The sequence below is a fragment of the Luteolibacter yonseiensis genome (assembly GCF_016595465.1).
Classification (GTDB): domain Bacteria; phylum Verrucomicrobiota; class Verrucomicrobiia; order Verrucomicrobiales; family Akkermansiaceae; genus Luteolibacter; species Luteolibacter yonseiensis.
In genome coordinates this window covers 1,209,408-1,267,078 of the sequence record NZ_JAENIK010000011.1, presented here as the reverse complement: position 1 = coordinate 1,267,078, position 57,671 = coordinate 1,209,408, and the positions used below count along the sequence as shown (strand labels likewise).

Sequence of the window (57,671 nt, the reverse complement as noted above, 5' to 3'; positions counted from 1 at the left end):
GGACGGCGAGTTGTTTTTTACCCAGCCGACTTCGGGCGATCTCGTCATGCACGCGCCCGTTTCCGACAGGCTCATGGCGGAAGGCGGCATGGGCAGCGTGCCATCGTGGCAGGTGATGATCCATCTGCGTCCGGTGAAACCGCTGATGACTTGGGAGGAGATCGTCGAGAACCAGCCGAATGACGTGATCGGCTCCTTCACCGCCGCCTGCGGTTGCGCGGTCTATGAAGGCGGATCGTGGCCGGACGCCTGGAACCTGGGCTACTTCACCGCCGAGCCCACGGTACACATCGTCCACCACGAACAGCTCACCCGCTCCGGTGTGACCTTCAAGGCGGAGAAGACACGCGAGGAGGAGTTTTCCGCCACACGGGATTCATGGAGCCGCCAGATCGACACCCGGGTGGGACCGGACGGCCAGCTCTACACCATCGATTTCTACAACCAGGCCATCCTCCACAACGACCCGCGCGGACCGATCCATCTGTGGAACAACCAGGCAGCCCGCCCCGACCGTGACCATTTCTTCGGCCGTATCCTCCGCTACCGTCACCGCGAGGCGAAGCCCGTCCCGGCGGCGGACCTCCGGACGCCGGAAGGCCGGGTGGCCGCCTTGGGAAATCCCAACCGGGAAATCCGCTTCCGTGCCCAGCGTCTCATCGAGGAAAGCGATGTGAAGGGCGCGGCGAAGCTTTTGGAAAATGCAAAAGGCCCGGCGAGGCTCCACGCGCTGTGGCTGCGCGCGGCGGCAGGTGTGCTCGGCGAGCGTGAGCTCATTGCCGCGCTGGCCGATGAGGATCGCTCCGTGCGCCTCACCGCCGCCCGGGTGATGGGAACCCACCCGGAACTGGCGACGGATGCGGTGGTGAAATCCATCAGCACGAATCTCGCGAAGGACAAGGATCCGGTGGTGCGCCTGCAGGTGCTCGCCGCACTTCCCGCGCAAACGGTGGTTGCGGCGGACACCTTGGTCGCCATCCATGCGGCGGCGGACGACATCTGGACCCCTGCGGCGGTGGCCCGGCTCGCGAAGAACTCCCCCGGCGAGGTGCTCGCCGCCGCCATGGCCTCGGCGGACAAGGAAAAGCAGGCGCCGCTCGTGGCGCGGTTGTTCGAGTTTTCCTCCAACGACGAATCCCGACTGATCCCGATGCTCAAGGTGCTGGGCACGCAAGGCGGAGACATCGGCATCGCCATGGCATCGCTCGCCTCGCTTCGCGAACGCAAGCTCGGCGACAGCCCGGAAATACGCTCCGCGATCAATGCCCTGGCGGAAAGCGACGTCCCGCAGATCTCCGCAACCGCCCTGCCTCTCGCCGCCCGGAACTGGAGCGCCGACGAACGCGACGCGCGTTTGGAAAAGGCGGTGAAGCGCGTGCTCGCCTCGCAGCCACAGGAAAAGCAGGTGCTGTCCGCACTCGGCGGCCTGCCAGCATTCCCCGCGGACCTGTCCGAATTTTTCAAACAATCCTTCGTGAAACCCGGCGACGGACGGACCGCGCTTTTCGAATCCATCCTGAAAAATCCGTCTCCGGATGCCGCGAGATTTTTCATCACCGCAATGCCGTCGCTGCCGCAGGGTGACAAGGCGAAGGTCACCGAGGCGCTACTCGGCCGCCCGGAATCCGCCATCGCCCTGACCGACGCGCTGGCCGATGGCAGCCTGCCCGCCGCCGTCGCCGGGCCGCAGCTTATCGCCCGTCTCGCCGAGCATCCCGACAAGTCCGTCCGGGAACACGCCGCTCCGTTGGTGGCGAAATTCCAGGGCGCGGAGGAAGCGAAGGCCGCTGTCATCAACCGCCTGCTGCCCGAGGTCATGGCTCCGGGTGATCCGGTGGCGGGCAAGGCCTTGTTCCAAGCCTGCGCGATCTGCCATTTATACAAGGGCGAAGGCGTGGTCATCGGCCCGGTGCTGGAAGGCATGGGGGCCCACGGCGTGGAGGCTCTCCTCACCCACATCGTGGATCCGAACCGCGAGGTGGAGCCGAGCTACCACGTCTGGAACGTGGGCACGAAGGATGGCCGCATCGTGGCGGGCTTCATCAGCCGCGAGACGGCGGGCAGCCTTTTCATCAAGAACGTCGGCGGTGAGACCGAGATCCCCCGCGACCAGATCACCAGCCAGACGGACACCGGAAAATCCCTGATGCCGGAAGGATTCGAGTCCCTCGGCGGTGCCTCGCTGCGCGACCTGATCTCCTACCTCCGCGCCGGCGAGCAACGCTTCCACATCCTCACCTTCGGCAAGGCCGCGACGGCGGATGGCAGCAAGGGCGTCTATCTCGCGAAGGACGTCGGCGGCGACCGCGTGGGGCTCAAGCGCTTCGGCACCGTCGAGGAGCGCGGTGTTCCCTTCCAACTCCAGGACCCCGCCATCGCGGCGGGCGGGAAAAACGTCATCGTTCTCAAGGGCGGAGCTCGCGGGGACGCCCTCAGCCTGACGATGCCCGGCAGTGTGGAGCTTCCGGCGAATGTCGCGGCGGGAAGGCTGCACCTCCTGGGCGCGGTGGCAGGCTGGGGATTCCCGGCGGTGCAGGGCCACGACCCGCTGATGACCATCAAGATCGGATACGCGGATGGAACCTCCGAGGACATCGTCCTCAGCAACGGCGTGGACATCGCCGACCACGTCGCGGGTGTGGATGTCCCCGGCTCCGCCCGCACGGATCTGACGGATCACGGCCAGGTGCGCTACCTCTGGCGGGATCTGAAAAAACCGGCGGTCCTGATTTCAAAGATCACCCTCACCAGCCCCGGCACCGCCAGCGCGCCGATGGTCGCCGCCATCACCCTGGAGTCCCCGGCCAAGGACGGAAAAATGTCCCCCGCCCCCGCCCAAGGCGGCCCGGCGAAGCCGTAGGGAAGGGCGACCTTGTAGCCATCTACCCACGTAACCCGCGAAGAGAGGGACTATCAGGTCGCGCCTTCTCGCGATTCGAAACCGCACGCTCTTCCTATTTTTCCAACCCATCTTCTCCGCGTCTTCCTCTCCTACCTCCGCGTTTCGATTTCTCTCAATCCACCTCCTTCATCGCCCTCTTCCTTCGCGTCCCTTCGCGGCATCGCGGTAAATCTGAAAAGCCGGCACCCCACCATCACCAACCACACCCATGAACCGCATCTTCCTCCTTCATCCTGAAGACCCCGTCGCCGTCGCCCTCGCCGATCTCACGGACGGCGAATCCCTGCCCGGTGGCGGCACCGTCCGCGGCGTCGTGCCGCGTGGCCACAAGGTCGCCCTGCGCGACATCGAACCTGGCGGACCCGTTTGGAAATACGGCCAGATCATCGGCCACGCGACGCGCGCCATTTCCACCGGCGAGCATGTCCACAGCCACAACCTCGGCATGTCGGACCACACCGACGACTACGCCCACGGCAGCGCCGCCAAACCCACCGCCTACGTCCCGGACGATCTGCGCGATTTCTTCATGGGCTACCGCCGGGGAGACGGGAAAACCGGCACGCGGAACTACGTCGGCATCATTTCCTCCGTGAACTGCTCCGCCACCGTCGCGCACCACGTGGCGCGCGAGGTCGAGCGGCGCGGGCTGTTGGAGAAATTCCCGAACATCGACGGCGTGGTGGCCATCACCCACGGCCTCGGCTGCTGCATTTCCAACCGGAACGAAGCCTTCGCCATGCTCCAGCGCACCATCTGGGGACACGTCCGCCACCCGAACTTCGGCGCGGTCATGATGGTCGGCCTCGGTTGCGAGACGAACCAGATCCCGGCGATGATCGAGACCTTCGGCAAGCCGCCCGCCGGCAGCATCCATTACGTGACCATCCAGCAGATGGGCGGCACGCGGAAAACCATCGAGGCCTGTCTTGAAAAACTCGTGAACGAAGTGCTGCCCGCCGCCGACAGGGCCCGCCGCGAGGCGGTGCCCGCCAGCGAACTGATCGTCGCCCTCCAATGCGGTGGATCCGACGGACTCTCCGGCATCACGGCGAATCCCGCGCTCGGTCTCGCAGTGGACCGGTTGGTCGCGCAGGGTGGCTCCGCCGTGCTCGCCGAGACTCCCGAAATCTACGGCGCGGAACACCTGCTCACCCGCCGCGCCGTGCGCCCGGAAGTCGGCGAGGCGCTCATCGAGCGCATCCGCTGGTGGGAGGACTACGCCGCCAAACTGGATGGTGAGATCAACAACAACCCCACCCCCGGCAACAAGGCCGGAGGACTTACCACCATTCTGGAAAAATCGCTCGGTGCCGTTTGCAAGGCAGGTTCCACCAATCTCGTCTCCGTGCTCCGTTACTCCGAGCCGGTGCGCGAGCGCGGCCTGCACATGATGGACACGCCCGGCTACGACCCCATGGGCGTGACCGGGCAATCCGCCGGCGGCTCGAACCTGCTCTGCTTCACCACCGGCCGCGGCTCGGTCTTCGGCAGCAAGCCGACACCTTCCATCAAGATCGCGACCAACACCCCCATGTTCCGCCACATGGAGGAGGACATGGACATCAACGCCGGAACTATCGCAGACGGCGAGGAAACCCACGAACAGGTCGCGGACCGAATTTATCAGGAGATCCTCCGTGTCGCCAGCGGTGGAAAATCAAAGTCTGAAGCGCTCGGCTTCGGCGACAACGAGTTCGTGCCGTGGAACATCTCGGCACAGATGTGATATAGGTTCCATGACTTCTTATGGAAATCCGCCGGTGGCTCGAGCCACCGGTGAGGAATTACCATGGCCTCACATTCCACCCTCAAACCATCGCCAGCATCACCACCGCCATTCCCAGCATCAGCCCATCCTCGATGATGGTCACGGTGGACATGGGAAGCTGGAACACCGTGCCGAGGCAGGCGCAACGGATCGCGCGCTTGGAGAAAACGGCTTGCAGCACTCCCGCCAGACTCACCGCCATGACCACGGCGGTGACCAGGTTCACCATCCATGGATTGAGATTCGCGATGTACGAAAGCCCGAGACCCAGTTCGACGAACGGATAGACGAATCCATAGCCGGGCCATGCCTTCGCCACCAGATCATAGCTGCGGTAGGCGTCCGAAAATCCCCTCAGGTCCAGCATTTTGAAAAATGAGAACGCGATGAAAAACCCGCCCATGAACCACCGCATGGCGAGCATCGTGTCCCACCCGCCCGCGGCGACGAGCACTCCGGCAGGCACCGACAGCAGGTAACCCAGCAGGATGAGCAAGGGCTTGTAGGTCGTGGCGGATGGGGCGGGAAGCACGGATGCGGGCGGGGCTGCCGCCGCTTCTTCCACAAAACGATATTTCTCCAAAGGCGCGAGCCAGGTGTTGAGCTCGCCGGTGCCGAGTTCGCGGGTGCTGGAAAGCGTCGCCTGCGGTGGCTGGATGGTGACGGTCGCGGACTCGATTTCCGGGTGCGCGGCGAGGCGCTTTTCCACCTTCGCGGCGCAGTTGCCGCAGGTCATGCCGGTGAGGGATCGTTTCGTTGTGATGGCCATGACGGAATGTCGGTTGGAGAGAAGGGATGGCAAGCGTTGGCGGTGGAAAATGTCATCGCCCGGAATGTTTCCGGAGCCTCCCGGCGGCCAGCCAAAGCACGGCGGGAATGACGAGGCTGAGCGCCAGGGCCCAGCCGGGCGCGTCCCTGCCGGTGGTGCCGATCGCGGCGAAGAGAAAGCCCATCGGCACGCTGCCGCAAGCCAGCGCGGTGACGAACCTCCGGAAAGGCATGCGCACCAGCCCTGCGGTGCAGGAAATGACTTCCGGCAGGATCGGCAGCGCGCGGGACAGGGCGACCAACCAGCCACCGCCGTTCTCAAACAACCTCCTGCCCGCTTCATAATCGCCATCCCCCAGCCAGCGGCGGGCGAAATCCTCGCCGAACAAACGTCCGGCACCATAACCGAGCAATCCCGCCGCCATCAGTCCCACCGAAGCGACGGCACCACCGAGCAGGGTTCCGTAAACATAGCCCAGCGCGGAAATGACCACCGTGCCCGGCACGGGCAGGAACACGTCCGAGGCGAGCAGGAGGATGCCCGCCGCCCACGCCCAGCGCCCCGCGTTCTCCAGCCATAGCACGCTGCCCGCGAAGCTGAAATAGCTTTCCCATCCGCCACCCCACAGCAGCCAGATCCCGAGAACGGGAACCGCCAGCGCCAGAAACCACAATGCCAACCGCATGGCCGCAGCATGGAGCCTCCACGCCCCGGCTCCAAGAAAAAGCACCGCGCCGGACTACCGGCGCGGTGCTTGGAAAACAAGGAGTGGCGGATCCCAACCACGTCTCACGTGCCGGATGCGGCCTTCTCCTTTGCCTCCAGCAGCCGTTTTTTGGCGGCGTCCATGTTGCCGACGTAAGGGCTCTCCGGATTGAACTCCTTCGCCTCGTCCAGCGCCTTGACCGCCTCGTCGTATTTCTTCAACTCACCGAGCAGCATGCCACGCGTCATCATGATCTGCTGGACATCGTCCTTCGGAAGGTCCCCGTCCTTCAGCGCCTTGTCGAGCACCGCGATCGCTCCCTCGAAATCCTTCTTCTGCAACTGGCTGCCGAGATCCTTCTTGATGCCCGCGATGCGCTCCTTCATGGCCGCCTCCTTCGCGAAGCCGGTTTCATCCTTCGGATCGGACGCCTTGATCTGGTCCACGACGTCGCCGTAGAAATTCGCCACCATCCCATCCGTGAGGTCCATTTCCTTGAGGACCGAAACCAGGGCTTTCGCCTTCGGCACGCCTTCGGATTTCGCGGCGGCCGCAAGCGCTTCATCGCGCTTGGCTTTCTTGCCGATCAGCTCGTCCAGGTGAGTCACATACTTCTCCGGTCCGCCTTCCTGATAGCCGGTGGCGGCGTAGGGCTTGCCCTCCGCATCGCAGAGCAGGATCGTGGGATAGCCGGCGATCTGGTATTTGGCCCCGAGCTCCTCGTTCTGTTTGATGGTTTCCTCGGTGAGTTTGGATTTGTCCCTCGGGTAATCCAACTCGACCAGAACGAACTTGTCTTTCACACCCGCCTTGAACGGCTCGTGCTCGAAGACCTCCTTGTTCAGCTTGATGCACCAGCCGCACCAGTCGGAACCGGTGAAGTCGACGAGCAGGTCCTTCTTTGATTCCGCCGCTTGTTTTTTCGCGGCGGTGAAATCGGAAATCCAGCCCTCGCCTCCGGCGAACGCGGCTCCCGAGCAATGCAGCGCCAGCACGGCGGCGCAGGTTTTGAATAATGGTGTAAGGTTCATGGCACGATTCAGCAGTCAACCTGCACCGAAAAAGGCGGAGGTCGAGAGGAATCGATGCAGGAAGCCTGCCAAGTTCAGGCATATCCCAGCCACGGACCCAGCCATTTCTCGGTCTCCTGCACGGTGATGCCCTTGCGCTTCGCATAGTCCTCGATCTGATCCTTCTGAATCTCGGAAATGGCGAAGTAATGGCTGTCCGGATGGGAGAAATACAACCCACAGACGGCGGCTCCGGGGTGCATCGCACAGCTTTCCGTGAGCGTAACGCCGGTCGCTTCGGGTGCTCCCAGCAGGTCGAACAACAGCGGCTTCTCCGTGTGGTCCGGCTGCGCGGGGTAGCCCGGCGCCGGACGGATGCCGCGGTAGTTCTCGTGGATGAGCTGGTCGTGCGTGAGCTCGTCCTCGGTCTCGTAACCCCACTCGATACGGGCCTTGTGATGGAGGAATTCCGCGAACGCCTCCGCGAACCGGTCCGCGATGGCCTTCACCATGATGGAACCGTAGGGGTCGATCTGTTTGTCCAGTTCGTCCGCGAACTCATGCGCGCCATGGATGCCGACGACGAAGCCGCCGATGAAATCGGGAAGCCCCCCCCCCGCCACCCAGTCCGCCAGCGCGACATTCGGCTTTCCGGAGTCTTTCTTGATCTGCTGGCGCAGGCTGTGGAAACGCGTGCGCTCGGTGGTGCGGGTCCCGTCGGTCCAGACGATGATGTCGTCGCCATCCGAGTTCGCGGGGAAGAATCCGTAGATGCCCTCGGCGCGGAAGCGGTCTTCCGCAATGATGCGGTCGATCCAGCCGAGCGCGTCCTGATGGAGCTTCGCCGCCTCCGCCGCACCCTCCGCGTTCTTGGTCTTGAGAACGTTCGCCTTGCGGTCCCACACGCCGCGCAGTTCCCACGCGTGGAAGAACGGCGTCCAGTCGATGAACTCCGCCAGCTCGCGCAGGGAGGGATTGGAAATGGTGCGGGTTCCGGTGAAGGCGGGCACGGGCGGCGTGTAGTTTTGCCAATCCAGCTTCGGTCCGGCGGCTCGGGCGTCCTCGAGCGTGAGGGTTTCGCGTTTCGGGCCGCCGAGGAAGTTGTCGCGCAGCTTCTGCTGCTTCTCGCGGTTCTCGGCGGCGAATCCCTCCTTCTGGTCTTTTGAAAGCAGCGACGTGGTCACAGGCACCGAGCGGGACGCGTCCAGCACGTGCACCACCGGCCCGGAATAATGCTGCGCGATCTTGATCGCGGTATGCGCGGCGGAGGTCGTCGCCCCGCCGATGAGAAGAGGCACCTTGAAATCCAGTCGCTCCATTTCCTTGGCCACATGCACCATCTCGTCGAGCGACGGCGTGATGAGTCCGGACAACCCGATGACGTCCGCACCGATTTCCTTCGCCTTGGCGAGGATCTTGTCACATGACACCATCACGCCCATGTCGGTGACCTCGAAGCCGTTGCAGGAAAGCACCACGCCGACGATGTTCTTGCCGATGTCGTGCACGTCGCCCTTCACGGTGGCGATGAGGAAGCGTCCGGCGGAGCGCCCGCGCTCGGCCAGCTTCAGCGCCTCCTCGTTCGAGAGGGAGGGATCCTCCTCCTTGAACGCGGCGATGTCCGCGGCGAGGTATTCCGCCTTGTCCGCCTCCATGAACGGGAAAAGCCAGGCAACCGCCTTCTTCATGACACGTGCGGATTTCACCACCTGCGGCAGGAACATCTTGCCCGCGCCGAAGAGGTCGCCGACGACGCCCATGCCATCCATCAGCGGTCCCTCGATGACCTTGAGCGGACGCACGTATTTCAAGCGGGCCTCCTCGGTGTCCTCGTCGATGTATTTGTCGATGCCGCGCAGCAACGCGTGCTCGAGACGTTTCTCCACGGACTCCGAGCGCCATGCGAGGTCTTCCTCGATCTTCTTGCCGCCGACGTTCTTGTAGCTTTCCGCAAGTTCCAGCAGCCTCTCCGTGGAATCCGGGCGGCGGTTCAGCAGCACGTCCTCGACGTGTTCCAGCAGGTCCTTCGGGATCTCGTCGTAAAGCTCCAGCATGCCCGCGTTGACGATGCCCATGTCCATGCCGGCGAGTCCGGCGTGGTAGAGGAAGGCGGAGTGCATCGCCTCGCGGACCTTGTTGTTCCCACGGAAGGAGAAGGAAATGTTCGAAACACCGCCGGACACCTTCGCGCCGGGGAGGTTCTCCTTGATCCAACGCGTGGCGTTGATGAAGTCGAGCGCGTAGTTGTTGTGCTCCTCGATGCCGGTGGCGACCGTCAGGATGTTCGGGTCGAAAATGATGTCGTCCTGGTTGAAGCCGACCTCGTCGACAAGGATGCGGTAGGCGCGTTCGCAGATGCGGACCTTCTCCTCATACGAGGCGGCCTGGCCGTTCTCGTCGAAGGCCATGACGACGACCGCCGCACCGTATTTCATGATGTGGCGCGCCTGCCGCTTGAAGTTCTCCTCGCCCTCCTTCAGCGAGATCGAGTTCACGATGCCCTTGCCCTGCAGATACTTCAGTCCTTCCTCGAGAATCTCCCATTTCGAGGAGTCCACCATGATGGGCACCTTCGCGACGTCCGGTTCGCCCTGGAGGAGCTGGAGGAAGCGGCTCATCATCGCCTTGCCGTCGATGAGGCCGTCATCGAAACAGATGTCGATGACGTTCGCGCCATTGCCCACCTGCTGGCGGGCGACCTCCACCGCGGCCTCCAGATCACCGGCCCGGACCAGCTTCGCGAACTGCGGGGAACCCGCGACATTCGCGCGCTCGCCGATCATCAGGAAACGCTTGTCGGCGGTGTGGTTGTAGGCCTCGGTGCCGGAGAGACGGAGGGCGTGGGGAATGGTTTTCATTTGGATGAATCGAAACGCGGAGAAAGAGGAGGAAGAAGCGGAGGATTAATGAGGGAAATTGATGACGTGGCGTTTGATTCCGTCTTTGAGGAGGATCACGTTGAAGTTGATCAGCAGGCCGAAATTCATCCGGGAAAGGCGCATGTAGGTATGGAGCTGGGCCTCGTGGATCGGGAGGATGGCCGCCACGGTTTTGACCTCGATAACGACCGATTCGTCAACCAGAAGATCGATCCGATAAGCATCCTCATCAAGGAGTTCGCCCTTATAGGAAACCGCGGATTGACCCTGCCTCCGTGAAGGGATGCCTCTCAGCGGCAATTCCCTTTGAAGCGCGGCCTCGTAAACCCGTTCCAGCAGACCCGGCCCGAATTCACGATGAACCTCCATCGCCGCATCGACGATCTGCCCCGACAACTGGTTCAATTCATCTCTCGTTTTCATGGCTCTGTATTCTCTGCGTCTTCCTCCGCGATCTCCGCGTCCTCCGCGTTTCGATTTCAACGAACCACCGGCACCTCGCGCGGGGCGAATCTGGCGACGGCCTGGGCGATGGCGGCGACGTGCTCCGGAGTGTTTCCGCAGCAGCCGCCGGCGAGGTTGAGGAGGCCTGCTTGGGCGAACTCGGCCATGTAATCATACATGTGCTTCGGTTCGAGGTCGAAGCCGGTGGGCGCGAGAGGGTTCGGCAGGCCCGCGTTCGGGTAGCAGGAAATGGCGGCCGCGGCGCAGGCGGAGAGTTCCTCGAGGTGGGGACGCATCAGGTCCGGGCCGAGCGAGCAGTTCAGGCCGATGGCCAGCGGCTTGGTGTGGGCGAAGGCGTTCCACAGCGCCTCCACCTTCTGCGCGGAGATCATCGTTTCCCCACCCAGCCCGACGGCGGCAGAGACGATCACGGGGAGACGCGTCTTGTCTTCATCATAGACTTCCTGGATGGCGACGACGGCGGCCTTCGCATTGAGCGAATCGAAAATCGTCTCGACCATCAGGATGTCACAACCGCCCTCGATGAGGCCTCGGATCTGGTGTTTGTAGGCGGCCAGCACCTGGTCGAAGGTCACCACCCGGAAGCCGGGGTCGTTCGCGTCCGGCGAGTTCGTCAGGGAAACGGTGAGCGGCCCGATGGCTCCGGCGACGTAGCGCTTGCGGCCTGTGTCGGTGCCGATGTCGTCCGCCCATTTCCGGCAGAGGCGTGAGGACTCGACGTTCATCTCCCATGCGAGGTCGTTGAGGAAATTGTTCTCGAGGATCTTTTGGAAAAATTCGGGATCCTTGCGTCCGCCGTGCTCGCGCGGGTCCTCAACGAAGAACTCGCTCTGCGCGATGCCGGTCGCGGAAAAGGTGTTGGTCTCGCAGATGTCCGAACCCGCCTCGTAGAAGCGCTTGTGGATGTCTCCGATGACATCGGGCCGGGTGATGGACAGGATGTCGCCGTTGTTTAATAGATCCTTGTCATTGTCCGCATAACGTTCCCCGCGAGCCTCCGCCTCGCTCAGGCCGTAGCCACGGATCGTGGTCCCCATCGCTCCGTCGAGCACGAGGATTCGTTCGGAAAGGGCGCGTTGGAGTTCTTCGGTGGGATCGGCCTGCGGCATGGCCACAGCCTAAGCACGGACCACAGGCTTTCAAGAAACAAATCGTCATATCCGGATATGACGATGGGTTATCCATCAAACCCTATTCCAATTTCTCTCTTGCCATTTCACATATTTCAATATTTACTGAAATATATGAACGAAGAATCCTCGCCAGCACCCGGCCCGATGGTATCCATCATCCGTTCACGCGCGTTTTCCATCCTCGGCCCCGGCCCCCTCGGGTTGGCGATGTGCTACCTGAGCATCGGGGTTTTCGGAAATTACGGCGGTGTCCTTTTCCTCGGGCTGCCACTGCTGGTTTCGTTCCTCTCCGCCTTCTTTTTCAACTTCCGCCGGGATTGTGGCTTCGGTGCCTCCTATGCGGGGTCGGTCGCGTCCGTCACCGTGCTCGGCCTGCTCATCATCATCGTCGCGATGGATGGCCTCATCTGCCTGCTGATGGCCCTGCCTCTGGCGATTCTCCTCGCGCTGCCCGGCACCGCCCTCGGCAGACTCGCAGGCCGTGCGGCGCTTGGCCGGGCCTCTTCCATGCTGCCGCTCGTCCTCATCTTCCTGTTTCCCTGCCTCGTGGCGTTTGAGGATTCCCGCTCCCCGCGTGCGCCGCTCCGCTCCGTGACCACCTCCGTGGAGGTCGGGGGCTCGCTGCCCGAAGTGTGGAAAACCGTGACCGCCTTCCCACGCATCGACGCCCCGCCGGAAGGAATTTTCCGCATGGGCATCGCCTACCCCATCGAAGCGACCATCGAGGGCACCGGGGTGGGAGCCATCCGCCGCTGCACGTTCTGCACCGGAGACTTCGTGGAGCCGGTGACGGTCTGGGATGAGAACCGCCTGCTCGCGTTCGATGTGATCTCATTCCCCGCCCCGATGACCGAGTTCTCGATCTACCGCCACATCGATCCACCCCACCTTCACGGTCACCTGGCATCGGAGAAAGGCCAGTTCCGGCTCGAGCGGAGAGGAAACAAGGTCCTGCTGGAAGGAACCACCTGGTACCGCCATGAAATGTGGCCGCAGTGGTACTGGATCCCCATGACCGACCACATCATCCACAAGATCCACCTCCGTGTGCTCGACCACATCAAGGAAACCGTCGAGAAAGGCGGCTGACCAACCCACCGGCTCTTCCCGATTTGACATAAAACCAGTTTCACGGAACTATTCCCACGTGAAAACCGCGCCGGCATGACTCGTTCACACCGACACCTGGCTCGCCCTCACATTCAAGCTCCGCTCCTTTCACGAGGCCGCGAGATCCGCGCTGCGGGCATGTGATCCAGATTCGCCAGTCCCCCGGCCTCGAACTCCATCTGCTGGCGGAATGACGTTTTTGTTCGCCAGCGCGTCTTTCTTCGCACTATTCCCAGCCCATGCTTCCCGCACTCACCGGCCAATCCCCCGAATCCCTCGCCACCTGGCTCAAGGAGGCGGGCGAGCCGGCGTTCCGTGCCGCGCAGATCCTCGAGTGGGTTTGGAAGAAAAAAGTCACGTCGTATGACGCGATGACGAACCTGCCCGCCACCCTGCGTTCGAAGCTGGCGGAGGTCTTTCGCCTCACCTCTCTGGAGCACTCCACCACCCAGGGCTCCGCGGACACCACCCGCAAGTTCCTCTTCCGCCTCCACGACGGCCGCTATGTGGAAAGCGTGCTCATCCCGGCGAACCCCGCGCTCTACGGCGAAAAATCCGACCGCCGCACGCTCTGCGTCTCCTCCCAGGTCGGCTGCGCCTACGGTTGCAAGTTCTGCGCGTCCGGCCTCGCGGGCTTCACCCGGAACCTCGACGCCTCGGAAATCGCCGGACAGGTTCTCGCCGCCGAACAACTCTCCGGGGAGCGCGTCGATTCCCTCGTCTTCATGGGCATGGGCGAGCCGATGGCGAACCTCGACAACCTCCTCGCCGCCATCTCCCTCATCACCGGGGAAAAAACCCTGCACCTCGGCGCGCGCCACCTCACCATCTCCACCTCCGGCCTCGTCCCGCAGATCAAGAAACTCGCCGAGCACCCGCAGCAGATCCGCCTCGCCATCTCCCTCCACGGCGCCACCGACGAGGTCCGCCAGCAGATCATGCCGGTGAATAAAAAGTGGCCCGTCGCCGAACTCTTCGAAGCCCTCGACTACTGGAACTCCCGCAAGAACCAGAAGCTCACCCTCGAATACATCCTCATCCAGGACGTCAACGACTCGCTCGAACAAGCCGCCATCCTCGCGAAAAAGGCCCGCAAGCTCAACGCGAAGGTGAACCTGATCCCCTACAACACCGTCGAGGGGCTCGAATGGAAACGCCCGCCGAACAACCACTGCAAGGCCTTCCAGCAGGTCCTCCAGAACGCAGGCGTCACCGCGAACCTCCGTCTCGAAAAAGGCCACGACATCGACGCCGCCTGCGGCCAGCTCCGACTCAAGCAGGAAACCGCCGAAGGCATCATCGAAGCCCCGGCGAAACGGTAGAGACCTATGAAAGATGAACGTGATAGATGACGGATGAGTGGCAGACTCTTCATTCGTTGATCATCGATCACATTCATCCCTCATAGATCATGTGAACGCTCCCAACAAAACCGCCAGTTCCTCCTCCACCATCGCCGGGTCCGCCAGCGTATCACCCACCTCGCGGCGCAGCAGTTCGCGGTAGCGCTTCCTCAACCGGTGCACCGCCGCACGCAGCGTGCCCTCCTCCATGCCCAGCTCCGCCGCCCGTTCCGCATGGGAGATCTCCCCGCGCCCGGTGGTGAGAAAATCCTTGAGCTGCTCGAAGCGCTCCGCCCTGCCCTCCGCCACGCATTCCTCCCGCAGCCGGAGAATCACCCTCTCCAGCAGCGCCACCGCCCACTCGCGGTCATACGCCTCGTCCGGCGATGGGTTCCCGTTGTCGGAGACCTCGAATTTCGTGTCCGCGCTCTGCCAGTCCAGCGACAGATGGGTGATCGCCCCGCCACGTTTCAACCGCCCCGCGCGGTCCCGTTCGTTCGCCAGGAAATTCTTCAGCGCCGCCAGCAGGAACGCGCGGAACCGGCCGTTCTCCTCACGCAGTCCCGCGAAATCCCGCCGGGCCAGCAGTCTTGCGAAGAACGCCTGCGTGAGGTCCTCCGCATCCTCCTTGGCAAATCCGTGCCGCCGGACATACGCGTAAAGCGGAAACCAATACGCCGTGCAAAGCGACTCCAGCGCGGCGTCCACCTGCGGCGACTCCCCTCGCCCCGCCGCCCGCACCAGCGTCCAGCGCGTCGTCGCGAAAAATCCATCCCCCACGCTCATGGCAGCGATCCTTCGAACCCGCCGTGCAACAGCAGCCGCAGCACGTCATTCTCCCGCAGATGCCAGCTCGCCCACGTCAGGGGCGACTCGCCATGAGCGTCCCTCGCCGCCTTGTCCGCCCCGGCGGAAACGAGGATGCGGATCATCTCCACATCCCCATAGGCCGCCGCCCGGTGCAGCGGTGTCTCACCACGCGTGCGGATGTCCCTGGCGAACGACTGCGTCACCACACCCGGCACGGTCCTGCGGTTCACCTCCGCCCCCGCCGCCACCAGCAGTTCCACGATGCGCGTGCGCTCCGCATCCCGCTTGGTGATCGCCTGGTGCAACACCGTTTCCCCCGTCGGTTCGTGGCAGGCATCCGCATCCGCTCCCCTCTCGAGGAGGAATTCACAAGCCTCCGCCTTGCCATGATACGCCGCCGCTTCCAGCGCGGAGGAGCCGTTCGGCCGGGCGTTCACCCCGGCTCCACGGCCCAGACAGGTTTCCATCCGTTTCAGATCGCCGTCCCATGCGGCGTCCCATAGTTCTTGTGCGAGTGATGACATATGTTGGGTTTCGAGTGAAGAGGAAGATATGTTTTCGAGCCGGGGCACCGGCATTATAGGTCCTATAAGGAAAGGCAGAAGTCCCCGTGTGGCACCGTGGTATCCCTATCCATTTCCTTTTGACAACGCATCTACAAAATCCTCCGGCTCGCCCGGGGACACCACCACCGTGCGCTTCTCAAACCTCAGCACCACCGTGCGATCCAGGTCCGTCACATACGCCCTGAAGGTGCCCATGCCGCTTTTCCAATACCAGCCCGTGAATGAAAACCCGCCGCCGTTCCCGCAGGTGCGGATGGAGCGGGACATCGCCCTCGGTTCCACGGTCGCCGACATCAGCCCCTTGCGCGACAGCCGGGTTTTCCAGAACGGACGGCGGATCAGGATCGCCTCCTCCGTGACCTCGTAACCCAGCACCATGAACGGCAGCAACGCCGCCACGAACACCGGCAGCAACCACCCGGAATCAAACCGGGGTATGACGTCCGGCAGGATCAATGGTCCCGCGACCAGGCCGATCGTCAGCAAGACGAGAAACCCGGAGATGACTTTCAGAGCTGTGCCCCACGGGGCCTTGTATGTTTTCATCGGATGAAATAACCGGAGGATTTCCACACTCCGTTGGTTTCCTTGGTGAAGAAGACCGTTTCCACGGCACTTTTCTTATTAACGAATTCCGTCTCGAACCGGATCACCCGGTGCTCGCCATCCGGCATGCCGGGCAGTTGCCTCACGTCCTCGCTCTTGATCAATTTCCTCGAGACCACCGCGCCCATCGGTGTTCGGAACATCACCATCGCCTCCTTCCACTTCTCTTCCGACACCGCCTTTTTCACCATCTCCGCGGACGTGGCATAACACTCCGCATAACTTCCCGCGTCCATTTTCGCGAGCCACTCCGTCACCCCGTCCTCCGCGTTCCCCGCAAATGACAGGTTCCAGATTCCGGTGTTCTGGCAAAGACCGATGATCTCCGTCACCGATTCATACCGTACTCCCGCATCGGCGCTGATGGACACCTTGGCATCCTCCGACTTCTCCCGAAGCGCCTTGAGCGCATCCTCCAGCTCATTTCGGGAAACCGCCGCTCCATCCAGCTTGAATGAGCCATCCGCCAGCACGTGCAGCCTCATGGTCACAGACGAGGGCTTGACCACTCCTCCCCATTGGCCCGGCTGGATCACCAGCAGGTCGGTGAGATCGTAAACCGAATCCGCGTTCACCTGCGCCCCGATCTCGCAGAGTACCTCCCACGCCGGCCGGCCGTCGAACTTCCGCGGCTCACAAACCACATCGCACCAGGGCCTCGCCTCCAGCGGCCCCCTGCCGATCAGGCGCACCTTTCCATCCGGAGACTGTGCGGCGATCCTTCCCGCAGCCAGTTCCACCGTGAGTCCCAGAGTATCCAGCGTGACGGGGTAATCCAGGCGGGAACCCTCCCGTGGGGAAACCACCCACCTCCTGCCATCCGCAGCCGGACGACACTGGTAGGGCGTGCCCTCCGTCAGTTGCTCCAACAGATCCCGCTCGGACACCGCCGTGATCTCACCATAATACCGGGTCTCGTCGGTCACGGTGGTTTCCGGCATCTGATGCCTCCTCAAATCGACCAGCCGTTCCCTTTCACGAAGCGTCATCCTCCCGGCGATCTCCTTCATCTCCAGCTCCGCCTGCAGGTCGGAATAGCGGATTCCCCCCTGCCCGTCGCCCTTCCTCCCGCCGACCTCATGGCAGATCCGCAGAGCCAGTTCCCGCCGGATCCGCTGGATCATCATCTGCATCGTGTCTCCACCGCAATCGAAACGATATTTCACCTCCCCCGCCGCGGAAGGCCGGGGCGGGCGGAGCATCACGTGACGGGCGATTCCAAGCAGTTGATCGACGGCTTCCAACTCGTGTTTCAGCACCGCCATTTCCGGATGGTTGTCGAGATACTTGCTCGAAGCTTCCTTGATGCGGTTTTGAACCGATTCCCGCCGCCGCTTGAGCACCTCCACGTAGTCGCCCCCACGCGCGGTCGGATTCGCCCGGATGAAATCATCCACCGCCAGCGCGGCCTTTTTCACGTCCGGATGGTCTGGCAAATACATCTTCCTCAGTTTGATGGCGGCGATCTCCAGATCCACCATTCGCTCTTGCAACGAGGGTGGAGCCTCCTCCGGCACCCCGTCCTTCCCGGCGATGACTTCTTTCAAGGCGTCCGCCGGGACTTTCAGCCGGATGTAGTTCGGATGCTTCTCGCCCAACCCTCCATCCTTCAGCTGCATCATCCGCTCCTCCAGATCCCGCAGCCTTCCCGCCGCCAGCTCGCGGCACCGGGCGTCCGGCATGTCCGGCATATCGGGGTAAGCCGCGTTGAAGCGGGCCAGCTTGTTGCGTTTCGCGATCCGATTCGGGTGAGCTTCTCCCAACCCGGCGGCCTCCGCGGCCGACAGCTCCAGCACGAGATCGAGATACTGGTTCGCAATTCCGTCGGTGGTGTTTTCCGATTTCTCCGAGTTCTGCGAAATGGCCGTCCCGCTGGTTTCGACCGCCGCCGGTGGAGAGGTCACCGCCTCGCCCATCGTCACATACGCCAACACCGATCCGCCGACAGCCAGGCCGATCGCGGTCACCACCAACAACAGGGCGATAACGAGCAATGCCGGGAACCGCCCTCCGGCCGCCGCGTCCTTTGGTTTTTCCGGAAACATGCGCTGCAGCACACCCATCACCGCCAGCGCCATCAGCGGGGAAAATAGCAGGCCGGCCGCGCCGCCGATCATGAGCAACACCGGCACGTTCGGCGAAATAGGGGTTTCCCGCATCACCTGCGGATCCTCATGCACGATCACGTGGTATGCGGCATTCCGCCGGTAATTCACCGCCAACGCTTCCGCGATATCGAAGGTATCCCGCATCCTGGTATGCCGCACCCTCACGCTGATCAGGTCCGTGCCACGGAGATTATCCGTGTTCACGATGCCTTTGAGAATATCGACCACCGATTCCCGCGGAAGACCCCACTTTTCCGCCAGCCCAAGCTCGTCCGCCACCGTGGCGAGTGCCGCCGCGGACTTGATCTTGTCAACCTCGGCCCGGAACAAACGGCCGCTGACCTCCTGACCATCCCGGGGTTGCAGTTCGATGAGCGACTCCGCCTCCCACTTCTTCGGTACGAGATAGGCCACTCCCGCTCCCACCCCCAGCCCGATCACCGGACCGAGCACCAGCATCACCAGAAACATCCACCACCAGCGGCGGACCATCCCGCGCTTCGGCAGCGGTGGTGGCGGCGGCACAGGTGATGGGCCAGATGGCAGTTCTTCCAGCACCGTGCGGAATTCATGCGCCGTCTGGTAACGCCGCTGCGGATCGCTGTCCAAGGCGCGCAGCACCATCTCGTCCAGACGCACATCGATGCGGACCTTCCTCGACGGTGCCTGCAGGTCCTTGCCCGGAAGCTCGCCGGTGAGCATCTGATAGAAAACCACCCCAAGCGCATAGATGTCCGCCCGGTGGTCCACCTCCGCCGGACTGCCCATTTGCTCCGGAGCCATGTACTGCGGCGTGCCGATGACCTTCTCCCCCAGGGTCGCATCCGCCTGGAACCGCTGTTCCCCCGCCCCGCCGCCACGCGACCCGTCATCGGCGGAGGCCGCATCGCCCACCACCTTCGCGATCCCGAAGTCCGCCACCTTCACCCTGCCCAGCCGGTCCAGCAGGATGTTCTCCGGCTTGATGTCGCGGTGGACGATCCCCTGGTCATGCGCGGACTGCAACGCGTCGCAGATCTGCGGGACGATGGCCAGCGCCTCGCGCGGCGAGATGCGGCCCGCCTTCATCAGCTGCGCCAGATTCAACCCGTCCACGAACTCCATCAGGATGAAATACAGCGGCTGCTCCGGCGACGCCGTTTTCCCGAACTCATGGATTGTCACGATGCCCGGGTGGTTCAACCGCGCCAGCGCCTTCGCCTCCCGGGCGAACCGTTCGGAAAACCCCGGCGTGCCACCGATGGCGGGCGGCAGGATCTTCAAGGCCACCACCCGGTCCAGCTCCTTCTGCCGCACCTTGTAAACCGCCCCCATGCCCCCCTGCCCGACGAATTCCAGAATCTCGAACTGCGGGAAAAGCCCCTCCAGCTCCCCGATGGGTGGCAGATGGAACGGCGGTGAATCCCCCGCCAGGTCCCCCGCCAGGTCCCCCGCCAGGTCCCCCGCCAGGGTGTCCGCCGCCACGCCCTGCTGCAGCAGAGCCGCGGGATCAAGCCCGGCGAGAGTCGGATGGGGAGGGTTCAGCATGGCGTCTTCGCCCGGGATTGTGTCCATACCCCCACCAGAAGCAATGCGCGGAATTCGTTACCGGAAATCTGAAACTATTTTTTCCTTCAGGCGCGCAGCCCCGCCCAACCATGCCACGCCATGTGGACCGCCAGCACCATCAGCAGCCTCGTGGCGGCGATTTCCACCGCCACGCCTTTCCATCAATCCCTGATCGTCGCGCCATTTCAAAACCGGCGTTGAAGGAAACGGGGATCGGCGCGTTGGAATACCTATTTTCGCATGAACCTCGGGGGGTGGCGATTCCGACGCTCATTGTCGGACGATCTTCAGAAACGGTTTCCGGCGAGACAAACAGATATGGATTTCCGGAATCGAGGCGAGCCCGGCGGTCGGAAGCCCGCTTTCCACTCGCCGACAGGCGTGGAAATAAAAAAAGTTTCCATCATCTTCCCGATCCGGTTTTGAACGGACCCGGGTGATCCATATGTCCCAAAAACGGACATATGGAAATGACATTCCTTGCAGTTGCTGGTGTCCGACTATACATGCTTCGCCGGATGCGTAGATGACTTGTGTTCAAATCGGAACAAAATCTCATTTCATCTAACAAGACAAACCATGGCTTCGACCGCAGCCTTCAAATTTGAATTTGACGTCACTCCGGCATTTCTGATTGCGTGCGAATGGTGAATCGCGAACCAATCTCATTCCGACTGATGCGACCCTTCACACTGCCAGGAAAATAACGTCATGGCGGACGGAAAGAAACGGAAGATTCACACCCAACCCATCAACCCACACAGATCCCGCCGCTGATCGACTCTGTTAGATAGTCAACCCCTTTGCCCTGGCACCACCGTGCCTTTTCACAACGACCCATCTCCTATAACAACCATGAAAACCACAAGCCATAATCCGTTCCTGTCCGCTGCCATCAGCCTGACGATCAGCCTTCTCATCTCCGGTCCCGCGATGGTCCGGGCGGCGGCAACCCTCAACTCCAGCGATGTCTTCGTCGTGACCGGATCCCCCGATGGAAACGTCATCCTGCCGGGCAACGTGAGCCTCGCCGGAGGCATCGATATCGGAGCGACGACCTATTCCGCGCTCCAGATCGACTATTACGGCGGATCCTCACACACGGCGGTGTTCGGCACCTCCGAAGCTAGCAACGATTTCGTATGGAAGGACAATCTCGCCGCCACTCCGAGGAACAAGATGTGGCTCAATGACAACAACGTTCTCACCCTTTACAAGGCGGACGGCAATACGAGCGGCTTCTCCTTCGAGCCCGACTCAGGCATCATCACCCTGCCGGCCACGGGTGGCAGCATCAGGTCCGGATCCACCACGGCCATGAGCATCAGCGGCTTGGGCGCCCTGTCCTTCTCTGTCGCGCCGTCATTCACCGGCGGTCTCCTGATCCCGTCCGGCCAGCTCAATGTGACCGCCACCACCGCCTCCACCTCATCCGGCACGGGAGCGCTCATCGTCGCCGGGGGCATCGGCGTGCTCAAGGATTCGTTCATCAATGGCGTGAGGATCGGCAAGGGGGCGGGGACTGGCAATGGCACGAACACCGCCCTGGGAGTGGACGCCCTGCTGAGCAATACCACCGGATTCAGTAACACAGGACTGGGTGCCAGCGCCCTGAGATTGAACCAGGGAGGATATAACAACAGCGGTGTGGGGGTGAACGCGCTCACCGCGAACACATCGGGAGCGAACAACACCGCCTTGGGCTCATATGCCCTGTATGCGAACAGCTCGGGCTACTACAACACCTCGACCGGTGTCAGCGCGCTACAGTCGAACACCACCGGCGGCAGCAACTCGGCCTTCGGCGATCACGCGCTTTATTTGAACACCACCGCTCACGGCAACTCCGCGTTCGGAAAAGACGCGCTCTATTCCAACCTGGCATACTACAACTCCGCGATGGGTTACAGGGCCCTCTATCTCAACACATCAGGCAGCGGGAACTCGGCGACGGGTGGTTTCGCACTCGCCGCCAACACCACTGGAAGCAACAACTCGGCGACGGGATCTTACGCCCTTTTCTCCAACACCGTCGGCAGCAGCAACACCGCGACCGGTGCCAATGCGATGTATGCCAACACCAACGGTGCTGACAACACGGCATCCGGCGCCATCGCCCTCTATTCCAACGTCAACGGTTCATACAACGTCTCCACCGGGTGGGGCAGCCTTTACTCGAACATCTCCGGCAATTACAACACCGTGGTGGGCTACCGCGCGGCCTACTCCAACACCACCGGCTCTCAGAATACCGCTGTGGGAAGCTCCGCCGGCACGAACAACACGACCGGCAGGCAGAACGTCTTCCTGGGCATCAACGCCGGCGCGTCGCAGGCCGATGGGTCGGCCCCTCTCGCCGACCCCTTTAACAGCGTCTACATCGGATTCAACACGCGGGGAGGAAATGACGACGATGACAATTCCATCGTCATCGGTGCCAATGCCATCGGCGAAGGCGCGAACACCACGGTTTTGGGAAATGCCACGACGGAGAAATCCCATCTCTTTGGACAGACCACCCTCACCAACACTCCTTGGAAAACACGGGATCCGCTGGTTCCCGCCGTGGAGGACCCGACCACCTCGCCCGATGACAACGGTGGCGAAGCCCTGGTGGTGGAAGGACACGCCGTGCTGGCCGGAAAAGTCACGCTCAGCGTGCCACAGGGCGACATCCTCATGGGTGAGTTCGGCAACTGATAACCACCCCGTAGGGGATCTTCGACAGGCGGGCGCGGGTCCGTCCTGCCGGGTTCCGGCAATCCACCTCCAAGCCTTTCCATTCCATGATTGGTAAAATACTTGCATCTTTCTTCCGGCCCTCGCACGGGCCGCTTCAACCCATGGGCTCTTCCAAGGGCCTTCTATCCGTCAGCCGTTTCCTTGCGGTCTTCTTCGCTGTCATTTCCTGCTCCCACGCGGCCGATCCCGCCTGGTGGACCAGGACCGCGGATGAGACCGCTTTCATCGATCCGGCCGCGTCTCATTCCATCAATGAAAACTACGCGCCCGCGAACCTCGGACAACTCAAGAACGTGGCACACAAGGCCAAGAAGTATCTTGATCTGTATGTTCCGGGCGGTGCGGGGACCGAGGTGAACACCCTGGTCCAGGGGTTCACATCGAGCATCTCGGAAACAACCCTGATGGCGAACCTGGCACCGGTCAACCTGGGGCAGGTCAAGGCAGTGGCGAAGCCCTTCTACGACCGCCTCATGGCCGCCGGATATAAAACCAAGCAGAACCTCATCAACCGGGGTTACCCGTCCGGGTGGAGTTCCGACTATCCATGGCTGGCGACCACGCCGTTGAGCGAGAACTATGCGCCCGCCAACCTGGGCCAGCTCAAGGCGGTGTTCAGCTTCGATGTGTGGGGCAGCCTGCTCATCTCTCCCCGTTTGGCACCGCTCAAGGCAGGAGTCACCCATACCTTCACCGCCATAGCCACAAATGCGTCCGGGGTGCCGGTGACTTCCCCTGCAACTGTCTGGACCGTGTCCGCCGGTGGGACCATCGGCAGTTCGACCGGAATTTTCAGCGCTGCCACGGCGGGCGTCTATACGGTCACGGCGACCAAAGGCGCGCTGACGGCCAGCACCAAGGTGACGGTTTACACGCCCGCGCTCACCGGATTCACCATCGAGGCGAACCAGTCCTTGATAAAAACCGGGCAATCCGTGGGACTCAGCGCCGAGGGTGAGGACCAGTACGGTAACAGCTTCGACTTCACCGGCACGGTCTGGTCGGTCGTGTCCGGCGGGGGAAGCATCTCCGGCACCACGGCGAACGCCACCTACACCGCCGGCAGCGCCGGGGCCACTGTCACGATCAAGGCGGTGAAAGCAGGGGTCGAAGCGACGACAACCGTGGAGGTTTACCTGCCGGTTCTCACCACGTTCTCCATCTCGGGGACCGACACCGTGCTGCGCACCTCGTCACCCATGGTCTTCACCGCCGTCGGTCTCGATCAGCATGGAAGCAGCTTCAGTCTCAGCAGCGGCATGACCTGGTCGGTGGTGTCCGGCGGAGGAAGCTTCACCGGAACCCCTGCCGGAGCCACCGCCACCTATAACTCCGGGACCACCGCGTCCGTCGTGACGATCAAGGCGAAGAAAGGCACCGTGGAGACAACCACGACCGTGGAGGTTTACGTCGCGGCGATCGACTCGCTGACCCTCGAGGGGAATTCCGGCACCATGCGGACGTCGACCAGCATGGCCTTCACCGCCGCCGGACTCGACCAGAAAGGAAAGCCCATCACCCTCAGCGGCATGACCTGGTCGATTGTGTCCGGCGGAGGAAGCTTCACCGGAACCCCTACCGCAGCCACCGCTACCTATAACTCCGGAACCACGGCGACAACCGCGACGATCAAGGTGAAGAAGGGCACGAAGGAGGCGACGGCAAGCGTCATTGTATATGTCCCGGTGATGTCGCTGACGATCACACCGACAAGTGTCACGGTCCCTGTCAGCAGCACACAGACTTTCAGCGCCACCGCGAAAGACCAGTACAACCGGACAATGACCGCCACTTTCACCTGGACACGCACAGGGGTCGGCTCCATCTCGGGCAGCGGTAGTTCCATCACCTACAGCTCCGGAGCGTCGGCGGGTTCCGCCACCGTCAAGGTGACCGTGGGAAGCCTCAACGCCACCGCGAACGTGACGGTCCAGGTGCGGCAGGCCGCAAGAGTGGAGATCAGCCCGCAAGGAGCCATCGTGCTGGCGGGCCCCGGATCGAAGCTGCAATACACTGCCGATTGCTACGACCAGTTCGACGCCAGCATATCGAGCCCGGTCACATGGAGCGTGACTCCCGCCGCAGGAACCATCAGTTCCACCGGATTGCTGACCACCGGCACCACGGCAGGCACCTACACCGTGACCGGGACCAGCGGCTCCGGCAGCGATACGGCGGAAGTGACGGTCGTCACCGGCCTGACCGCGCCAACCGGTCTGGAGGCGGAGGCCCGCTACACGCGTGTCGTGTTGTCCTGGGATGATTACTTCGATTTCGGCGATGGAACCTCATTCGACCATTACAACGTCTATCGGGCGACATCGTCCGGCGGACCGTTCACCGATGTGGCGGATATCACGACCCAGTCGCCCTCCAAGCATATCGATCGCGGGCTTACCACCGGCACGACCTATTGGTATTACATCACCGTTGTGCATAAGGATGAACACGGCAACAAAGCGGAGACACCGGCCTCCAACATCGTTTCCGCCACGCCGGTGCCGATCCCTCTGGTGGGGCCGATGGACGTCGCCTTCATCCTGGACAACACAGGATCCATGGATGACTCGATCGACAACATCCGGTTCGAGCTGCAGGACATCATCTCGGATATCGCCGCGGCTTCGAGTGGCAGCTACCGCCTCGCGCTGCTGACCCCCGACACCGAGATCTCCAATACGAGGCTTGAGTTCTCTTCCGCGAATGGCACCGCCTTTTCCGCCGCGCTGAACGGCGATCTGGACGCGGACGGAGTGCTGGCGCCGGAATCCACGGATCTCTGCTTGAAAAACCTGCTCGCCGCGGGTGTGGAGCTTTCCGGATCGCCACTTCTGCCAACAACCGCACCGTTCAGAACACCTTTCCGCACCGAAGCGAAAAAGGTGATTCTCATGATCACGGATGCCCTGCCCAGCGGTGGAAACGACATCTTCATCGAAGATGAAAACCTGGTCATGCCGACATCCGACGAATATCGCGCTCACCGATATGCGAAAAAAGCGGCTGCCCTGGGCATTCAAATCGCCTGCGTGGCCGTGGAAGGCGGAGCTTTGGGAACCCCGGCATTCGAACGTATCATGGAGGACTACTACGCGGGATTCACCACGCCTCCCGGCAAGACGCCGATCTACATCACCGTCCCTTCCAACGGGATCGGGGCCGCCTCCGCCGTTCTGGACGTGATCGAGCAATCCGCTCCTTGATTTGAAACAACGCGTGAACCCACGCGTCCTCCCAAGATGTTGCCGGGTGGTGTCTATCCCTCCCGGTGACCGGAGGACGTGTGGGTTTCATTGTGTCGCGATCACGGGAATCACCACATGGATCGCGGAGGAAGAAAGGGTTTGGATGAATCGAAACGCGGAGGAGGCCGGGCGCGCGGAGGAAGACGCGCAGAAAATATGGAAGGCGATGGGGAGCGTCAGAGTTTCGCGCCCGTGCCATGACGCGATGGATGTTTCACCGTCGCGGCATCGCGGAAGAGGGGCGATCACGTATCACGCCTCCATGGAGTCGGCCGCGGGGCGCATCCTGTTGATCCATGCCGCCCACCGGGAGCGGATCACTGCACGGCACCCGCGGGGCGTTGCGAGGGTTCGCGGATCCACATCATGCCTTCGGGCTGGGTTTTCGCCCAGGCCTTCGCGGCTGCGGGATCGATCTCCTGCCATTTGGTGTAGGCGATGACGCCGGGATGTTGGTTCTCCGGCGAGACGGGCAGCTTGACGGCCCATTTCGCGGTGCCTTCCGGATCCTTTTCCGCCAGGCGTCCGACCAATGCCGCGGTCGCGGATGGATCGTGCCCACGGTCGTTTCCGTGTTTTTCAAACCATGAGGCGGCTGCGGTGGGATCGCTGGCTGTGAGACGGCGCATCACCTCGGGCCATGCGGCGGGTTGAAGCTTGGCGTCGAGCCGGTCATAGACCTCGGCCGCCGTGGGGTTCGCGCCGGTGGAGGTGGCGAGGTCGAAGTATTCGCGGAAGCAGGCGCGGGTCGTGAGCTCGTTGTTGGAAACGGAGAGGATGGCGGCTTCCATTTGCTTCGCGTCGCCCTTGGCACTGCCGGTGATGGCGAACGCCGCCGCCGTGGCTTCGCGGAGGTCGTCCTGGGGTTGGCGTGCCCATGTCATGGCCGCTTCCGGCTGGGTTTCCAGCCAGCCCACCATGAGGCAGCGGTAGTCGTCCGGGGTATTCAGCCCGTTGAGATCGTTCGATCCCGGACGCGGCGCGCCGGTCTTGGACATGGCCAGGCAGCCCTCGGGATTGACCCGGCCCCATTGCGTCCAGAGGGAGTTCCAGACGTCCTGCGACCAGCTGTTTCCCGCGCGCTGGGCGTCCAGCAGGGTCTTGGTCGCCTCCTCCAGTTCGTCCTGTGTCATCACGCGGATGAGTCCGCAGAGGATATCCGCCTGTTTTTCCGGATCGGACAACAGGGTGGCTTTTTTCAAGAGGGCGATCCTCTCGTCCTTCGCGAGCGTGGCCGCGCTCTCGGGGGTGAGCACGTCCGGACCGGTCCTGGGTTTGGGCTTCAGGGGGCCGGGAGCGGTCGCCAGCTCGGCCAGCGCGGCGGTGGAGGACGGGGCGGTTCCGGCGCATTCGGGTCCGGCGATGCCGGTGCCTGTCAGGCAGGTTGAAATTCCGATCGATACAACGAACGACAAGGTCGGCCAATGTTTCATGGGGCGTGAGGGGGTAAAGGTGGGGGTGTGGGGGCGGGAGCCGTGGTCGGGGGAAACCAAGGCGACGCATGAGCTAGAGATATTCGGGCGGGGCTTCAATCACAAAGATTTTTCCCTTGTGGGAGCCATGTTTGATCCGGCACGCACCCCGGAATCGGATCATGATCGCATCATTTTGCCAAAATTGGGTTTTCCATGACGGCAATCCTTGGCCATAGTCCGCCCGACCTCTTCCGCATGATCACTTACACCAAGCAGCCCCACCCGCGCGAATACCGGCTCATTTTCAAAAACGTGGACCGCGAGGGCTGGGATCAGTCCATCGACTGCTACATGCGCGACGGCGGCTACGAAGACCTGAAAAAGGCGTTCACCATGCAGCCGAAGGACATCACCGAGGAGGTGAAGAAATCCGGCCTGCGCGGCCGCGGCGGCGCGGGATTCCCGACCGGCATGAAGTGGACCTTCATCCCGCCGAACAACACCAAGCCGGTCTACCTCATCTGCAACGGTGACGAATCCGAACCCGGCACCTTCAAGGACCGCTACATCCTCCACCAGGACCCGCACCAGCTCGTGGAAGGCATGGTCATCGCCTGCTACGCGGTGGGAGCGAAGGTGGCCTACATCTACATCCGCGAGGAATTCCCGGAAGCCGCCCTCATCGTGGAGCGTGCCATCGAGGAAGCCCGTGCGAAGAATTTCCTCGGAACAAACGTCCTCGGCTCCGGCGTGGACGTGGAGATCTACGTCCACCGCGGCGCCGGCGCCTACATCTGCGGCGAGGAAACCGGCCTCATCGAGTCGCTGGAGGGCAAGCGCCCCTACCCGCGCATCAAACCACCCTATTTCCCCGCGGCGCTGGGCCTCTACATGTGCCCCACCATCGTGAACAACGTGGAATCCCTCTGCCACGTCCGCCACATCGTCCGCATGGGCGGTGATGAATACGCCAAGCTCGGCGTGGCCCGCAACACCGGCACCCGCATCCTCTGCGTCTCCGGTGATGTGAAGAACCCCGGCTACTTCGAGGTCGAGGTCGGAAAAATCACCATGCGCGAGCTGCTCTACGACATGTGCGGCGGACCGAAGGACGGCCGCGAGTTCAAGGCGGTGATCCCCGGCGGATCGTCCTCCAAGATCCTCAAGTGTGACGAGGTCTTCAAGCTCAAGAACCCGGACGGCACCACCAAGGACCTGGATTTCTGGGACATCCAGATGGACTTCGACACGCTCGCGGCCTGCGGATCCATGGCCGGGTCCGGCGGTGTCATCGTCCTCGACAACACCCGCAAGATGTCCTGGGTGCTGAACAACCTGAACGCCTTCTACGCCCACGAGTCCTGCGGCCAGTGCACCCCGTGCCGCGAAGGTTCCACCTGGATGCGCAAGATTTCCGACCGCCTCGTGGCGGGGGAAGCCAGCCCGTCCGACATCGAAACCCTGGAAAGCGTGGCCTACCAGATCGACGGCCGCACCATCTGTGCCTTCGGCGAGGCGTCGTCATGGCCGGTGGAGGCGATCATCGGAAAATTCCGCGACGAACTTCTCGCCGACACCAAGGCGGAGAACGCCGCGGTACCGCACAACCCCGAGGAAGAGGCGCAACGCCGTTTCCTCCAGCCCGCGTGAGGTCGTCGCGCGTATACGGAGAGGATGGAACCCGTTTCATCCCTCCATCCGCGTTCGTCCCCCGGTTGAGAATAGTCAGCCTGAAGGTCGCGGGTTAACCCACCATGACTTCATGAAATCCCAACCCGTCACGGCACTTGGGATTTTTTTGGGAATTTTCCTGGCCGTGGCCTGCCTCACCGCCTGCTCCCCCCACCCCGCCGCCATTCCCTACACCGGGAGAACGGACGGCCCGAAAACCGTAACCGCCTACGTTGCCAGCCACGGTTGGCACACCTCGCTCATCGTCCCGGCGGCCGACCTGAACCGCCGGATCCCCGCGCTCAAGGCCCGTTTCGGCAAACCCGCCTGCTATGAGATCGGCTGGGGAGACGAGGGGTTCTATCAGGCGAAAACCGTCACCACCGGCCTCGCCCTCCATGCCGCGTTTTTTTCGTCCGGCTCGGTGGTCCACATCTCCGCGGTCCCCGATTCTCCCTACCTGTCGTTTCCCCACAGCCGGATTTCCGCCCTGCGGATGTCTCAGGACCAGCTCGACAACATGGCCTGCTTCATCTCCGCCAGCATGGCGCACGATGACCGTGTGCAGGTGATCTCTCCCGGCAAGGGCCTCTATGGTGACAGCCGGTTCTACCTCGGCACAGGCCGCTACTCCATCGTCAACACCTGTAACAACTGGACCGCCAGGGGGCTGCGCAGCGCGGGGTTGGAGATCTCGTCGTGGTCGAAATTTTCCTCAAAAAGCGTGATGCGCGCTTTGGAAAAGCCGCCGATACTCGCCGCAGCACCCACACCCGCCCCATCGCCATGAAAGTCCTCTCCCTCATCGCCAGCGTCCTGCTCGGGACCTGGTTCGTTTACAGCGGCGGATTGAAAATCTTCGGCACCGGGCTGGACCGCTTCACCTATGACGTCGCAAACTACAAGCTCGTCCATGCACCGTGGGACGCCGTCGTCGCCTACACGGTGCCTTGGGTGGAGCTGATCGCCGGGGTATGCCTCATGCTCGGCATCCTCAAGCGCGGTGCCATCGTCGCCATCGCCGGACTTGTCGTCGTCTTCGCCATCGCCATCGGCTGGGCATGGAACCACAAACTCGACATCTCCTGCGGCTGCCACGGCACCGACGCGCCGATCCAATACTGGAACAAGGTGGCCGAGTTCATCGGCTATTTCGCGGTGCTGGGATGGCTGTGGTGGGTGGAGACGCGGAGGAAGGCGTGAAGGATCGGGATCGTTGGAACGTTGCCCGTGGTGGCGATGTCCCCAATCATCACCGGCTTTCTTTATCTTCCGTCCCGGAGGGGTGACAGGTGCTTCGATGATCCGCCCCCCCCGAAACGAACCAGGCACCGGTGACGCGCACCGGTGCCTGGCTGGAGACAGGATGTTATTTGGAACGATTCACCCGGAAATCACCGGACCGTCCGGCTCAGGCGGACCTCGTCGATGTCCGCGTCGATGTTGCCGAGGGTGAGCACCCAGTCGTTCACGCGGCCGTATTTGGGCGTGGCGACGATGGTGGAGACACAGACGTTGTTGATCCAGCAGCTCAGTTCGCCGGTGGCGGAGCGGATGAAGCGCAGGTGCTGCCAGGTGCCGAGGGTGATGGCGGACTTCCACTGGGCGGTGGTGAGGATGCTGGAGCCGCCGCTCATGACGGCGGGGTTGCCGGGGCTGTTCCATTTCCCGTCCTCGGCCCCGAGACTGCTGTCCCAGAACTGGAACAGGGAGAGCACCGAGTAGTTTCCGAAGGAATACGCCCTGTAGCTGCGCGGGTAGATCCACGCCTCCAGGGTGAACGGGGTGCTGTTGGCGCTGTTCGTGCCGGGGCAGATGAGCGAGTCCGGGAAGGTGAAGGTCAGGGTGTCACCGAGATTGGTGAACCGCGCGACCTCGCCGGAGGGCGATGCCATCCAGCCGGAGTTGGTGGTGACCCGCTGGACGTTGCCGGTGACGGTGAGGTGGTTGCCGTTGCCGGAGGAGTCGTTGAAGTTGCCGTTGAAGTGATAGAGGGCGACGGTGTCGCTGTCCGGCGTGTGTTCATGACTGCCCGTGGCGAAACGGGTGGAGAAGTCGAACCTCGCGGCGACGCGGCGGCCGTCCGGCATCACCGCCTCCGCCTCGATCCACTGGGTGCCGATGGTGACGGGAGTGATGGTCCATGATGTCCCGGCGATGGAGGGTTCCGTGCCGGATGCCTCCCAGGTGATGCGGGCCTTGGTCAGGTCCAGACCGGGGCTGACGAGGGTGACGGTGACGGGTTCGCCGACAGGCACGTAGCCCACAGGGCCGGTGATGCTGGCGGGCGTGGTGCTCCACGTTTGGGATCCTCCGGAGGATTTCGCGGCCCAGTAAGCGAGGCTGGCGAGGCTGCGCGCCTGCTGCGGGTTCACGAATTCCGTGGTCGTGTTGAAGCTGTCACCCCAACGGTCGTAGAAGGGATAGGGCGCGACAGAGGCGCTGTCCCGCGGGTAGACGAGTTCGCCGAGGTCGTAGGTGTACGGCGAGAGGTAGGCGAATCCGGTCTGGATGTTTCCGAGGGGGATGCCGCTCGGTGGCAGGACGCGTTTGTCGTTTTTCGCGTACTGGTTCACGATCTCACGCTGCTGGCGCTGGCCGGAGCCGGTGATGTAGGAGACGTTCACGGGGTTGCAGCCGAGCTCGAAGTTCACGTTGGAGAGGACGGCGTCCTCGTAGGCGGGGTTCGGCGAGATGATCTGGGCGGCGGTGATGTCGAAGGCGCGGTCGCTGGAGAAATACCAGCCGGCGGTGCGCTGGCGTTTGGAATCACTCTCGAAGGAGCTGCCGTAGGCACAGTTTTTCGCCCGGTCGAGCATGTCGTTTCCGGAACCGACGATCTCGGCCTCGCAGAGCGCGAGGTAGGAAGCGTTCATCTCGGTGGGAAGGCGGCGGCCGGAACGGACGGCGAAGGCATAGGTGCGGGCGGCGCAGCCGTAGGCTTCGAAGAGTTTCCACCAGCTCCAGCGGCGGGTGTCCCGGGTGCCGGGTGCGAACCATGCCATGAGCTGGGTCTGGTAGGCGGGATCTCCCGTGGCGGCGAACATGGCGGAAGCGGCCCAGGCGAGTTCGTCATCGTGGGTGAAGATGTTCCCGTAGTGGGTCAGCTTCTGGTAGGAACCATCCTTGCCATAGGTGGCGATGGCCTTCATCAGGAAATCCCAGCCCGCCTGCGCTTTCTTCAGGTAGAGGGCGGACTCCACGGGGAACTGGGCCTTGAAAAGAGGCGAGGAGCCGATTTCCGCGAGCGCGCCCACGGCGGCGGCGGTGGCGGAGGTGTTCTTGGGCCAGACGACCTGTGGATCGCCGTTTTCCGGCAGCACGGTGTCCTCGTACTTGCGGTCCTTGGGATAGACGAGGAAGAAGAATCCGCCGTCGTCATCCTGCATTTTCGCGAGGAAATCCGCCTCGAACTTGGCTTCCTGCAGCAGGTCGCTCTTGCCGTCCCCGCTTTCCGGGATGCCGATGTTGTCCATCGCGCCGACGGACGGGAAGGCATCCACCGCGAAAACGAGGTGGTGGATGAGCTGGGCGGAATTGATGGTGTACTTGCTGTAGTCGCCCGCGTCGTGGTGGCCGCCGGACACGTCGATGGTGCCGGTTTTCACGAAGGGGTAGAGCGATGTCGCGTTGCTCGCCAGACGGGCCGCCGAGTGGCTGGGGTCCGAGTTGTTGGAGATGATGTTCGTCCACGCCTTGGGGAAATTCTCCTGGGGCATGGGGATGAAGGCCGGGGCGGTGTGGCAGGCGGCATGGGTGTGGCGGCTGTAAGGCAGCTCGATGTCGCAGCCGCAGCGCTGGTTGTAGAGGCCCAGCGCGTAGGCGCGGACGTAGTTCAGCAACATGCCGTCATCGATGCGGAAGGGCAGCGAGGTCCCCAGGCCGGGGACGAGCAGGCGGTATTCGCCGGGCGTCTGCAGGCCGCTGAAGTCCGCGATCTTCGTCGCCTGGTACGGCAGCGGGGTGTAAACGTAGCCGACGTCCGGCTTGAGGGTGAGGTTTCCGGAATAAACCGTCGCCCCGTCCGAGTTGATCACGGAAAAGGTGGTGGCGGGAACCTGGAGTTCGCCCGCGTTTCCGAGGTAGTAGCCGATGACGGCCTTCTTCGGTGAGGCGGTCTGGTAGCCCTCCTGGTTCACGTGGATCGCGGCATTCCTGCGGAGCGGATCCATGGTGACCTCGTAGGGCACCGAGGTGGGACCCTCCCAGTTGGAGGTGGTGACGGTGACCTCGTCGCCATTCACGAGAGGGTTCTGGAGAGTGATGAAAATCCGGTTGTCCACCCGCAGGTCCCGGGACGGGAGCGGGGCGTAGAGAGGCCTCCGGCGGAATCCGGAAACGGTGGCGGTGACGGTCTGTTCGTTGACCGTGACGGTGTAGCTGTCCGCAGGCACGCTGAAGGTTCCGGCGGAATCCACGAAATTCCATGAATCCGGCGCCCCTCCCGACGGCTTGCTGTTGACCCGGGCCACTTCGAGCAAGGTCGGCGTAATGACCCGGATCCCGGAAGTGCCGACCAGCGGCATCGCGAGTTTGAGGCCCTCGATATCGTCTATCTCCGTAGCCTGCACGCTGCCTAAGGCGAGCCCGAAGGCGTACAGGGAGAAGACATAAGAACTCAATTTTTTATAAAAGTTAGTTGTCTCCATCGCTGAGAAATAACTGTCATTCCGCGGTCGGTCGAGCTGAAAAAGCCTGTGGCTTAACAATTTTTTACGCATGTTTAATCTCTTATTTTAAGTCGATTGCAAAAACGGATGTTCATTATCTATGGGTTGGAACATCCGGTGGCGAGCGACCCGTTACGAGCGCTCCTGACATATGGGTTACGCCAGGGAAAAGAGACGAACCCCGGGGTTGCTAAAAAGTTTCGGGAAATTTGATTTTTTTTCAAACAGGATGGTAAAGATAGCCCGATAGTGGCTTTGGCGAAAGCTTGGAACCTCTTTTACAGGGACTTGGGAATTTGGATGCGATTCATCCGATGGATGGATGGTGGGTGGATTTCAACCATGTCTCGCGATCCCGGCCCACGCTGTCAGACGGCTTCACCGGCATGCCGGTTGGCGGTGGCGGAAAGAGAGCAACAAACAAGGTTGCTCATCAAATGACACGTGGTTGAAATCGGTTTCGTTCATTCCACCCCGGAGGTGGGAATTGGCAACCAAAGGGAAAGATACAAGCCCATGGCAACGCCTTAGGAAAAGATCCCGAAGCACAAACCGGAGCCCGGAAGGGAGCTGATCCGCCGGGAAGCGGCGTGCCACGGATGTCGTCCCTATGGGACCTGTAGAATGATCATGGCATGCCCCGGGGCCGTGCCGCGCTTGCGCCGGGCTTTCCCATTCCGCACCTTTGGTGCGGAGGAGGCTGGTTTCAGCGATGATCCCCTTTGGGGTGGAGCGGCCGGAAGCCGGTCGCTCCGTGTGGAAGCCGTTTGCGGATCACACCTGCGGAGCGTATTTCGCGAGGAGTTCCTCGGCTTTTCCGGCGGGGATTCCTTCGTGGAAATCATCGTTCACCATGCAGACGGGCGCGCTGCCGCACGAGGCGAGGCACTCGGCGAACTCGACGGAGAACTTCCCGCAGGGAGAAACGCTGATCGGGTGATGGTGGGAGTCGCTGGCGGAGCGGTCGATGCCGGTGAGCTCGCACAGGCGCTCCATCAGCTCGTAGCTGCCGCCCATGGCGCACGAGAGCGTGCGGCAGACGCGGATGTGGAATTTACCGGGGGCGGACTGGCGGAAGCCCGGGTAGAAGGTGACGACCTCAAGCACCTTGATGGGCTCGATCTCAAGTTTCGCGGCGACCCACTCGATGGCTGGCGCGGAGATGTAGCCGAACTTGTGCTGGATGATGTGCAGCAGCGGCAGGGTGGCGGAGCGCTTGCTCGCCGGGTAGTGGGAGATGCGCTCGTCCGCCTCCGCTTCAAGCTCGGCGGTGACGGTGAACGGCGTGTAGAACTGGTTGCCGGGTGTCTCGTGCGAGGCGACGGTTTCTTCGAGCGTGGAAGCGGACATAGAATGGTTCGGATTGTTGGCGCACCGGAGTGCTTACTTTTTCAACAGGGTTCCCAAGTGGTTCATGACGACGGTGGGGCCGACGTAGGTCTGGCCCTCGTAGCTGCCCTTGATCAGCTTGCCCTCGGTGTCGGTGAGCACGAGGTTGGGAATGCCGCCGCCGGGGTATTTGAATTCCTTCTTGAACTTCTCCGTGCGGGAGAGCTTGAGCTGCGGCCAGGGCATCTTGAACTCTCCGGCGTAGGATTCCATCGCGTCGTCGCTGCTGTCGCTGGTGATCAGCACCAGCTCGAACTCGTTGTTGCCGGGTTTGTTCTTGTTGTAAAACTCGACCAGCGAGGGAGTGAACTTGTGGCACGGACCGCACCAGGAGGCGGTATAATAGAAGAGGTAGTATTTGGTGGGCTTGACGAAATCCTTTTTCGCGGCGAGGCGCTTGCCACTGAGCGAGACCAGGTTTCCATCCAGCACCTTGTCGAACGCGCTCGCAACCTCGGCGGCAGGTGCCGGAGCGGCTGTGGCGGCGGTGTCCGCTGCGGCGGGCTTCCATGCGGCGAGGCGTTTCGCATCCGCCTCGGACAGATCCGAGGCCTTGAGGATGGCGGTGCGGCCGTCGCGCAGCTTGAACTCCCCCTGGGGCTGGCCGTCTGCCTGGGTGACCTTCATGAGATCAAGTTCGACGGATTTCCCCTCCTTGTTCGTCCAGCTTTCAAAGGCGGCGGAAGCGTATCCACTGAGTGAGAGCGAGGCGAGGATGGCGGGGAGTGCTTTCATGGGGAAAAGGATCTGATCAGCGGTCGCACTCGCCCATGACGAAGTCCAGCGAGCCGAGGATCGCGGGGATGTCGGAGACCATGTGGCCGGGGAGCAGCTTGGAGGTGATGGAAAGGTTGCAGAACGAGGGGCTGCGGATCTTCAGGCGGTAGGGAACTCCGCCGCCCTTGGAGTGGATGTAGAATCCGAGCTCGCCCTTGGGGTTCTCCGCCGCGAAATAGACTTCTCCGGCCGGGGCGTCGATGCCCTGGGTGGAGACGATGAAGTGGTGGATGAGCTCCTCCATCGACATGAGCACGCGCTCCTTGTTCGGCAGGATGCTCTTCGGGTCCGCGAGGTTCACCGGGCCTTCCGGCATGGTGTCGAGCACCTGGCGGCAGAGGCGGATGGACTGGCGCATCTCCTCCATGCGGCACTGGTAGCGGGCGTAGCAGTCGCCTTCATCGGCGATAGGGACGTCGAAGTCGTATTTCTCGTAGCCGAGGTAGGGGCTGTCCTTGCGGAGGTCCCGCTCGACGCCGCAGGCGCGGAGATTCGGGCCGGTCATGCCCCAGGCGATGGCGGACTCGCGGCTGATGACGCCGACGTCGACCATGCGGTCCAGGAAGATCTTGTTCTTGTCGAGAAGCTTGGAAATTTCCTCGATGGTGACGGAACATTCGTCGAGGAACTGACGGACGGTTGCTTCGAAGCCGGCGGGCATGTCGCGCAATTGACCGCCAACGCGGGTGTAGGAGGTGGTGAAGCGGGCTCCGGTGAGCTGCTCGCACATGTTGTAGATTTTCTCGCGCTCGGTGAAGGTGTAGAGGAAGACGGTCATCGCACCGACGTCCATGGCGCAGACGCCGACCCCTAGCATGTGGGAGGAGATGCGGGCGAGCTCGCAGCAGAGCACGCGGAGGGCCTGGCCGCGCGGTGGCAGCGTCCAGCCCATGAGTTTTTCCACGGCACAGGCGTAGGCGACGTTGTTCGCGAGCGGGGCGAGGTAGTCGAGGCGGTCCGTGTAGGGCACGAACTGGTTGTAGTGCATGTTTTCCGCGATTTTCTCGTCCCCCCGGTGGAGGAAGCCGACGTCGGGATCGGCGGAATGGATGATTTCCCCGTTGAGTTCGAGGATGAGACGGAGCACGCCGTGGGTCGCCGGGTGGGAAGGTCCCATGTTCAGCACCATGCGCTCGCCGACGAGATCGTCCGTTTCCGCATGGTAGCTGTCCGCGGCGCGGGCGGCGCGGGCGATGGTGTCGGGAGCTTCGAATTCTTGGGTCGTGGTACTCATGCCGGATTTGCCGCAGAAATAAGCACCCAAAGCGGGCCGATTCGCAAGGGGTTTGTGAAAATTTTCACAAGCTCCCGCGACTGTAGCGTTCGCGGAATTGGCGCAGCAGGTCGTCCACGCGGTCGGTGCCGGCGGCGTTGGACGGTGGATTTTCCGACGTGGATGGGGCCGCCGGAGCAGGCACAGCGGCTGGCGCCGGGGCTGACGCCGGAGCTGGAGCCACGGAGGGTTCCTCTTCCGTGGCGACAATCTCGAACGGCGAATCCGGCGGCAGTTGGAATGTCGGGGAAGCGGGCGTTTCAGGGGGTTGGGAAGCATTTTCCCCGGGCGCGGCGAATGCGACGGCGGTTTCCGGAGCGAGTTGCGGCTTGGAGGGTTCTTCGTGGACGGCCTGGAAGACCGGCGTGGAGGATTGGAAATAGGCGGCGCTCACAGGGGTGGAGGTGGCTTCCGGCGCGGCGGCAGCAGGCTGGGAAATGAAAATCGGCTGGATGACCTCGGCCTGTTGGTCTCGGAAAATGGGCTGCCGCTTGGGTGGGATCCACCCCGGCGGTGGTTCGTAGGGGGATGGTGCGGGTTTTTCCGCGACGGATTTTTCCTCGACGATCTTGAATGGCGAGTCCGGAGGTTCCGGAGTGGCGGCGGATTGGGAGAAATCCGGCGTGGGCGGGGTCTTTTTCTCCTGTGGAGGCGGGGTGGCGAAAGTGCCGGAGTCGGCGGCTCCGGTGATGGTCACCGTTGGAGCGGAGGCCGCCGGAGCGGAAACCTTGGCATCCTCGTATGGAGGAAGGGGCGGCGGGCATTGGAATCCAGTGGCCGCTGGAGCAGGGGCGGGCTCGAAGACCGGGGCCAGCACCGGAATGGAGGCAGGTGGCTCGGGCAAGGGAGGAGGGACCGGCGCGGGCTTCGCGACGAGGGGGGCATTCACAGGAGCGGGGGTCGCGGCGACCACGGGTTTGCCGGCGGAGGGGGCTTTTGCCTTCAGCCAGGCCTGGCCTGCCGCGCGGATGAGGCCGCGCGGGTGGGTGCCGGATTTCGCGAGGTCGATGCCGCCGAGCAGTTGTTTCCCCATTCCTGGCGCGCGGGAGTCGAGCAACGCCGCCATTTCCGTTTCGCCGAGCGGTTCGAGTTCCACGACGATCTCGGACAGGCGGTCGGCGAGTCCTCCGCTGAGGCGGGGGATGAAGGCGCTGTGCCAGATGTCGTCATTGAGGGAGAGGATGACATCGACGCGGCCGACCGAGTGGCGGAGCGCACCGAGGAAGGCGGCGAGCCGGAGGGCGGCGGTTTCATCGGTGGAGAATCCTTCCAGGTCGTCGGCGACGAGCACCACGCGGACCAACAAGGTGAGCAGGCCGAGCAGGGCCTCCAGCCGCTCCATTTCCGTGCCGGTGGCGGGCAGGATGCTCTCCGTGAGCACGTGGACGCGGTCCGGATTGTCGAGGGCGGAGGAGGAAAAGCGGAAAAACACGCCCACCCAGAAATCCACCTCGCGGACGGCTTGGCCGCTGCGCTGGGCGAGTTCGTAGCTGAGGCGCTGGCTGAGGAGCTCGAAGTTTTCCTTCGCCCAGTGGGCGGTGGCGGCGTAGGGGTGGTGGAAATCGAAGGTCTCCACCGGGCGGTTCCGCAGGGCGGCGAGCGCGCCCACGCGGTCCTCGGACGGCACTTCTCCGGAGCTGACGAGCGGCTCAAGCGAGGAGGCGAACAAGCGGCGCACCAGCAGGTCCAGGGTGGTCAGCCCGCCCGAGGCGGGAAGCTGGCGCACCAGCCGCCGCAGGATGTCCGAGGTGACGGTGGCGGCATCGATCCTGAAGCCCGAGGCGGCGTGCAGGGGGATGAATTCGTTCACCGCGCCGAGCCGGTGCTGGGTCCGGGAAAGGAGGTGGGTCTTGCCGTAGCCGGCCCGGGGCGCGCGCAGCAGGATGCAGCGGCCCGCGTGGTCCAGAGGGACGGCGAGGATGTCGGCGAGGATTTCGGAAGCCTGGCGGTTCACCGTTTCCGCATGTGCGGTCGGGACACGTCCGAGGGTTTCAAACAAATTCTGGAACGGATGGTCGTTTGCCATAGGGCTTTCTGGTCAGATCGAGCGGGAGCCTGCCCCACTTTTTCCGACTTCACAAGGCGGCAGGCCGGAAATCGGATGGGTGCGGAAAGGCGCGAAAACGTCTCGCATTTCACGGTGGCTCTGCTTGTTTTCTGTCATGAAATCCTACCTCGTCATGACGGTGCTCGGCACCGACCGCCCCGGCCTCGTCAGTTCGCTCGCGGACACGGTGTCCGCCCACGGCGGAAACTGGCTGGAAAGCCGCATGGCCCGTCTGGCGGGACAGTTCGCCGGGATCGCACGCATCGAGTGCGATACGGCGTCCGTGGATGCCCTCATTTCCGAACTCCAGGCACCCGGGAATTCCGGCCTCACCATCCTCGCCGTGCGCGAGGAGGCGGAGGAAAGCGCCACCCGCCGCACCGTGGTGGTGGATGTGGTGGGGAACGACCGCCCGGGCATCGTGAAGGAGCTCTCCGCCGCCGTGGCGAGCGCGGGCGGGAACATCGAGGAACTCACCACCGGCCTGGAAAGCGCGCCGATGACCGGCCAGCCGATGTTCCGGGCGCATGGCATCGTTTCCATTCCAGAAGATACGGAGAGCGCCACGCTCATCGCCGCCATCGAGGGCCTGGGCGGGGATCTGACGGTGGATCTTTCGATCTGACAAGGGCTTCCTGGAGTGCCGCGTCGACGCCGCGCTCCGCGACCTTCGGTTTTGCGGTCCCCCGCCCCATCATTTGTGGAACGGCCAGATCCAAGGGATCAGCAGGCACGCGATGACCCAGCAGATGAGATTCAACGGAATGCCCACCCGCAGGAAATCCCGGAATTTATAGCCGCCGGGACCATAGACCATCATGTGCGTCTGGTAGCCCATCGGCAGCGCGAAGGCGGTGGAGGCGGCCACGGTGACAGCCATGACGAACGCCCACGGATTCACGTCGAGCTCGTGCGCCATTTTCACCACGATGGGCACCATCATGACCGCCGTCGCGTTGTTGGACAGCACTTCCGTGAGCAGCAGGGTCATCAGGAAAACCATCCAGAGCAGCGCCAGCGGCAGGTGCTCCGGGGAGATGAAACCCTTCGCGGTGTTCACCAGCGTCTCGGCCAGCCATTGCGCCGTGCCGGTGTTCTGCATCGCCATCCCCAGGCCCAGCAATCCGTATAGCATGATGAGAACCTGCCAGTCGATGCTGGCGTAGGCCTGGCGCGGCGTGAGCACCTTGAGCCAGAGCAACAGCAGCGCGCCGACCAGCGCGCAGAAATGGATCGGGATATCCGGCACCCAAGGATAGACGGGGTGCAGCAGGTCCGAAAGCGTCGCGACGAGCACCACGCCGATCAGGCTCGCCCAGGACAGGATGACGTGGCCGTTCGGTTTCGCGACCTCCCCGGCGGCGGGCTGGTCCTCCGGCGAGTCCGTCAGGATGAAATCCCGCGTCTCCTCCAGCGCGGCGAGGTTGTTCCGCGCGGTGATGACGAGCAGCGTGTCGCCGGGATCGAGCGGAAGGTCCGCGATCCGGTCGGTGATGTTCACCCCGTTCCGGTGCACCGCGAGCACCACACAGTTGTATTTCTGCCGGAAATCCGAACGCGCCAGCGTGATGCCGCCCAGCGAGGACTCGTCGCAGATGACCAGCTCGGACACGATGCCGTCGACCTGGGAAATCAACTGCGCGCCGATGCTGGCGAAGAACGCCTCCGGCTCGGCCGCCCGTCCGCCGCGGCGGTGGAGAGCCATCATGAAGCGGTCGTTTTTCTCCACCACGATCTTCGAAAGCGGCAGCATCACGCGCGTCCCCTTGCGGCGGACCTCCATGACGTGGATGCCGGTGGCACGGTCCGCCAGCGGTGTGTCGACGAGTTTTTTCCCGATCAGCCCGGAAGTCTCGGAAATGAGCACATGGTAGAGCGGCGTGGTCCGCATCTCGATCTCCATACTGCCGGTGATGGACGAGCGGTCAGGAATCAGCTTCGGCCCGAAGATGGCCAGATAACCCACGCCAGCGATGGCCAGCGGGATGCCCAGCGGCGCGAGCTCGAACATGCCCATCGTCGGCTCCCCCAGATCCCGCAGCGCGCCGTTCACCAGAATGTTCGTGGAGGTGCCGATGAGCGTGCAGCAGCCTCCGAGGATGGAGGCGTAGGAAAGCGGCATCAGCAGCTTGGAGGCAGCGATGTTCTTGGACCGGGCGAAACCGAGCGTCACCGGCAGCATGATGGCCACGATGGCGGTGTTGTTCATCCACGCGCTGAAGAATACGCTCAGCAGCGAGAACGAAAGGATCGCCCAGCGGACATTCCCCGAAAGCCGGTCCCGCAACAGACGCCCGATGTGGTCCACCGCGCCGGATTTCTCCAACGCGCCGCCGATGACGAACAGCGCGGCGATGGTGATGGGGGCCTCGTTCCTGAAGACATCCGTCATCTTCGACGCGTCCACCAGCCCCAGCGCCACCACCAGACAGAGGATAGAGAGCGCGATGACATCCGGTGCGGCCCACTCCCGGATGAAGGCGACGAGCGTGATGAGAATGACGATCAACGTCAGGATGATCGGGAGATCTGGAATGGACATATCAATGGGTTCCCCACGTGAGGTGCCGCTCCCATGACCGCGCGGTGGGATATTGGCAAGCACTGGATCAGAAGGCGGTGCTTGCATTCCCCGTGCGGAACGGGTGCCTTGGCGCATGGAAAAACCATGGATTTCCGTGAACTTCGCGATCTCTGCCGACGGAAAAATCTCCTCCACCGGCAAGCGCCCCAGCGGTTGGACGTCCCCTGCGGACCACACGCGCCTGCTCGCCCTGCGCTCCACGGCGGATGCCATCCTCGTCGGGAAGGGCACGCTTGTCGCGGACCGGATGACCATGACCGTCCCGGGAAAAACCGTGCAGCCGCTGCGCTGCATCGTCACCCGCGGCGGCTCGCTGGATCCCGATCTGCCGGTTTTCCAGAAACCGGGCGGAGCGATCCACCTCTGCGTCACCGGAGACCGAGCCGGGGAAATCCCGGGAGCGACCGCGCACCACACCACCCTGCCGGCATTCCTCGGCACCCTCGCCACGGACCTTGGAGTGAAACACCTCCACTGCGAGGGCGGCGGCGAACTGGTCCGCGCGCTGGCGGAGCTGGATGCCATCGACGAATTCCACCTCACCCTCGCCGGACACACGCTTTTCGGCGGGCTCTCAGCCCCCACCGTCACCGGCATTCCGTCGGAATTTCTTCCCAGGTCGCTGGATTTCGAGATCAACCACTTCGAGCCACGGGACGGAGAATGTTTCCTGAGCTACCGGCGGAAACCTTCGGAGGGATGAGCCGCGCTGGTTTTCAGACTCAACGCAACCTGACACCTCTTCCCCCCAACAACAAAAACGGCGCCGGCCTTCTCGTCCCCAGCGCGCCGTATCTCGCCACCCGCCACCCGTCCGCCGTCTTCCCGGCCATCCATTGTTCCACCGCCTTCGCCTCGACCGCTCCCGCCGGGTGGCCGGGATAACACACCACCGAGAGCACCCCGCCGGATTTCAACAACCGCGCCGCCGATTCCAGCGCCGCCAGTGTTTCATCCGCCTCCGTCGTCAGCGCGTGATCCTCACCCGGCAGGTAACCCAGATTGAACATCACCGCCGCCACCGATCCCGCCGCGGCACGCTCCTCCATCCGGCCATGGGATTCGTGGAAAAACGACACCCGTTCCGCCAGCCCGGCCCCGCCGAGCAACCGCCCCGCCGCCGCCAGCGCCGCCGCCTGCACATCGAACGCCAGCACCCGTCCGGACACACCGACGCACTCCGCCAGGAAAAGCGTGTCATGGCCGTTGCCCGCTGTCGCATCGATCACGAGGTCCCCCTCAAAAACCAGCGGACGCAACATCTCCTGCGCCAGCGCCGTCGGTCTTGGTGGGAACTGCGCGTCACTCATGCCCGTCAGACTGGGAGGAAAATTTCCTGAAGTCCACCTCCGGCTCGGGCTCCGTGCCATCCACCAGCCATGCCGCCAACCTCGCCGCCATCCCCGGCGCGTAGAGCGAGCCCTTCGACCCCAGCGCGTTGAACATCCATCCGCCATCCGCCATCGGGCCGATCAACGGCTGGCTGCGGCGCAGGATCGGCCGCACCCCCGCCTCGTGGCCGATGACCTCGAAAGCCCCGCCCCCGAGCCGGCCAGCGATCTCCTCCACCCGCGCCCGGCCCTTCGCCGTCGGCAGTTCGTCCAGTTCGTTCCACTCATACGTCGAGCCCGCCTTGAAAAGCCCTCCGCCCAACGGCACCAGCCAGCCCCCCGCGCCGATGCGGATTCGCGTCTCATCCCAGTCCTCCGCCCGCACCGTCAGGATCTCCCCCTTCGCACAACGCTGCGGCCCGTAGCCACCGCCCAGCAGCCCTGCCGCGCCCTCGCAACGGATCGTCCGGGGCGACGGAGCGTCCTTAAAATCCCCCGTCCGACAGCATCCCAGCTTCTCAAAAAAATCCCGCGATCCGTCCATGAACGCCCGCGTGTCCAGCCTGCCGCCGCCCCGCAGTTCAACCGCACCCGCCCAGCCATCCGGCGGTGCCACCTGACCAGCAACCCATGGAGCCACCTCCGGCGCATCCAGCTTCGAGACTATTTTCCGCCACTCCTTGTCATTCCCCGCCAACCGCAGCACCGGAAATGGATTCCACACCCGCCTCCCGATGCGCCCCTCCACCGCGGCATAAAACGCCAGCGCGTCCGGCAGGAACTCGGAGATCCGCCAGCTCGGTTCGAAATTCTTTCCCGTGACCGGATTCACCATCCCCGCCGCCACCCGTGAACTGCCGCCCTCGCCGCGATCGATGATGCGGAACTCCTCCCCCCTCTCCCACAACGCCCACGCCAGACAGGTTCCCGCAAGCCCCTGGCCGACGATCGTCCAGCTCGTTTCACCCGCACTCATGATACCATCCCTCCCGGGCTACCACAGACCATGCCGGAAACCTCCGCCATTCCCGACAATCTGGCAATGCTATCCTCCCCCACCCGCCCCCGGAAGATCCACAATTCTCCAAAAAAATCATGTCAGGAACCGCACCTCGCCACCAGCCGCCGCGCTTGCGTAAATCGCCTCGATCAGCTCCACCGCCTTCCTCGCCTCACCGGCGGAGGTGCTCGGTTCGCGGCCCTCGCGGATGGCGTTCACCACCTCTTCGAAGTTCCGCTGGTGCTGGTGGAACTGGATCGCCTTCGGGTCGTTGCCGCCCAGCGCGGCCTGGTTTCCGCGCATCAGGGTGGCGCGGATCTCCTCATCGTGTGGTTGCCCGTGTTTGAAATCCCACGCCTCGAAAGTTTCATCCGCCAGGAAGACCGAGCCCTCCGTGCCGCAGATCTGGACGCGGGCGGGGTGGCCGGCTTTCGACCACGAACAGGTGGAGCCCTCGATCACGCCGCGCGCCCCATTTTCGAATTCCAGCAACGCCACGGCCATGTCCTCCACCTCGATGCGCTCGTGCGCGAGGCACGCCGTGTTCGCCCGCACGGATTTCACCGGACCGGCGAGGTGCAGCAGCGCGTCGATGCTGTGGATGGCCTGGTTCATCAGCGCGCCGCCGCCATCGAGCTCCCAAGTCCCACGCCATTCGGCGGAGTCGTAGTAGGCCTGGTCGCGGAACCATTTCACATAACACGAGGCTGAGGTGATTTTCCCGAAACGGCCCGCGTCCGCCGCCGCCTTGAAGGCGGACATTGCCGGATTGAACCGACGGTTGAGGATCGCCGCCAGGGTCCTGCCGGCGTTCTTGGCGGCTGCGGACATTTCATCGATGCGGGCCGCCGTGATTTCCAGCGGCTTCTCGCAGACGACATGCTTGCCCGCCGCAAGCGCCGCCAGCGCCGGCTCGAAATGGGCGCCGGAAGGCGTGGCGATGGTGACGATCTCCAACTCGGGATCCGACAGGAACTCCGCGAGATCCGAATACGACCTCACCCCGTAGTCCGCCGCATTTTGCGGATTCCGCTGGAAAACCGAGTGCAGCGTGCCGCCGTCCATCGCCCGGATGGCCTCCGCGTGAAAACGTCCGATGCTCCCGGTGCCGATGATGCCGAAGTTCATGCCCGCGAGTCTGGCGGTGCGGAATTTTCCGGAAAGCGAAAAAAGCCGGGCAAGGGGAATTGACAGGACGGGGCCGACCAGCGCGTGTTCTGACGCAGCAACCCATGAAAAACCTCCACACACGCCGCCACCTGCTGAAGACCATGGGCTCGGGCATCCTTGCCTGCGGACTGTCCGGCAGGAGCTGGGGGCAGTCGGCGGAATCCGGCGTTTACGGCAAGCGGGCGGCGGAGGTGATGGCCCACACCCACGAAAATTTCTGGCTGAAAAAGCGCGATCTCTACAAGGGCGCGATCGACAAGGACGATCCGGACTTCATCTGGGGCGGCGGCGTCATGTTCTCCGCGGTGGTGGCCGCCACCCGCCATGATCCGAAATACAAATCCATCATGCGGAAATATTTCGAAGGCATGGAGGTTTACTGGGACACCAAGGTGAAGATCCCCGGCTACGAACCTTCCCCCACCGCCGGAGGCGGGAATGACAAGTATTACGATGACAACGCCTGGATGGTCATCATGTTCCTCGAGGCCTACGAGATGAGCGGGGAATCCCGCTACCTCAAACGCGCCACCGAAGTGCTCGAGTTCGTGATGAGCGGCTGGGACGAAGTCGGCGGCGGCGGCATCTGGTGGCATGAAAAACACACCGGCGACTCCAAGAACACCTGCGTGAACGCCCCGGCCGCCGTCGGTTGTTTCCGGCTCTCGAAATTCTGCGAGCCCAAGGAGGCCCCGAAATACATCGCGGACGGCGGCAAGATCGTAAAATGGACCACCAAGACGCTGCGTGGGGGCAACAGCCTGTTCGGCGACGCGATCAACGTCGTCACCGGCCAGGTGAACGGCGGCCAGCTCACCTACAACAGCGCGATGATGCTCCGCGCCTACACCTGCCTCTATTCCCTCACCGGCGAGGACATCTACCTGGACGAGGCGAAGAAGATGGGGGTCGCCGCCAAGGCCTTCACCGACAGCAAGACCGGCCAATACCGGGACTCCATCAAGTGGTCCCACCTCATGGTCGAGGCGGATCTGGAACTCTACCGCTGGACGAAGGAGGACTACCTCCTGAAACGCGCGAAGACCGACTGCGACTTCCACTACGAGGCTTGGAAAAAGGAACCCGCCAAGGACCTCATCACCAACGGCGGCCTCGCCCGCCAGTTGTGGCTCATGGCGGACATGGAAACCGCCGCCGGAAGGGATTTCTGGAAAAAGTCCGACAAGCTGAGGCGGTGAGGCATGTAGCCTGCCCCTTCGGCGTGTCTTCCGTGCGTACCCTGACCCGATCTGCTTTCACGGATTTTCCCACCTTTTTTGCGGCTGGAAAAGAATCCCCCCGCCCATCCCTGAAATCCTCGACTCCCCCGCGAACCCGCCGCAACATCCCTGCCGATGCGTCGCGTGGAAACCGTTCATACCCAATTCCAGTCCCTTGAGGTTTGGAAATCGGATGTGGCGACGGAGTTCCGCGTGGCCGGTGCCATCCATGCCTGGCACCACAGCAGGCGTTTCCTCACGGGACTCGCGTGGGACCTCATCGCCGCCTCCGTGCTGCTCCGCAAGGACGGGCCACCGCGCTCCATCCTCATGCTGGGCCTGGCAGGCGGCACCGCCTACCGCGTGCTGCGCCACCTGCTGCCGGATTGCCAGCTGACGGCCATCGACATCGACGGCGAGATCGTTTCCCTCGCGCGGCGGCACATGGACCTGGACGAACTCGGTATCGAGATCCACACGGCGGACGCCTATGAATGGCTGGCGAAAAACCAGCGGCGGTTCGACGTCGTGTTCGACGACATCTACCTGGCCGGCAAAACCGACGTCTTCCGCCCGCGCGCGTGGAATTCCGAACTGATGGACCACCTGCGCCGCGCCGTGGCACCGGGCGGCCTGCTGGCGGTGAACCTCGTGGTCGGCCCCGGCCACCGGACCATGCAATCGCTCACACGGAAAATCCTGCGCGGTTCATTTCCCACCGTCAGGAGCCTGACCACCCTGCAGAGCATGAACGAGGTGCTCGTCGCCGGTGATGCCGTGGCCACCGGACCCCGCTTGGAAAGCCATGGGGAAATGTTCCATGATTGGCGCGACCGGATGTACTGGGACCGCATCAAGGTCCGCCGGATTTCCTGAAAAACATGTCGGACGTCATTCACCAACTTTACCAGGAACAGGTTTATCCGCCGATGAGCCATCCCCTCTCGGATCCCGCGATGTCCGCGGTGGCCGCCCGCATCGGCGGGCTGGACGTGAAGCATCCGCGCGGTGCCAGGATTCTGGAAATCGGCTGTTGCTCGGGACACAACCTCATCCCGCTGGCGATGCGCTGGCCGGAGAGCGACTTCATCGGAATCGATCTGGCCGAACGCTCGATCGACGAGGCTAACGAACGCGCGGTCGCCGCCGGGGTGACGAACGTGGTGTTCCACGCGGCGGACCTGACCACCTACGAACCGGAGGGTGGTCCGTTCGATTTCATCATCGCGCACGGATTTTTCTCATGGGTGCCGGATGCGGTGAAGGCCGCCCTGCTCGTCTTCTGCCGCAGGCACCTCGCGCCCTCGGGCATCGCGACCGTGAGCTTCAATCTGGAAAGCGGTTGGAAACCCCGCAGGCCGGTGATCGCGAAGGTCCGCGCCATCCAACAGGCGGGCGGCGGGGATCTGGTTTCCTGCCTTCTCCTGTTGAAGGAACTCACCCCCGCGGGTAATCCGGAAGCCGCCATCATCGACGACATGCTGGCCAAGGGACCGGCGATCCTCGCCTTCGACGACTTCGGCCCGGTGAACGACGCCTGGCCGCTCGACCGCTTCGCCCAAGCCGCCGCGAATGCCGGGCTGCGCTGGCTCGGGGAAACCGATCCCGGTGGCAATATCCCGTCCAACCTCGGCGCGGAAACCCTCGCGAAGCTGGAGGCCCGCGCGACCGATCCGCTCGATTTCCAAATGGCGGTGGACGAGGCGGCGGGCAGGACGTTCCGCTCCGGCGTGCTCTGCCGGGAGGACGCACCCATCGCCCCGCGCGTGCCGTCCGGCCTCATGCTGGATCTGGCGGTCCGCGCCAGCCACCCGCCGGACGATCCGGAGGAGATCGAACTTTTCCAAGTGATCGATTCATTCGCCCCCGCCTGCGTGGAAATGGAAGAGGTGCTGCATTGCCTGCCCGGGCGCGATGGGAAGTGGATCGCCCGGCAGCTTTTCACCGGCATCACCCGAGGATGGGTGAGCCCTCGAATCGAGTCCCTGCACTACGATCCCGAGCCACCCGCATTCCCCGGACTCGACGCCTTCCGCCTGCTTTGCGCGCGGAACCACCTGCCGCTCGTGGACGCATGGCACAAACCCTGCGCGTTTCCCACCGCGCACTACCAGGTCCTGGCAGCCATGGACGGCGGCCGCAGCATCGAGGAACTCGCCGCATTTTCGAAAACCCGTTGCCCGGAACTCGCGTTCGCCCCCTGGCTCAGCCACCTCGCCCGGCGCGGCATGTTCGCCTGAGAAGCGGAGCCTTATGGAGCGCGGTGACGGAAGGTTGAACAGGATTTGCGATTGTCAGCCGCCGGTCCGGGTGTTTTGTTAGATCATGTGCGGCATGGCTCCCATGCCCTCCGCCGCTCCATTGATCCACATGAAACATCTCTTTCTCCTCCGGGCCGCTTTCACTATCGCGATGGCGGCCGGCTTCCCCGCCCATGCAGCCCTGGAAAACCGGGTGGAATCCCTCGGCCCGCTCAAGCGTTACGATCCCAATGCCCAAGCTCCGGAATTTCTCACGAAAATCCACGGAGACCCCCGTCTCGGCCTACCGGCCGGCGTCGGTGAGCAGGTCCAGAGGCTGTCCGACCAAATCTGGTATGTGGAAACCGAACGACGCATCACGCGGATGACACCGAACTACCCCACCGGCCAGGTGATGACGAACGAAGTCATCGAAGCAGGCACGGAATGGTCGGTCTCTCCGGATGGCAGGCTGCTGTTCGCCTGCCGCCTCTCCGAACAATCCGCCTTCATCGGCGAGTGCTTTGATCTGGCAACCGGTGAGCCGAAGTGGGCCTTCGAAAAAAGAATGGGGATCATCGACGTCCGTTTCACCCCTGATGGCAGCCAGGTGGTCATTCTTCACAATCTGCCCGGCACGCCGGCGGTCATCCCACCCCCAACCGACAACGACCCCGAAAGCCTCGAAAAATACCACGAACGGCTGCGGGAATCGACCCCTTCCAGACCGGCTGCGGTATCGTGGTATGATGCGGAATCGGGAGAACTGGTCCGTCGCGTCGATCTTCCCGGCAATGGTTCCGGCACAGAAGGGGCGGTGAGCGATCACCTCGCGTTTTCAGGCGACCGCTTGTACGTCACACGTCCTTGCGACAAATCTCCCAATGAGTGCCTCGTCATCAAGGCCGGAGCGGAGACGGCGGAAAAAATCGATGTGGGCCCGGTGGCTGAGGAAAAACAAGCCTGCGTCTGGACCGGAGGCGTCCGCAACGAGTTCGTGGTCTTCCACAACGGCTATCACGCGGTGCTTTTCCGACAGGAAACGGATGGCGCCCTGACCAGGCTCAATGAATTGAAACTCGAAACCTCTCCCTCGGGCAGGGACTACAAATGGACAGCCCGGTTCACCCCGGACGGAAAGAAGCTCGTCCTTTCGAGCTGTATCCGGACCATCCATCTCCCCACCGCCGGACCGGCAGGAGAGCGCCGGGTGGAATACACGGGTGGTTCGCATCTTGCGGATTTTTCTGAAAACGGCGCTTTTTTCGTCACTTTCGACAACGGAGGCGGGAGGGTCCGCAATTCCTCATCGTGGGAGACGATGGTGGCCTTCGAAACAAAGCTGCGTCCGCCCCACTGTTGCCCGGTCACCGAGGCCGGATTTTCCATCACCGGCAACTACATCATTTCCAGCGATGAAAGCCGCCTCCTGCTGTGGTCGAAGGAAGGTGAGCAGATCGCCGAGCTCTCGTCCCCGGCAAGTGATGACGGCCTGGAAGTACGGATGCAGTCGCCCGTCATCGTGGAGGAAAAGGCGAAGGTTTACGCCGCGGACGGACATCATTTCCTCATGTGGGATCTCAAGGGCATCCGCGGCAGGGTCTCCCGCAAGCCGGACAACATTCCCCGGGTGAAGGGCCAGATCGTCTTCAAGGAGGACGGGCGGAACAACAAGGAACCGATGGTCATGAACATCCGGATCGATCCGAAGGGCGAAAACATCATCACCGCGACATGCTGTGTCGTCCGCTACCGGCCGCTCGATAATTCGGATCCCGTCAATGTGCGGGTTCCCGGCGACATCAACATGAACCCGCGCACCTTCATGACCGGCACGACCCCTTTCTCGGTCTTCGTCAGGGCCGCTTCGGGTTTCTACAGTCTGGATCTGACGGGCAGGAAAGACTCCGAGAAACTCGGATCGGACATCATTGCGGCGGATTCGACCGGCGACCGGTTGTTCGGCATCCCGTTCGGCGCGAATCCCCGCATGATCTGGACCCTTCCAGCAGGCAACAGGGCGGGAGGCGCGGCGAAAGGCACTCTCTTGGCAACCCTGCCGGGCAACTGGGAACTGCAGGCCACGGGCGCGCTCCTCAGCTCCGACGAACGATGGATCGTCGCCATTCCCACCATCCGCGGCAAAGGCTCCGTCATCGCCGTAATGGCCGTATCCTCGCAGAAACCCTTCCAATCCATCTCCGTACCTTGGACCGCCACATCGCTGTCCTTGTCGGAAGATGGCAAAAGCCTGCTGGTGGGTTCCTCGAACCGCGCCGTTTACTCCTTCGATTTCCAAAAAATGACCGCGAAACCGTGATGCGCCGGACCACCTGCCTAACGGAGCATCGCCACGGAGCGGCCCACCGCCTCCGCCAGGGCTTCCACGTCCTTATCGGTGTTGTAGACCGCGAATGACGCACGCACGGTACCGGTGATGCCGAAGCGGGCCATCAGCGGCTGGCAGCAATGGTGGCCCGTTCTCACCGCGACGCCCATCTGGTCCATCAGGGTCCCGAGGTCGTACTGGTGCACCCCTTCCACATTGAAGGAAAGCGCTCCCGCACGGTCATCCGGCCCGTAGAACCGGATGCCGGGAATACTGGAAAGCGCGTCGGCGGCGGAGCGGATCAGCTCGCGCTCGTGTTTCTGAATGGCGCTCAGGCCCGTTCCATTGAGGAAATCCAACGCGGCGGCGAGGGCGATGGCACCCTCGATGTTCGGCGTGCCCGCCTCGAACTTGAAGGGAAGCTCGTTGTAGCTCGTTTTTTCAAAAGTGACCTCCTTGATCATTTCCCCACCCCCGCGCCATGGTGGCAGGGAGTTCAGGACATCGGCCCGCCCCCACAGCACGCCGATGCCGGTAGGCGCGTAAACCTTGTGGCCGGAGAGCGCGAGGAAGTCGATGCCGAGGGCCTGCACGTTGATGTGCATGTGCGCGGTCGCCTGCGCCGCGTCGATGAGCACCAGCGCGCCGGCATTTTTCGCAGCGGCGGTCATCTCCGCGATGGGATTGACCGTGCCGAAGGAGTTGGAGATCCAGGTCAGCGAGAGAATCCTGGTGCGCTCGTTGAGCAGCGCGAGGAACGCTTCCTGATCGAGCGAGCCGTCCTCATGGCAGGGGATGATTTTCAGGACACCGCCGGTCCGCTCGCAAAGCATCTGCCATGGCACGATGTTCGAGTGATGCTCCAGGGTGGAAATGAGGATCTCATCCCCGGGCCGGATGCGGCCGGACAGCGCGAGCACGTTCGCCACCAGATTGATGCCATCCGTGGTGCCGGAGGTGAAGATCACCTCGTCCGGAGTGGCCGCGTTCAAATGACCGGCCACCGTCTGGCGCGCCTTTTCGAACGCCTCGGTCGCCAGCCGCGCGAGGTAGTGCGTGCCGCGGTGGATGTTCGAATTCACCGCCTCATAGTAGTGGCGCGAAGCCAGCAGGACCGCCATCGGCTTTTGCGTGGTGGCCGCGTTGTCCAGGTAAACGAGGCGGCGGCCCTGGATCGTTTGATCGAGGATCGGAAAGTCGGAGATCAGGGAATCGAGCTGGAACATGGCGAATTTTCCCACCGGAGGGGTGTGCCGGAGTTTGGAACAGCCGCCGCTCCGCCGCAATGCCCGAATTATCTGCCCTTGCGGTAAGGGGATTGCGAGGCTTGAATCCCGCCCCCACAAGCATGTACCTGCTGAAAAAAGCCATCCAACTCCGGGAGAACTCCCATCCGGATCACGAAAAGCCGTTTCTCGAGCACCTGGAGGACCTGCGCGTGATGGTCACCAAGATGGTGGTGACGCTGGTGATCGCCATGGTCGCGTGTTTCGCCTACAATCCCCAACTCATGGAATTCTTCCGCCTGCCGGTGGAGGAGGTCCGGACGATCCAGATCCAGGAGACGCTGCCGACGGACGCCCCCCACCTCCTCACGGTGGACAAATGGACGGACGCGCGGAAGGTCGAGAACGTGGCTCTCTCCCTCACTCCGGAGCAACGGGAGGTTTTCTACCAGTCACTGCCGGAGAAGGACCTCGTTTTCCATGCGAAGTCGGTGAGCATCCTGCGGGCGGCGATGTTTCTGCCGGAGGACAAACAAGCGGATTTCGTAAAAGGCCTGGGGGAAAGCGACGATATGAAAAAGCAGGTCACCGCCCTGCTTCAAACCAAACCGAAGACCGACGGCGACATCGAGGGGAACCTGAAGATGCTGTCATCGCTGAAGCCTACCGAAGGCTTCATGCTCTCCATGAAGATCTCGTTCTTCGCCGGCATCGTGGTTTCCTTCCCGCTGTTGCTCTGGTTCCTCCTCCAGTTCGTGCTGCCGGGCCTGCACAGCCATGAGAAGCGTGTGATGTGGCCCGCCATGGCGGTGGGCTTCGGACTGTTTCTCGCGGGCGCGGTTTTCGCCTACTACATGGTCCTGCCCCGCGCCTTGCTGTTCTTCGCGCAATGGAGCAAGGACATGGGAATCTCCAATGACTGGCGCATCACGGAGTACATCGACTTCGCCATGCAGTTCACCCTGTTGTTCGGCCTGTCTTTCGAACTGCCGGTGGTGGTGATGGTGTTCGTGAAACTCGGTCTGCTGAGTTATGAAACCATGTCGAGAACCCGCAGCTACGCCATCGTCGGCATCTTCGTGGCCGCCGCGGTGCTCACACCGACGCCGGATGCCTTCACACTGATGCTCATGGCCCTGCCCATGATCGTGCTCTACGAAATCTGCATCTGGCTCGCCTATTTCGACCGCAGGAAAAACCGCCTGCTGGAGGAACAGGAAGCCCGCGAGCGCGTCGAGCGCCAGCTTCTCCGCGAGCAAGAACTGCGTGCCGAGGAAGAGGAATACGCCGCGAAAAACGATACGTTCCATGACGAATCCGCCCGTCACGACGAGACCCCGCCTCACGACGGTCATGAGGCCCAGGTCGAGGCCGGTGACGATGGCTGGCAAGAGGAATACCCGCAGCAGGACCACCACACCAGCGACGAGCTGCCGGACATCGACGACAAACCGCCGCACGACATTCCGGAAGACGGCGAACGCCGCCGCATGGATCCTTGAAACCGCCTCCACCTATTTCTGATGAACGATTCCAAAGTCATTAAAGACGACAGCGCCCGCTCACCCTTCGCCGGGTGTTTTATCTTCATCGCCGCCATGCTGGTGATGGTGTTCCTCATCGGTTTCTCGGTGCTGACTCTTTTCCGGCAGTTCAACGAGATCGCCAAATTCACCGGAGAACAGCCCGTGCCCATCGAAATCACCTCGTTGGAAAACCGGGAGGCGGAGATCAACGCGCTCTCGGAACGTGTGGAACATTTCCGCCAGCAGCTCGACGGCACGGAGGAAACGTCCCTCGCCCTCTCGGCGGACGACCTCAACCTCGCCATCGCGGCTTACGAACCCTTCAAGGAACTGAGGGGAACCTTCCGCGTCACCAGCATCGACGACAAAAACATCAACGCCACGATTTCCTTCCCGCTCAATGGCAAGCCGCGCCTCACCCGCGAGGGCGAGAGCGGCACCATCACCTCCGACTCGCGCTACCTGAACGGCACCATGGTCGCCGCGCCCCACCTGCTGAAACGCGAGATCGTGCTCTCGCTCGACCGCATCGAGGTCCCCGGGAAAAAAGTGGCGCCGGAGTTCACGAACCAGATGTCGCCCTACCGCATCACCGAGCGCTACCTGAAGGACCCGCTCATCGGCCCGGCGATGGCGAAGCTCACACGGGTGGAGCTGTCCGGTGGCAGGGTGATGCTCATCCGCAAGCCGGGTGAAAACCCCGTCGACCTGATCACCAACGACCAGGTGGACTCCGCGAGCGGCCGACTTTTCAAGACACTTGGCATCGCGGCAGCTTGCTTCCTGGCGTTTGCCGGGATCATCGTGCTCATCGGAGTCCGTGCGAAAGCACGAAAAGCTCGAAATCCGTAGAGTTTCCGAAACAAAGGCAGGCTCCAGAAACGTTTTAGTCCAGAACCATGAAAAACCAGTCTACCCGCTCCGCCCTGCTCGGCCTCGCCCTCACGACTTGGCTGCCAGCCCAGACTCCCGCCCTAGCGATCGCACCGGCTCCGGCCCCTCCGCCACCCGCATCCGCCACTCCACCCGCACCCACTCCTCCTCCTGCCGAGGAAAAGGACCCCGCGCTGGAGGCGAAAAAGAAGGAACAGGAAGCCCTCGCCATCGACAACAAGTTGGAAGCCGAACGCCTCACCAACGCCACCAACGCCCTCCGCGCCGAGGTCACCAAATTGAAGGCGGAGCGCGAACTCATGGCGGAAAAGCAGGCCATGGAAGCCGCCAAGCGCCAGGTTTCCCTCCAAACCGAACTGGCCAAGGTGCAGGCCGAGAAGGAAAAGATCGCCAGCGAGGGCGAACTCTCTAAGGCCCGTGCGGAAAAGCTCACCAACGACCTCAAGTCCCTGCAAACCGAGTCCGCGCTTGAAATCACCCGGCTGCAGAACGACATCGCCCGCATCGAGACCTCGGACAAGCGCTCGAAGTTCGCCGACTCCAAACCGGTTTTCCTCAAGACCCCTCTCAAGGAAAACGGCATCGTCGTCGTCTCGGACCGCCGCATCCCGCTCAACGGACTCATCACGAACAATACGGCGGATTTCATCACCAGCCGCATCCAGTATTGGAACAACAAGGACCGCGAACTGCCGATCTTCATCGTCATCGACTCCAGCCCCGGCGGCTCCGTCATGGCCGGCTACCGCATCCTCAAGGCGATGGAATCCAGCGACGCGCCCGTCCACGTCGTCGTGAAATCCTTCGCCGCCTCCATGGCCGCCTGCATCACCACGCTCGCCAAGGAATCCTACTGCTACCCGAACGCGGTGATCCTCCACCACCAGATCAGCTCGACGGTCTTCGGCCAGCTCAACCTCACCCAGCAACGTGAGTTCCATGAGGAAAGCCAGCGCTGGTGGGTCCGCCTCGGCACCCCCGTCGCTAACAAGATGGGCATCACCACCGACGAGTTCATCAAGCGGATGTATTCCCATTCCTCAAACGGGGACTGGAGCGAATTCGGCGAGCAGGCGAAGGATCTGAAATGGGTCAACCACATCGTCACCGGCATCGACGAAACCTCCTTCACCAAGGATCCGGACACCGTGGATGCCCCCGCCGGAGCGAGAGCGGCCGTGGCAAAGGAAGAAGTGGACGCGTCTGGCAGACCTTTCCAATGGCTGCCGCGGATCGAGCCGCTGGATGTCTATTTCATCCACAATTCCGACGGCTACTACCGCACCCACTGACCGGACGCCGGCCATCTCATGAATCCTCCAGCCCGCCCGGTCCGATGACCCGGCGGGCTTTTTCCCGCCTGACATCAGAAGCTGAACCGGTGGTCCGATACGCCACGTTCCGGTGTCGTTGGTGAATCTCGCCGGACTACCCGCCATCAAGAGCCAACCAGAGGATGGGATCGGGAATCAGAAGATTCCCTGGATTCAAAAAAACCGAGGCGCGAAATCCTCAGAAATCCTCAGAAATCCTCAGAAATCCTCAGAAATCCTCAGAAATCCTCAGAAATCCTCAGAAATCCTCATCTTCCTCGTTCTCTTCCTGCTCTTGCTCTTCCATTTGATCCCCCAGTTCGTCGAAGTAGCCATCCAATCCGGTGATCCACACCCGGTTGTTGTTCAGTAGGAAAAGGCTGCGGGCGCCCATCGCGGAGATGGCCCGGACTCCCGTCATCACCTTCACAGGCTTGGAGCGGGAGGCGTCCGAGCCGTCCGCGAGCTGACCTTCCGCGTTACGTCCCACGGCCCAGACGCTGCCGTCTGTTTTCAAGAAAAGGCTGTGGTCTCCTCCGGCCGAGATCGACTTCACCCCCGTCATCACCCGCACCGGCTTGGTACGCGAGATCGTCGTGCCATTGCCAAGCTGCCCGAAGGAATTCCAACCCGTCGCCCAGACGCTGCCATCCTTCTTGAGGAAAAGCGTGTGACTGTCTCCTGCGGAAATTTCCTTCACCTCCGTCATCACCTTCACCGGCTTGAGGCGGTTGGTCTTCGATCCATCCCCCAGTTCACCACTTTTGTTATAGCCCGTGGCCCACGCGCTGCCGTCCTTTTTCAGGAAGAAACTGTTGGAACTTCCTGCCGTAACGGCGGTCACCCCGGTCATCACGCGCACCGGCACGCGGAGGGATTTGGTTTTGCCGTCCCCCAGTTGGCCGTATTTGTTGTATCCCGTCGCCCAAGCGCTCCCATCCTTCTTCAGGAAAAGACTGTGCTCGCCTCCCGCCGAAACCGCTTTCACGTCCTTGAGCACGCGCACGGGTCCGCGACGGGTCATCGTGGTGCCATCGCCCAACTGGCCGTTGTTGTTTCGTCCGGTCCCCCACGCGGTGGAGTCGGTCCCCAGGAATAGGCTGTGACTGGTCCCTGCCGAGACCGCCTTTGCTCCCGTCATGGTCAGCAACGGGAACCAGCTTCCTTCCTCGTCTCCGGCACCCAGCTGCCCGTAATCATTATATCCCAGCGAGAGCACCCGGCCGTCCTTTTTCAGGACAAAGCCGTAGTCATAACCCAGCGATATAGCAGCCACCTCTGTCGACAACGGCATCATACGGACCGGCCTGACATGATCGGACTTCGTTTCATCACCCAGTTGGCCGTAATTATTCCATCCCACCGCCCACACGCTGGCGTCCTTCTTCATGAAAAGGCTGTGCCCGCTGGCGGCGGAAATCGACAACACATCCGTCATCACTTTCACCGGGATGTTCCGCTGGGTCCAGGTTCCGTCACCCAGTTCTCCATCGAAATTCCATCCGGATCCCCACACGGTGCCATCCGTTTTCAAGAAAAGGCTGTGATCGTATCCTGCGGAAACCGCACGAACTCCGGTCATCACCTTCACCGCCGTGCGTCGCGACGTGGTCGTCCCATCGCCGAGTTCTCCATCGTTGTTTTCTCCCGCAGCCCACACGCTGCCGTCCGTTTTCAGGAAGAGGCTGTGCTCATACGCCGCGGAAACCGCCTTCACGCCTGTCATCACCTGTACCGGCGTCATCTGGTATTCTTCCCCACCAACACCGAACTGGCCTGAAGAATTGTTTCCCGACGCCCACACGCTGTCGTCCGTTTTCAGGAAAAAGCTGTGCCGGTAACCTGCCGAGATCGCCTTCACTCCCGTCATCACCAGCACGGGG

General features: G+C 62.8%; 40 protein-coding genes (2 of these 40 cut by a window edge). 18 read left to right on the top strand and 22 right to left on the bottom strand.

All coding sequences use genetic code 11. The features are described from left to right. Together JIN84_RS15000 and JIN84_RS14995 are read left to right on the top strand one after the other, a co-directional pair. On the top strand, positions 1 to 2,860 hold the 3' portion of the coding sequence (locus JIN84_RS15000) for a PVC-type heme-binding CxxCH protein (RefSeq protein ID WP_200351855.1). It extends 1,400 nt beyond the left edge of the window; 2,860 of the gene's 4,260 nt are visible here — the last part of the coding sequence; its start codon lies beyond the left edge, outside the window; the stop codon is at positions 2,858 to 2,860. Between the two features lie 250 nt (positions 2,861 to 3,110). Continuing rightward, the gene (locus tag JIN84_RS14995) at positions 3,111 to 4,631 is read left to right on the top strand and encodes a UxaA family hydrolase (protein ID WP_200351854.1); all 1,521 of its coding nucleotides are present in this window, start codon (positions 3,111 to 3,113) and stop codon (positions 4,629 to 4,631) included. Positions 4,632 to 4,713: 82 nt separating this feature from the next. On the opposite strand, the gene JIN84_RS14990 is transcribed toward JIN84_RS14995, so the two are convergent. The 6 genes from JIN84_RS14990 to JIN84_RS14965 form a co-directional block, all read right to left on the bottom strand. Next, the gene (locus JIN84_RS14990) at positions 4,714 to 5,442 is read right to left on the bottom strand and encodes a heavy-metal-associated domain-containing protein (protein WP_200351853.1); all 729 of its coding nucleotides are present in this window, start codon (positions 5,440 to 5,442) and stop codon (positions 4,714 to 4,716) included. Positions 5,443 to 5,494: 52 nt separating this feature from the next. Next, positions 5,495 to 6,127, bottom strand: coding sequence for a TVP38/TMEM64 family protein (locus JIN84_RS14985; RefSeq protein ID WP_200351852.1), 633 nt, complete (start codon positions 6,125 to 6,127; stop codon positions 5,495 to 5,497). Positions 6,128 to 6,231: 104 nt separating this feature from the next. Then, positions 6,232 to 7,179: a thioredoxin family protein gene (locus tag JIN84_RS14980; protein WP_200351851.1), complete on the bottom strand. Its 948-nt coding sequence runs from the start codon at positions 7,177 to 7,179 to the stop codon at positions 6,232 to 6,234. A gap of 74 nt (positions 7,180 to 7,253) precedes the next feature. Continuing rightward, positions 7,254 to 10,016 carry a methionine synthase gene (metH, locus tag JIN84_RS14975; protein WP_200351850.1) on the bottom strand — a complete coding sequence of 921 codons (2,763 nt, stop codon included), beginning with the start codon at positions 10,014 to 10,016 and terminating at the stop codon, positions 7,254 to 7,256. Positions 10,017 to 10,061: 45 nt separating this feature from the next. After that, positions 10,062 to 10,460, bottom strand: a complete 399-nt coding sequence (locus tag JIN84_RS14970; protein ID WP_200351849.1) for a GxxExxY protein — start codon at positions 10,458 to 10,460, stop codon at positions 10,062 to 10,064. A 56-nt stretch (positions 10,461 to 10,516) separates the two neighbouring features. Beyond that, positions 10,517 to 11,611, bottom strand: a complete 1,095-nt coding sequence (locus JIN84_RS14965; protein WP_200351848.1) for a homocysteine S-methyltransferase family protein — start codon at positions 11,609 to 11,611, stop codon at positions 10,517 to 10,519. A gap of 135 nt (positions 11,612 to 11,746) precedes the next feature. Here JIN84_RS14965 and JIN84_RS14960 point away from each other — a divergent pair, with 135 nt between their 5' ends. Together JIN84_RS14960 and rlmN are read left to right on the top strand one after the other, a co-directional pair. Beyond that, the gene (locus tag JIN84_RS14960; RefSeq protein ID WP_200351847.1) at positions 11,747 to 12,724 is read left to right on the top strand and encodes an SRPBCC family protein; all 978 of its coding nucleotides are present in this window, start codon (positions 11,747 to 11,749) and stop codon (positions 12,722 to 12,724) included. Positions 12,725 to 12,984: 260 nt separating this feature from the next. Further along, positions 12,985 to 14,067 (top strand): dual-specificity RNA methyltransferase RlmN, encoded by a 1,083-nt coding sequence (gene rlmN, locus JIN84_RS14955; protein WP_200351846.1) that lies wholly within the window; start codon positions 12,985 to 12,987, stop codon positions 14,065 to 14,067. Positions 14,068 to 14,154: 87 nt separating this feature from the next. Here rlmN and JIN84_RS14950 read toward each other — a convergent pair whose 3' ends face one another. The 4 genes from JIN84_RS14950 to JIN84_RS14935 form a co-directional block, all read right to left on the bottom strand. Continuing rightward, the gene (locus JIN84_RS14950; protein ID WP_200351845.1) at positions 14,155 to 14,874 is read right to left on the bottom strand and encodes an RNA polymerase sigma factor; all 720 of its coding nucleotides are present in this window, start codon (positions 14,872 to 14,874) and stop codon (positions 14,155 to 14,157) included. Then, positions 14,871 to 15,422, bottom strand: a complete 552-nt coding sequence (locus JIN84_RS14945) for an ankyrin repeat domain-containing protein (RefSeq protein ID WP_200351844.1) — start codon at positions 15,420 to 15,422, stop codon at positions 14,871 to 14,873. The genes JIN84_RS14950 and JIN84_RS14945 overlap by 4 nt, the downstream gene beginning before the upstream one ends. A gap of 105 nt (positions 15,423 to 15,527) precedes the next feature. Continuing rightward, on the bottom strand, positions 15,528 to 16,010 hold the full coding sequence (locus JIN84_RS14940) for a PH domain-containing protein (RefSeq protein WP_200351843.1): 483 nt from the start codon (positions 16,008 to 16,010) through the stop codon (positions 15,528 to 15,530). Beyond that, positions 16,007 to 19,732, bottom strand: a complete 3,726-nt coding sequence (locus JIN84_RS14935) for a protein kinase domain-containing protein (RefSeq protein WP_234043475.1) — start codon at positions 19,730 to 19,732, stop codon at positions 16,007 to 16,009. Before JIN84_RS14935 ends, JIN84_RS14940 begins: the two co-directional genes overlap by 4 nt. An 849-nt stretch (positions 19,733 to 20,581) precedes the next feature. On the opposite strand from JIN84_RS14935, the gene JIN84_RS14930 reads away from it, so the two are divergent. Beyond that, entirely contained in the window at positions 20,582 to 22,426 is a 1,845-nt protein-coding gene (locus JIN84_RS14930; RefSeq protein WP_200351841.1) for a beta strand repeat-containing protein, read from the top strand. 143 nt (positions 22,427 to 22,569) lie between these two features. Continuing rightward, a complete protein-coding gene (locus JIN84_RS14925) occupies positions 22,570 to 25,671 on the top strand; it encodes an Ig-like domain-containing protein (protein ID WP_200351840.1) in 3,102 nt (1,033 codons plus the stop codon). Positions 25,672 to 26,030: 359 nt separating this feature from the next. Here JIN84_RS14925 and JIN84_RS14920 read toward each other — a convergent pair whose 3' ends face one another. Continuing rightward, positions 26,031 to 27,146: a hypothetical protein gene (locus JIN84_RS14920; protein WP_200351839.1), complete on the bottom strand. Its 1,116-nt coding sequence runs from the start codon at positions 27,144 to 27,146 to the stop codon at positions 26,031 to 26,033. 237 nt (positions 27,147 to 27,383) lie between these two features. On the opposite strand from JIN84_RS14920, the gene nuoF reads away from it, so the two are divergent. The 3 genes from nuoF to JIN84_RS14905 all read left to right on the top strand — a co-directional run bounded on the left by nuoF (position 27,384) and on the right by JIN84_RS14905 (position 30,002). After that, positions 27,384 to 28,778, top strand: a complete 1,395-nt coding sequence (nuoF, locus tag JIN84_RS14915; RefSeq protein ID WP_200352041.1) for an NADH-quinone oxidoreductase subunit NuoF — start codon at positions 27,384 to 27,386, stop codon at positions 28,776 to 28,778. Positions 28,779 to 28,890: 112 nt separating this feature from the next. After that, positions 28,891 to 29,589 carry a TIGR02117 family protein gene (locus JIN84_RS14910; protein ID WP_200351838.1) on the top strand — a complete coding sequence of 233 codons (699 nt, stop codon included), beginning with the start codon at positions 28,891 to 28,893 and terminating at the stop codon, positions 29,587 to 29,589. Beyond that, on the top strand, positions 29,586 to 30,002 hold the full coding sequence (locus tag JIN84_RS14905; protein WP_200351837.1) for a MauE/DoxX family redox-associated membrane protein: 417 nt from the start codon (positions 29,586 to 29,588) through the stop codon (positions 30,000 to 30,002). The genes JIN84_RS14910 and JIN84_RS14905 overlap by 4 nt, the downstream gene beginning before the upstream one ends. A gap of 191 nt (positions 30,003 to 30,193) precedes the next feature. Here the strand turns inward: JIN84_RS14905 and JIN84_RS14900 are convergent, their stop codons facing one another. The 5 genes from JIN84_RS14900 to JIN84_RS14880 form a co-directional block, all read right to left on the bottom strand. Beyond that, on the bottom strand, positions 30,194 to 33,448 hold the full coding sequence (locus JIN84_RS14900) for a glycoside hydrolase family 9 protein (protein WP_200351836.1): 3,255 nt from the start codon (positions 33,446 to 33,448) through the stop codon (positions 30,194 to 30,196). A 795-nt stretch (positions 33,449 to 34,243) separates the two neighbouring features. Next, entirely contained in the window at positions 34,244 to 34,819 is a 576-nt protein-coding gene (locus tag JIN84_RS14895; RefSeq protein ID WP_200351835.1) for an NADH-quinone oxidoreductase subunit NuoE family protein, read from the bottom strand. A 33-nt stretch (positions 34,820 to 34,852) separates the two neighbouring features. Continuing rightward, the gene (locus tag JIN84_RS14890; RefSeq protein WP_200351834.1) at positions 34,853 to 35,593 is read right to left on the bottom strand and encodes a thioredoxin-like domain-containing protein; all 741 of its coding nucleotides are present in this window, start codon (positions 35,591 to 35,593) and stop codon (positions 34,853 to 34,855) included. 16 nt (positions 35,594 to 35,609) lie between these two features. Further along, positions 35,610 to 36,869 (bottom strand): NADH dehydrogenase (quinone) subunit D, encoded by a 1,260-nt coding sequence (nuoD, locus tag JIN84_RS14885; protein WP_200351833.1) that lies wholly within the window; start codon positions 36,867 to 36,869, stop codon positions 35,610 to 35,612. A 64-nt stretch (positions 36,870 to 36,933) separates the two neighbouring features. Further along, on the bottom strand, positions 36,934 to 38,934 hold the full coding sequence (locus JIN84_RS14880; protein ID WP_200351832.1) for a hypothetical protein: 2,001 nt from the start codon (positions 38,932 to 38,934) through the stop codon (positions 36,934 to 36,936). 136 nt (positions 38,935 to 39,070) lie between these two features. On the opposite strand from JIN84_RS14880, the gene JIN84_RS14875 reads away from it, so the two are divergent. Then, on the top strand, positions 39,071 to 39,580 hold the full coding sequence (locus JIN84_RS14875; protein ID WP_200351831.1) for a glycine cleavage system transcriptional repressor: 510 nt from the start codon (positions 39,071 to 39,073) through the stop codon (positions 39,578 to 39,580). A 69-nt stretch (positions 39,581 to 39,649) separates the two neighbouring features. Here JIN84_RS14875 and JIN84_RS14870 read toward each other — a convergent pair whose 3' ends face one another. Next, positions 39,650 to 41,497, bottom strand: a complete 1,848-nt coding sequence (locus JIN84_RS14870) for an SLC13 family permease (protein WP_200351830.1) — start codon at positions 41,495 to 41,497, stop codon at positions 39,650 to 39,652. A gap of 136 nt (positions 41,498 to 41,633) precedes the next feature. On the opposite strand from JIN84_RS14870, the gene JIN84_RS14865 reads away from it, so the two are divergent. Continuing rightward, positions 41,634 to 42,242 carry a RibD family protein gene (locus tag JIN84_RS14865; protein WP_200351829.1) on the top strand — a complete coding sequence of 203 codons (609 nt, stop codon included), beginning with the start codon at positions 41,634 to 41,636 and terminating at the stop codon, positions 42,240 to 42,242. Positions 42,243 to 42,261: 19 nt separating this feature from the next. On the opposite strand, the gene mnmM is transcribed toward JIN84_RS14865, so the two are convergent. The 3 genes from mnmM to JIN84_RS14850 form a co-directional block, all read right to left on the bottom strand. Next, positions 42,262 to 42,849, bottom strand: coding sequence for a tRNA 5-(aminomethyl)-2-thiouridylate-methyltransferase MnmM (mnmM, locus tag JIN84_RS14860; protein WP_200351828.1), 588 nt, complete (start codon positions 42,847 to 42,849; stop codon positions 42,262 to 42,264). Further along, positions 42,842 to 43,846 carry an NAD(P)/FAD-dependent oxidoreductase gene (locus JIN84_RS14855; RefSeq protein ID WP_200351827.1) on the bottom strand — a complete coding sequence of 335 codons (1,005 nt, stop codon included), beginning with the start codon at positions 43,844 to 43,846 and terminating at the stop codon, positions 42,842 to 42,844. The genes mnmM and JIN84_RS14855 overlap by 8 nt, the downstream gene beginning before the upstream one ends. Positions 43,847 to 43,963: 117 nt before the next feature. Continuing rightward, positions 43,964 to 44,998 carry a Gfo/Idh/MocA family protein gene (locus JIN84_RS14850; protein WP_200351826.1) on the bottom strand — a complete coding sequence of 345 codons (1,035 nt, stop codon included), beginning with the start codon at positions 44,996 to 44,998 and terminating at the stop codon, positions 43,964 to 43,966. Between the two features lie 104 nt (positions 44,999 to 45,102). Between JIN84_RS14850 and JIN84_RS14845 the strand changes: the two genes are divergently transcribed. The 4 genes from JIN84_RS14845 (at position 45,103) to JIN84_RS14830 (ending at position 50,820) form a co-directional block, all read left to right on the top strand. Continuing rightward, positions 45,103 to 46,239: a glycoside hydrolase family 76 protein gene (locus JIN84_RS14845; RefSeq protein WP_200351825.1), complete on the top strand. Its 1,137-nt coding sequence runs from the start codon at positions 45,103 to 45,105 to the stop codon at positions 46,237 to 46,239. 156 nt (positions 46,240 to 46,395) lie between these two features. Next, positions 46,396 to 47,136: a spermidine synthase gene (locus JIN84_RS14840; protein WP_200351824.1), complete on the top strand. Its 741-nt coding sequence runs from the start codon at positions 46,396 to 46,398 to the stop codon at positions 47,134 to 47,136. Between the two features lie 5 nt (positions 47,137 to 47,141). After that, a complete protein-coding gene (locus JIN84_RS14835; RefSeq protein WP_200351823.1) occupies positions 47,142 to 48,500 on the top strand; it encodes a class I SAM-dependent methyltransferase in 1,359 nt (452 codons plus the stop codon). A 130-nt stretch (positions 48,501 to 48,630) separates the two neighbouring features. Next, positions 48,631 to 50,820, top strand: coding sequence for a hypothetical protein (locus JIN84_RS14830; protein ID WP_200351822.1), 2,190 nt, complete (start codon positions 48,631 to 48,633; stop codon positions 50,818 to 50,820). A gap of 17 nt (positions 50,821 to 50,837) precedes the next feature. Here JIN84_RS14830 and JIN84_RS14825 read toward each other — a convergent pair whose 3' ends face one another. After that, a complete protein-coding gene (locus tag JIN84_RS14825) occupies positions 50,838 to 52,055 on the bottom strand; it encodes an aminotransferase class V-fold PLP-dependent enzyme (RefSeq protein WP_200351821.1) in 1,218 nt (405 codons plus the stop codon). A 59-nt stretch (positions 52,056 to 52,114) separates the two neighbouring features. On the opposite strand from JIN84_RS14825, the gene tatC reads away from it, so the two are divergent. From tatC to JIN84_RS14810, 3 genes are read left to right on the top strand one after another with little or no spacing between them, the layout of a single operon-like run. Continuing rightward, positions 52,115 to 53,557: a twin-arginine translocase subunit TatC gene (tatC, locus tag JIN84_RS14820; RefSeq protein WP_200351820.1), complete on the top strand. Its 1,443-nt coding sequence runs from the start codon at positions 52,115 to 52,117 to the stop codon at positions 53,555 to 53,557. Between the two features lie 21 nt (positions 53,558 to 53,578). Next, a complete protein-coding gene (locus tag JIN84_RS14815; protein ID WP_200351819.1) occupies positions 53,579 to 54,433 on the top strand; it encodes a hypothetical protein in 855 nt (284 codons plus the stop codon). Between the two features lie 47 nt (positions 54,434 to 54,480). After that, complete coding sequence (locus JIN84_RS14810) at positions 54,481 to 55,767, top strand: ATP-dependent Clp protease proteolytic subunit (protein WP_200351818.1); 1,287 nt, start codon at positions 54,481 to 54,483, stop codon at positions 55,765 to 55,767. Positions 55,768 to 56,047: 280 nt separating this feature from the next. Here the strand turns inward: JIN84_RS14810 and JIN84_RS14805 are convergent, their stop codons facing one another. Next, positions 56,048 to 57,671, bottom strand: the end of a protein-coding gene (locus tag JIN84_RS14805; protein WP_200351817.1) for an RCC1 domain-containing protein. It continues 1,868 nt past the right edge of the window; the window shows 1,624 of its 3,492 coding nt (coding positions 1,869–3,492); the start codon falls outside the window, past its right edge; the stop codon is at positions 56,048 to 56,050.

What these genes read in the sequence shown, in the direction of transcription:
- metH (WP_200351850.1), bottom strand. Translation starts at nt 10,016, where the DNA reads ATGAAAACCATTCCCCACGCCCTCCGTCTCTCCGGCACCGAGGCCTAC.
- rlmN (WP_200351846.1), top strand. Translation starts at nt 12,985, where the DNA reads ATGCTTCCCGCACTCACCGGCCAATCCCCCGAATCCCTCGCCACCTGG.
- JIN84_RS14855 (WP_200351827.1), bottom strand. Translation starts at nt 43,846, where the DNA reads ATGAGTGCGGGTGAAACGAGCTGGACGATCGTCGGCCAGGGGCTTGCG.
- JIN84_RS14935 (WP_234043475.1), bottom strand. Translation starts at nt 19,732, where the DNA reads ATGGACACAATCCCGGGCGAAGACGCCATGCTGAACCCTCCCCATCCG.
- JIN84_RS14880 (WP_200351832.1), bottom strand. Translation starts at nt 38,934, where the DNA reads ATGGCAAACGACCATCCGTTCCAGAATTTGTTTGAAACCCTCGGACGT.
- nuoD (WP_200351833.1), bottom strand. Translation starts at nt 36,869, where the DNA reads ATGAGTACCACGACCCAAGAATTCGAAGCTCCCGACACCATCGCCCGC.
- JIN84_RS14825 (WP_200351821.1), bottom strand. Translation starts at nt 52,055, where the DNA reads ATGTTCCAGCTCGATTCCCTGATCTCCGACTTTCCGATCCTCGATCAA.
- JIN84_RS14970 (WP_200351849.1), bottom strand. Translation starts at nt 10,460, where the DNA reads ATGAAAACGAGAGATGAATTGAACCAGTTGTCGGGGCAGATCGTCGAT.
- JIN84_RS14930 (WP_200351841.1), top strand. Translation starts at nt 20,582, where the DNA reads ATGAAAACCACAAGCCATAATCCGTTCCTGTCCGCTGCCATCAGCCTG.
- JIN84_RS14920 (WP_200351839.1), bottom strand. Translation starts at nt 27,146, where the DNA reads ATGAAACATTGGCCGACCTTGTCGTTCGTTGTATCGATCGGAATTTCA.
- JIN84_RS14895 (WP_200351835.1), bottom strand. Translation starts at nt 34,819, where the DNA reads ATGTCCGCTTCCACGCTCGAAGAAACCGTCGCCTCGCACGAGACACCC.
- JIN84_RS14810 (WP_200351818.1), top strand. Translation starts at nt 54,481, where the DNA reads ATGAAAAACCAGTCTACCCGCTCCGCCCTGCTCGGCCTCGCCCTCACG.
- JIN84_RS14990 (WP_200351853.1), bottom strand. Translation starts at nt 5,442, where the DNA reads ATGGCCATCACAACGAAACGATCCCTCACCGGCATGACCTGCGGCAAC.
- JIN84_RS14980 (WP_200351851.1), bottom strand. Translation starts at nt 7,179, where the DNA reads ATGAACCTTACACCATTATTCAAAACCTGCGCCGCCGTGCTGGCGCTG.
- JIN84_RS14890 (WP_200351834.1), bottom strand. Translation starts at nt 35,593, where the DNA reads ATGAAAGCACTCCCCGCCATCCTCGCCTCGCTCTCACTCAGTGGATAC.
- JIN84_RS14900 (WP_200351836.1), bottom strand. Translation starts at nt 33,448, where the DNA reads ATGGAGACAACTAACTTTTATAAAAAATTGAGTTCTTATGTCTTCTCC.
- JIN84_RS14830 (WP_200351822.1), top strand. Translation starts at nt 48,631, where the DNA reads ATGAAACATCTCTTTCTCCTCCGGGCCGCTTTCACTATCGCGATGGCG.
- JIN84_RS14945 (WP_200351844.1), bottom strand. Translation starts at nt 15,422, where the DNA reads ATGTCATCACTCGCACAAGAACTATGGGACGCCGCATGGGACGGCGAT.
- tatC (WP_200351820.1), top strand. Translation starts at nt 52,115, where the DNA reads ATGCCCGAATTATCTGCCCTTGCGGTAAGGGGATTGCGAGGCTTGAAT.
- JIN84_RS14875 (WP_200351831.1), top strand. Translation starts at nt 39,071, where the DNA reads ATGAAATCCTACCTCGTCATGACGGTGCTCGGCACCGACCGCCCCGGC.
- JIN84_RS14815 (WP_200351819.1), top strand. Translation starts at nt 53,579, where the DNA reads ATGAACGATTCCAAAGTCATTAAAGACGACAGCGCCCGCTCACCCTTC.
- JIN84_RS14850 (WP_200351826.1), bottom strand. Translation starts at nt 44,998, where the DNA reads ATGAACTTCGGCATCATCGGCACCGGGAGCATCGGACGTTTTCACGCG.
- JIN84_RS14960 (WP_200351847.1), top strand. Translation starts at nt 11,747, where the DNA reads ATGAACGAAGAATCCTCGCCAGCACCCGGCCCGATGGTATCCATCATC.
- JIN84_RS14840 (WP_200351824.1), top strand. Translation starts at nt 46,396, where the DNA reads ATGCGTCGCGTGGAAACCGTTCATACCCAATTCCAGTCCCTTGAGGTT.
- JIN84_RS14905 (WP_200351837.1), top strand. Translation starts at nt 29,586, where the DNA reads ATGAAAGTCCTCTCCCTCATCGCCAGCGTCCTGCTCGGGACCTGGTTC.
- JIN84_RS14910 (WP_200351838.1), top strand. Translation starts at nt 28,891, where the DNA reads ATGAAATCCCAACCCGTCACGGCACTTGGGATTTTTTTGGGAATTTTC.
- mnmM (WP_200351828.1), bottom strand. Translation starts at nt 42,849, where the DNA reads ATGAGTGACGCGCAGTTCCCACCAAGACCGACGGCGCTGGCGCAGGAG.
- JIN84_RS14995 (WP_200351854.1), top strand. Translation starts at nt 3,111, where the DNA reads ATGAACCGCATCTTCCTCCTTCATCCTGAAGACCCCGTCGCCGTCGCC.
- JIN84_RS14870 (WP_200351830.1), bottom strand. Translation starts at nt 41,497, where the DNA reads ATGTCCATTCCAGATCTCCCGATCATCCTGACGTTGATCGTCATTCTC.
- JIN84_RS14950 (WP_200351845.1), bottom strand. Translation starts at nt 14,874, where the DNA reads ATGAGCGTGGGGGATGGATTTTTCGCGACGACGCGCTGGACGCTGGTG.
- JIN84_RS14845 (WP_200351825.1), top strand. Translation starts at nt 45,103, where the DNA reads ATGAAAAACCTCCACACACGCCGCCACCTGCTGAAGACCATGGGCTCG.
- JIN84_RS14985 (WP_200351852.1), bottom strand. Translation starts at nt 6,127, where the DNA reads ATGCGGTTGGCATTGTGGTTTCTGGCGCTGGCGGTTCCCGTTCTCGGG.
- JIN84_RS14940 (WP_200351843.1), bottom strand. Translation starts at nt 16,010, where the DNA reads ATGAAAACATACAAGGCCCCGTGGGGCACAGCTCTGAAAGTCATCTCC.
- JIN84_RS14965 (WP_200351848.1), bottom strand. Translation starts at nt 11,611, where the DNA reads ATGCCGCAGGCCGATCCCACCGAAGAACTCCAACGCGCCCTTTCCGAA.
- JIN84_RS14835 (WP_200351823.1), top strand. Translation starts at nt 47,142, where the DNA reads ATGTCGGACGTCATTCACCAACTTTACCAGGAACAGGTTTATCCGCCG.
- nuoF (WP_200352041.1), top strand. Translation starts at nt 27,384, where the DNA reads ATGATCACTTACACCAAGCAGCCCCACCCGCGCGAATACCGGCTCATT.
- JIN84_RS14925 (WP_200351840.1), top strand. Translation starts at nt 22,570, where the DNA reads ATGGGCTCTTCCAAGGGCCTTCTATCCGTCAGCCGTTTCCTTGCGGTC.